Consider the following 56,266-nt stretch of genomic DNA (forward strand, 5'->3'; position numbering starts at 1 on the left):
TCCCCCCCGGGGGCTTTCGGTCGCGCCCCCAACAAAATTTGTAAAACCCGGTTTTATCTGCCCGGCAAAACGGGGTTTTTGGGCGCGGGGGGGGGGGGGGCCCCCCCCGCCCCCCCCCCCGTCCGCCGGGCCCCGCATCAGCCGGAGACGGACTCCTCGCCCGGGAACACCGCGAGACCGATGCTCTCGGCCGCCACGGCGACGGCGTAGTCGAAGAAGGCGGCCTCGTCCCGGACGCTGTCGTGGGTCCGGCTGAACACCTGGAACACCAGGAGCCCGATGAGGTTGCTCCACAGGACGATGCCGCGCTCGACGATGTCCGAGAACGGAGCCTCGGGCACGCCGCCGAACAGTTCCACGGCCGCCGGAAGGAGCAGCGGCGGACCGGGCACCGCCCGCCGGGGCGGGGCCAGTTCACCGCCTTCGAGCGCCGACCGTACGATCCCGGCCAGCACCGCGGGGGTGCGCGACGCGGACGGGACCGTGTCCTGCGGGGCGTGGTAGTCCGGCACCGGCGAGCCGTATATCAGCGTGAACTCGCCGGGGTTCTCGAAGGACCACTGCCGCAGGGCGCGCGTGACCGCGAGGAGTCGCGCACCCGCCGTGGCGCCGGCCTTCCCGGCGGCGAGGTCGGCCTGCTCCATCGCGGAGGCCGAGGCGTCGTAGGCGTCGATGACCAGTGCGGTCAGCAGGTCGTCCCGGTGCGGGAAGACGGCTGCCACCTCGGCCGTGCCGAGCCCCAGGTCCCGGGCCACGCCCTCCAGGGACAGCCCCGCGGCCCCCACCTTCACCAGCTGCCGGCGCGCACCGGCCTTGACGGTCGCGCGCGGAGTCGGGTTCTCGTCGGTCGGAATTGCTGAGGAAAGATCCATAACGGCACCGTACCGGGCGCCCGGGGCTACGCGGCCCGCGTTTTTACCCGGTGTTTCCGGGTGTGTCAAGTCCCGACTTTCCGGAACATGACCCGGATGTGCCGATCGCGGCTTACTTGTGGTGCGGGCCTCACCGGAACGGAAACCCGGAAACGAAATGAGTCACCGCACCGAACAAGTAGGAGAAAGTCATGAACCGCAAGATTCGCACCAACAAGGTCGTCCGTCCCCACCGCAAGGGATTCCGAGTCGCGACGTTCATCGCCTCGGCCGCGGTGATCTCCGGAGGGGTACTCCTGCCGGCCTCCATGGCCTCTGCGGCTCCCGTACCGACCCACGTGGCAACGGCCCTCCCGGCCGGCGGAGGCGCCGGAGGAGACGGCGGGCAGGGCGGCGGCGGCCTGGTCGGTGGCGGTGGTGGCTCCGGTGGCTCCGGTGGCGGCAGCGTCTTCGGCGTCGGTGGCGCCGGCGGCAACGGTGGCAAGGGCGGCGACGGCATCCTCTCCGGTGGTGGCGGCGGTGGCGGCGGTGGCGGCGGCGACGGCGTGATCGGCGGCAAGGGCGGCAACGGCGGTGACGGTGGTACCGGCATCTTCGGCGGCAGCGCCGGCAACGGCGGTGGCGGTGGCAGCGGCCTCCTCAAGGGCGGCGACGGCGGCAACGGCGGCAAGGGTGGCTTCGGCATCCTGCAGGGCGGCAACGGCGGCAAGGGCGGGAAGGGCGGCTTCGGCGGCATCTTCGGCGGCCTCGGCGGAGCCGGTGGGGCCGGTGGCGGCAGCCTCTTCTGACCCCGGCGCCCGACCTGAACACCTGATCACCTGATCACGGGGTGGAGGCCCTCGGGCCTCCACCCCCTCACCCCCACAGACAGACACGCAGCGAAATCCGTGTTCACGGAAAGAGGAGAACCCTCATGTTCACGAGTCCCTGGCAGCGCCCGCTCATCCTGGCGGCGGCCTCTCTGGCTCTGGTCACCGGTACGGCGTGCGCCGCGCAAGCGTCGCAGTCCCACACCACCGCAGGCATCAGCTCCTCGCCCTCCCACTGTGTTCTGGGCGGCGCCGGCGGCGAAGGCGGCAAGGGCGGAGAAGGCGGCAGCGGCGGTCAGCCCGGTCAGCCGGGTGAGCCCGGCAAGCCCGGTGGCGTGGGTTGCTTCCGGTTCGAGGACCTTCCGGACAAGTCGAAGTCGGAGCTGAACGCGGTCGACAAGGTGCGCATCGTGATGCTCATGGTCGCCGACGACTCGGACGGGATGAAGGAGAAGATCGCCAAGAAGTACAAGATCTCCGAGCAGCAGCTCGACGACTGGAAGAAGGACTACCTCGCCGGTGACTGGTGCTCCCTGATGGCGGGCGGACTCCCCTTCTGCCTGTGACCCGGCCCCATTCGTCAATCGGCGCGGAAAGCGAACCAGCGGAACCGCGTCACGGAATTCAATCTCTAGCCAAGGAGAATGTCATGCGTGTACGCACTTCCAAGTTCCGTATCGGTCTCGTCGTCTCGGCGGCTCTCATCGGAGCGGGTGCGATGGTTCCGGCGGCCACGGCGGCGCCGGTCCCCACGGCCCTGGTCCAGCACCACGGCACCTCACCCGGCAGCGGAGACGGCAGGATCGGCAGCGGCGCGGCCGCGGCGCTCGGCGGGGTCAAGGTGGGCAACGGCAGCGTCCGCGTCGGTGACAAGGTGTGCGCCGGCAGCTGCAACGGAACGGTCAACGGCACCAGCGGCCACAGCGGCGGCGTCTGCGCCGGGCTCTGCAACGGCAGCGCCAACGGAGGCAACGGCACCACGGGCGGGATCGGCTCCGACGGCACGAACGGCGGCAAGGGCGGCGTCTGCGTCGGACTGTGCAGCGGCAGCGTCAACGGGGGCAACGGCGGCAACGGCGGGGCCGCGCCCGCCGGGGGCGACGGCGGCAAGGGCGGCTGGGGCGGCGACGGCGGCCTGTGCGTCGGCGTCGGCTGCGAGACCAGCGGCTTCGGCGGACGCGGCGGCGACGGGGGCGAAGGCTGACACCGCCCGCACCTCCACCATCAGGCCGGTACGACCGGCGACATACGGCTCCAGGGGTCCCGACCTCCTCCACACCGGGACCCCTGGAGCCCTCTCGTAAAGGCACGCCGATGCATCGCTCGATAGAATTCACGGTATGGAAGTGCGGCCCGCGGCGTCCGTCGTCGGGCCGGCCCGGTGAAGGGGGCGGCCCCCGATGGGCACGGCAGCGAACCTGAGCGCGTACTCGGGCCGGGCCTCCGGCCTGATCGGCCGGCAGATCGCGGGCTACCGGATCGAGCGCATGATCGGCCGCGGCGGCATGGCCGTCGTCTACCGCGCCAAGGACCTGCGCCTGGACCGGATGGTCGCGCTCAAGCTGATCGCCCCGGAGCGGGCCCGCGACGAAACCTTCCGGCGCCGCTTCACCCACGAATCGCGGGTGGCGGCGAAGATCGACCACCCGCACATCGTGCCGATCTTCGAGGCCGGCGAGACCGAAGGCGTCCTGTACATCGCCATGCGGTACGTCTCCGGCCTGGACCTGCGGGGGCTGCTGGACCGGGAGGGCCCGCTCCCCGTGACGACCGCCCTGCGCATCGCCGCCCAGGTGGCGTCCGCGCTGGACGCGGCCCACGAACACGACCTGGTCCACCGGGACGTCAAGCCCGCCAACATCCTGGTCGCCGCGGGCACGGACAGCGACCACCCCGAGCACATCTACCTCACGGACTTCGGGCTGACGAAGAAGGCGCTCTCGCTCACCGGGTTCACCACCGCCGGCGAGTTCGTCGGAACGCTCGACTACATGGCCCCGGAACAGATCACCGGCCGTCCCGTGGACGGCCGGTGCGATCTCTACAGTCTCGCCTGCGTGGTCTACGAATCCCTCGCCGGAGGACCGCCCTTCGAGCGCGACGAGGACGTCGCCCTGCTCTGGGCGCACCAATACGACCAGCCGCCTCCCGTGACCGAGAGGCGACCGGACATCCCGCACGCCGCCGACGAAGTACTGGGGAAGGCCCTCGCGAAGATCCCCGAGGACCGGTACGGCTCCTGCCTGGAATTCGTGGCGGCCCTGCGGGCGGCCACCGGGACCGCGAACGGGGTCGCCAAACACACCGTCGCGACGAGCTCGGCGCCGCCTCCGGAGCCTCCCGCCTGGGCCCGGCCGGTCTTCCCCGACCCGTACGCGCGGCGCTGGTAGGCCCGTGCCCCGTACCCCTTCCCGCCCTTTCCCCCCTTCCCGCCCTTACCCCTGTTCCCCCTGTTCCCGTTCCCCCTGTTCCCGCCGTACTGCGGGGATGCGTACCGCTGCGTGGCTCACAGCCCCAGGGCGATGGCCAGGCGGGTCATCTCCGCCGTGGTGTTGATGCCCAGCTTGGCGCGGATGCGGCGCAGGTAGGCGTCGACCGTGTGCTTGGAGAGTCCCATGAGGCGGGCCGTCTGCAGGTAGGTGCACCCGGCGGCGATGTGACGCAGTGCCTCCTGCTCACGCGGGGCCAGCGTGGTGGCGGGGGCTTCGACCTGGGGAGCGGCGAGTGTGAGGCTCATGGGATTTCCTCCGACGAATCGGGACGGTCATCGCTGCTCACACCCTTGTCAGCAGGGGACATATCCCGAATGTCGTTGTATGTCCCTGTTAAAGAGCTTGTTCGTCGGAGTTCATGGCGGTGTCCGTCGACTGTCACAGCGGTGTCACAGGGACCCGAAGTCGACGAGCGACTGCTCCGCCCAGATGGTCTTGCCGACGGGCGTGTGCCGCGTCCCCCAGCGCTGGGCGAGCTGCGCGACCAGCAGCAGGCCCCGCCCGCCCTCGTCGAAGATCCGCGCCCGCCGCATGTGCGGGGCGGTGCTGCTCGTGTCGGAGACTTCGCAGATCAGCGTGGACTTGTCGTGGATCAGCCGCAGCTGCACCGGCGGCGCGCCGTACCGGATGGCATTGGTGACCAGTTCGCTCACCACGAGCTCGGTGACGAACGAGGCCTCCTCCAGCCCCCAGGCCGTCAGCTGCTCCGTGGTCTTGCGACGGGCCTCGGCGACGACGGACGGGTCCGAGGACAGGTCCCACACGACGACCTGATCGGCGTGGAGGGCCCGGGTCCGGGCGATGAGCAGGGCCACGTCGTCATCGGGGCGATGCCTCAACAAGGCCGTCAGCACCCGGTCGCACACCGTGTCCAGGGTGGACGCCGGCCGGACGAGCGCCGCCAGCATGGTGTTCAGGGCCTCGTCGATGTCGTGGTCGCGGGCCTGGAGCAGACCGTCGGTGTACAGGGCGAGCATGCTGCCCTCGGGCAGCTCGACCTCGACCGTCTCGAAGGGCAGGCCGCCCAGACCCAGCGGCGGCCCCGCCGGTACGTCGAGCAGGTGCGCGGAGCCGTCCGGGTAGACCACGGCGGGCGGCGGGTGACCGGCGCGGGCGACGGTGCAGCCGCGGGTGACCGGGTCGTAGACCACGTACAGGCAGGTGGTGCCGATGCCCCCCGCGGCCTCCCCGTCGCCCTCCTGGTCGGCCTCGTCGGCGGACAGGTGGATGATCAGGTCGTCGAGGTGCGTGAGCAGCTCGTCGGGCGGCAGGTCGACATCGGCCAGCGTGCGCACCGCCGTACGCACCCGGCCCATCGTCGCGGAGGCGCGGATGCCGTGGCCGACGACGTCGCCGACCACCAGGGCCACCCGCGCCCCGGACAGCGGGATCACGTCGAACCAGTCGCCGCCCACCCCGGCCTCCGCGCCCGCGGGTAGATAGCGGGAGGCGATCTCCAGCGCCGCCTGATCGGGCAGCGTGTGCGGCAGCAGGCTGCGCTGGAGGGTCATGGTGCTGGTGTGCTCACGGGTGTACCGGCGGGCCTTGTGGATGCTGATCGCCGCCTTGGCCGTGAGCTCCTCGGCCAACAGCAGGTCCGCCTGCTGGAAGGGCTCCTGACGCTCGTGCCGGCTGAAGACGGCCAGGCCGATCGTGACGCCGTCTGCGCGCAGCGGCACCAGCATCAGCGCGCGGGCCCCGTACTCGCCGATCCAGGCGGCCGAGGAGTCCTGGGCCAGCCACCGGGCCACGGCCGGGTCCGTGCCCGCGTACACGGCGCCACGACCCGCGGCCAGGCATTCGGCGGGCGGCGACAGCGGCGGATAGACGGTCGACGCCCCGACCCCGATCCGGGCCTCCGGGCTCCCCGCGAGGACCGACCGTACGGCGGTGCGCGACAGGGTGACCGGACCCGCCGAACGGCCGCGGGACGCCTCGTCGCCGCGCGGCGGCGGCTCCAGCAGATCGACGACGGCCAGGTCCGCGAGCCGGGGCACCGCCACGTCCGCCAGTTCCTGAGCGGTACGGGTGCTGTCCAGGGTGGTGCCGATGGGAGCGCCGGCCACGTCGGGCATCAGCAGGTGCTGCCGGTGATCGTCCTCCATCTCGGTCTTGTCGTGCGCGGACAGGCCCACGGCACGCACCCGGCCGTCCGGGTCCCGCACCGGGGACAGCGAGGTCGTCCAGCCGTGCTCCGGGCTCGCCCCCGGAGGGCGGACGAAGGCGTCCAGGTGCTGAGGCTCACCCGTCTCCAGCACCAGGCGCATCTTCCGCTCGGTCTCGTCGCTCACCGGGTCCGGCGCGATCTCCGGCAGCCTCCGCCCGCGCATCTCGGCCTCCGTGAGCGACAGGGTGCGCTCCATCCCGCGGTTCGCGCGCAGCAGCCTCAGATCGGCATCGAAGATCGCGAGGAAGCAGGGGGACTGGTCGAAGGCCCATGCGTCCAGCGCGACCTGCGGCCGCTCACCGGGGGAGGTGGGAGTTTGCTCCATCGCCGCTCATCTCGCCCTCGCTAGTTCGATTGCCGATGTCCGACGGCACCCCGCACGGCGAGGGGCTCCACTGACAAGCATGATCCAGCCGGGCAGGGAGCACCAACGCAGTGCCCCCGCGGCCGCGCGAGGACCAGGGCGAGCAGTGCGCCGCCCGCCCGCCACACCATCGCGCGACGCCGTCCGCCCAGCCGGGGCGGTGCCAGGCCGAGGAGCGCGACGGCGCGCGGAGCCGAGCCGAAGACGCTGCTCCGGTCGGCCTTGACCGCCGCCTCCTTCAGCGCCCAGGCGCCCGCCAGGGCCTCGGCCCGGTCCGCACCGATGAGGGTGAGCTCGCCGGGCGAGAAGGCGTGCTCCGCGACCCGGCGTACCGCGTCGGCAGAGCCCGTCTCGCACAGGTCCACGCCGACCGGCTCCGGAGCGAGCGCGGCGGCCACGTGACGGCCGGTGTGGCTGATGGAGACGTGCAGCGCGGGCACCGGGATGCCGCCGACCACCGCGTACGGGCTGCCGTCGTCTCGGGGGAGGACCTCCACCTCGCGCTCCGGCGCGGCCATGGCCTCGCCCACCAGGCGCTTGGCGAGCAGCCGACCGGCCAGCCATTCGGCCCGCCGCCGGGCCGGGAGCGCTCCGACCACCCGCCGTTCGGCCGGCGAGAGACCGGAGGAGGGAACCGGGGCCTCGCGCGGGCCGGTGCGCCGGGCCACGAGCACGGCGGCTCCGCCCCATCGGCGGACGCTGCCCGGCACGATCGACGGGAAGGCGCCGGCCGCCGCATCGACGGGGCTCATGACGCCGCCACGGCCGGAGCCGGGTCCAGGCGCCGCAGCTCCCGCGCCAGGGCGGTGACCGTGCGGCGGATCTGGTCGGGCGTGTGCTCACAGGTGACGAAGAAGCGCAGCCGGGCCAGCTCCTCCGGTACGGCCGGATACAGGATCGGATTGACGCTGACGCCCTGCCGGAACATGGCCTCCGCGAGCCGCAGGGCCTTCGCCGAGTCACCGACGATGCACGGGACGATCGCCGTGCCGTGGCTCTCCCCGGTGTCGATGCCCTCGGCGCGTGCCAGGCGGACGAACAGCGCGGCGTTCTCCGCGAGCCGGGCCACCCGCTCCGGCTCGGCCCGCAGCACCCGCAGGGCGGTCAGCGAGGCGGCGGCGTCGGCCGGGGTCGTCCCCGCGCTGAAGACGAATCCCGGAGCGGTGTAGCGCAGGTACTCGACGACCGCCCTGCTGCCGGCGACGTAGCCGCCGCAGCTCGCGAAGGCCTTCGAGAGGGTGCCCGACCAGAGCTCCACGGCCCCGCGGTCGACGCCGAAGTGCTCGCCGACGCCGCGCCCCGTCGCACCGGTCGTTCCGATGCTGTGCGCCTCGTCGATCATCAGCAGCGCACCGTGCCGGCGCTTGACCTCGACGATCGCGGGCAGGTCGGCGATGTCCCCGTCCATGCTGTAGACGCCCTCGACGACGACGAGGACCCGCCGGTACTGGTCGCGGACCTGCGAGAGGACGGCGTCGAGGGCGGCCGCGTCGTTGTGCGGGAACGGCCGCCGGGTCGCGCCGGAGAGCCGGCAGCCCTGAAGGACGCTGTCGTGGGCGAGGGAGTCGTGGACGACCAGGTCGCCCGGTCCGACGAGGTGCCCGATCACGGTGACGTTGGTGGCGTGCCCGTTGGCCAGCGAGAGCGCGTCCTCGCATCCGAGCAGGTCGGCGAGTTCCGCGTCGAGCTCCAAGTGGAGGGGACGGGTGCCGGACAGCAGCCGACTGGCCGACGCCGAGGTGCCGTAGCGCTCGATCGCCTCCTTGGCGGCCTCGGTCACCCGGGGGTGCGTGGCCATGCCGAGGTAGTTGTAGCCGGCGAACGACAGGAGCTCGCGGCCGTCGACGACGGTGGTGGCCGTCAGGCCCCCCTCGTGGACGAGGAAGTACGGATTGGGCAGCCCGAGCCCGCCGAGTGCGGCGACGCGCAGGCCGTGCTCGGTGACCTCGGGGAAGCACTCGATCCGGGTGTGCTCCTCGGGCGGCGGGGGCGGGACCGCGTCCGCGACCTCGTACTCGTACTCGGCGCGCTGTCCCGGTACGGGTGCGGGTGCGGATACGGGGACGGGCACGGGGACCGGTTCGGCGGCCGGCGCGGGGTCGGCGGAGCCGGTGGCGATCAGTGCGGCGATCCGTCCGGCGGTCGGCCGGTCGGCCACCCGCTCGTCGAACCGCCACCGGGGCCACTGCCGTTTGAGGGAGGTGAACAGGTCGGTCAGCATCAGCGAGTCGAAGCCGAGATCGTCGATCAGCGGCTGGTCGGCCCGCAGCCGGCTCACCGGGTACGCACTGATCCGGGCCACGTGGGCGAGCACGATCTCGGTGACCTCGTCGAGCCCCCCGGCCGCCGGAGCCGGAGCCGGAGCCGGAGCCGGAGCGGGAGCGGGAGCCTGGGTCTGGGCCGGAGCCGCGGGCTCGGCAGGGACCGGGGCCTGAGCCTGGGCCTCGGAGGGCTGTTCGAGGCGGCGCGGGGCGGCCGTCGGTTCCTCGGGGGCGGGCGGGTCCGCGGGGCGGCGGTCCGACACCCAGTGCGACCGCGCGTCGAGCTTCGCCACCGGCAGGTCCAGCAGACGGCGGTCCTCGCGCCGAACCAGCGCGCGCGGGTCGACCGGGGCGCCCAGGACCGCGAGCCGGGCCAGGGCCAGGACGAAGGCGCGGCCGCCGTCCGGCTCCGCCGCCGCGGCGGGCACGAGATGGACGTCCCCGTGGCCGGCGAGGTTGCGGCGGACCGAGGTGAGCAGCGAGCCGCCGCCGGTCACCTGGACGAAGACCCGGGCCCCCTCCTCGTACGCCGTGCCCACCGCGTCGGAGAAGTGCACCGGGGTGGACGCGTGCCGGACCCACAGCTCGCGCAGCTGCCCGGGGTCGGTGCAGACCGCGGCGTTCACCGACGAGACGAACGGCAGCGCGGGGCCGGCGACGCGGCGGCCGGCGAGGTCCGCGCGCATGCTCTCCTCGGCGGACGCCAGCAACGGCGAGTGGAAGGCGTTGGACACTTCGAGCATCGCCGTGACGACCCCGGCCTCGGCGCAGGCCTTCCGCAGCGCGGCGATCCCCCGTGGCGTGCCGCTGACCACGACCTGCCGGGGCTGGTTGAAGCAGGCGAGCCACACGTCGTCGATGCCGTCGACCAGCCTGCGGCAGGTCTCCTTGTCGCTCTGCACGGCGAGCATCCCGCCCCGCAGGCCCGTCTCGGCCGGCCGCAGGGCGGCCCCGCGGTGGACCAGCAACCGGACGGCGTCCTCGTCGGTCAGCGCTCCGGCGGCCGCGGCCGCGGCGAACTCCCCGACGCTGTGCCCCAGGGTGAGATCCGGAGCGACCCCGCAGTCGGCGAGCAGCCGGGTGGTGGCGAGCTGGACGGTGCCCAGCAGCGGCTGGCACACCTCGGTGGCGGTGATCCGCTGCCGGAGCCCTTCGGTGTCGCGGTCGGCCGCGGCCCCGCCGTACAGCAGATCGGCGACGTCGAAACCGGTGTCCCGGCGCGCCACGGCGCTCAGGACGCCGACGGTCGTCCGGAAGCCGGTGAACCGCTCGTGGAGGTCCGCCATCATGCCCGGCCCCTGACTGCCCTGGCCGGGGAAGAGGAAGGCGATCCGGCGCCGCTCGGCCGGCAGCGGGGCATCGGCGGCGAAGGCGCCGTCCCCGAGGTCGCCCCGCATGCCTTCGACGAGCTGTTCACGTGCCTCGCGCAGCCGCTCGGTGAACGCCTCCGTGCCGGTGGCCACGATCGCGAGCCGTGCCCTCAACGGCCGGCGCGAGCCCAGCGTGTGGGCCAGTGCCGCGAGCGGCGGGCGGTCCGCGGGGTCGAGCGCGTCCAGGTGGTCCAGCACCTCGCCGATGTGCCGGTCGAGCTGTCGGGGGCCGCCGGCCGAGAGCAGTACGAGGTGGGGCGCGGAGTCCTCGCTCCGTACGGGGGGAGCGGCCTCGGCCGGGGCGGGCGGAGCCTCCTCCAGCACCACGTGGACGTTGGTGCCGCCGAAGCCGAAGGAGCTGACGGCGGCCCGCCGCGGGGTGCGCTGGTCGGACCAGGGCCGGGCGGTGTCGGCGATGCGCAGGCCCGCGGCGGAGACGGCCAGGTCGGGGTGGGGCACGGTGGCCGGCTGCGGCACGATCGTGCGGTGGTGCACGACCAGGGCCGTCTTGATCAGCCCGGCGACGCCCGCCGCTGACAGGGAGTGCCCGATGAGGGCCTTGCCCGCGCCGAGCCAGCAGAGCGAGGGGTCGTCGTCCGGCCACTCGGTGCGCAGCCGGCGCAGCGCCTCCGTCTCCGCGCGGTCGCCCGCGGCGGTACCGGTGCCGTGGGCCTCCAGGAAGCCCACGGAGGAAGGCGCGACACCGGCGTCGTCGTAGGCGCGGTGCATGGCGCGCAGCTGGCCCTCGGCGGTGGGCACCAGAGGTCCGGGGGAGGCGCCGTCGTTGGCCGAGCCGATGCCCTTGATCACCGCGTACACGCGGTCGCCGTCGGCGAGCGCGTCGGCCAGCGGACGGAGGACGACGACACCGGCCCCCTCGCCGAGGACGAAGCCGTCGGCCTCCTCGTCGAACGGACGGCACACCCCGGCCGCGGACAGGGCGCGGAGTTTGGAGAAGCCGATCAGGCTGTCGGGGGTGAGGTTGAGGTACACCCCGCCGACGAGGGCGATCTTGCAGGTGCCCTGCCGCAGGTGGGCGATGGCCTGGTCGAGCGCGACCAGCGAGCCGGAGCAGGCGGCGTCGACGGCGAAGCTGGGGCCGCCCAGGTCGAAGTGCCGGCTGACGGCGCCGGCCGCCATGTTGAGGAGGCTGCCGGGGAGGGTGAAGCCCTGGACGGAGCCGAGCAGCGCGGCCCGCTCCTTGACGGCGTCGATGCCGTCCGGGTCGTCCGGATCATCCGCGTTGGCCGCGCGGAGGGATTCCTCGGCCAGGGCGATGGCCCGGACGGGGGCCGTCATCAGGTCCTTGTAGTCGGATACCGACACCCCGAAGAAGACCCCGGTGTTCTCCCGGTCGAAGTCCCCGCGGCCCAGCCCCGCGTCGTCGAGGGCCTCGCGGCTGACGTCGAGCATCAGCCGGTGCTGCGGGTCCATGGCCCGGGCGCGCGCGGGAGGCACTCCGTAGTGCTCGGCGTCGAAGCGGTCCACGCCGTCCAGGAAGGCGACCCGGTCGGTGTAGGCCGCGTTGGGTGCCGACCGGTTGCCGGGTTCGTGGAAGGTCCCGTGGTTCCAGCGGTCCGACGGGACCGCGGAGAACTGCCGCTCCCCGCTCATCAGGAGGTTCCAGTAGCCGTTGACGTCGGGGGCTCCCGGGAAGCGGCAGCCGAGTCCGGTGATGGCGATCTCGTTCATGACGGTTCTTCCTTCGCTGTGCGGGGTGCCTTCGGGGACGGGATGGGGACTTCTTCGCGGGTGCTTCTTCGCGGGTGCGGGCCGGTGGTCAGCGGCGCGCGGCGGTCCGGGTGCAGAGGGGGGTGCGGACCGGGGCCCGGTTCCGGGCCGGCGGGCACCTCCCGGAGGTGCCGGGGGGAGGCCGGGGGGCCGGCTTCGGCGGGCTGGGCCGCAGCGGCCTCGGCGCCCACCAGTTCAGGCCGCCCGCCAGGCGCATCAGCGCCGGTACGAGGACGCCCCGTACGAGCGTGGCGTCGAGCAGGACGCCCAGGGCAGCGCCGATCCCGAAGAACTGGAGGAGGGAGACCCGGGAGGTGCCGAAGCCCAGCAGGGTGAAGGCGAGCAGGGCGCCGGCCGTGGTGACGATGCCGCCCGTGCGGGCGATGCCCGTGACGATCGCGCCGGCGTCGTCCTGACCGGCGTCGTGCGCCTCCTTGATACGGGCCAGGACGAACACCTCGTAGTCCACCGACAGCCCGAAGACGATGCAGAACAGGAGCACCGGCATGGTCGTGCTGAGGGGTCCGGGCGTGAAGCCGAGCAGCCCGCTCAGATGGCCCGTCTGGAAGACCCACACCATGGCGCCGAGGACGGCCGTGAGGCTCAGCGCGTTCAACGCGATGGCCTTGAGGGGCAGGAGCAGACTGCGGGTGAATCCGAGCAGCAACGCGAAGGTGGTCAGTGTGATCACGGAAAGTGCGAGCGGCAGCCGGTCCCGGACCGTGGCCTTGGCGTCGACCAGTACGGCGCTCGGTCCGCCGACCAGCACCTCGGTGCCCGCCGGGGCCGCGGCCGCGCGGACCTCGCGCACGAGCCGTTGGGCGGCGTGCGACTGCGGATCGGCCTGCGGCACCACGGAGATGCGGGCCGGACCCGCGCCGACGGGTCCCGTGACCTGCGCGACCCGCGGGAGGGCGGCCAGCCGGCGGGCGTACTCCGCCCGCGCCTGCGGGGACGCCGTACCCGTCATGACGACGGTCAGCGCGCCGGGATCCCTCAGGTCGAACTCCTCCCGCACCAGGTCACCCGTCCGACGGCTCGACGCGCTCAGCGGCAGCGCCCGGTCGTCCGGTGTGGCGAAACCGGCGTGCGCGAACGGGCCGGCCAGCAGCGCGAGCAGGCCGATCACCGGCAGCGCCGCGGCCATCGGGCGGCGTACGACGACCCGCGCCAGCCCCTCCCAGAAGCGGGAGCGGGAGCCCGTGTGCGTCCGGCGGCGCCACGGAACGGCCCAGGAGTTCACCCGCTTCCCGAGCAGCGTGAGCAGAGCGGGCAGGACGGTCACGGCGCTCACGGCCGCGATCGCCACCACCGCGATGCCCGCGTAGGCGAAGGAGCGCAGGAAATAGGGAGGGAACACCAGCAGGGTCGCGAGCGCGGCCGAGACCGTCGCGGCACTGAAGAGGATCGTGTGGCCCGCGGTGCGCACGGTGCGTACGGCGGCATTGCGCGGCCGGTACCCGGCGGCGAGCTCCTCCCGGAACCGCGAGACGATCAGCAGCCCGTAGTCGATGCCGAGCCCCAGTCCGAGCGCGGTGGTGAGGTTCAGCGCGAACACCGACACGTCGGTGACGGCGGCGAGGACGCTCAGGACCAGCAGTGTCCCGGCGATGGCCAGGACCCCGATCAGCAGGGGCAGCGCCGCGGCCACCACGCTGCCGAACACCAGGACCAGCAGGACCAGCGTGCCCGGCAGGACCACGGACTCGGCCCGCTGCAGGTCGGACTCCGCGATCTCCTGGAGCTCGGCGTCGACCAGCGCGGAACCGCCCACGTGCACCGACAGGCCCGTCGTCGAGGTCTCGGCGGTGTCCGCCGGGGTGCTCAGCTCCCCGCGCAGCTGCCGGACCCGCTCCGCGAGCCGCGCCCCGTCGCCGTCCACGTGCGCGACGATCATGGCCGAGTGGCCGTCCCGGCTGCGCAGCGCCGGCGCGTCGCCGTTCGTCCAGTACGAGCTCACCGCGGTCACGTGCGGCCGGCCGGTCAGTCGTTTCACCAGGGCCTCGCCCGCGCGCCGCGGCTCGGGATCGTCCACGTAGCCGCCGCGCGTCCGCGCGACGACGACCAGGTTGGGGGCGGCTCCCGGGTCCCGGTCCGCCACCCGGGCGGCGCGGCTGGACTCGGAGCGCGGATCGTCGTAACCCTGCGTCTTCAGCCGGCCGGCCGACGAGGCGCCGAACACGACCGACAGCACCAGGAAGACGAGCGCGGCGACGAGGACGAACCGGGGGCGGCGGGTCACGAAGACCCCTGCACGGCGGTACATGCTGCCTCCGATCCGGTCCCGGTTCAGTGGTGGTCGCTCCTCCCGCGGTGCGCGGAAGGCCGGATTCCACCGTGCCCGGGGGAGGGGCGGAGCCGTAGCCCCGGCAATTCGTCACTTGACAGGAGCCGGCGGCCGGTATCCGCGTCGTCCACAGGCCGAGGCGGACGGGACGGGTCTGTCGTCGGGTGCCGCTAGGCTTCTCGAATGGCCCTTCCGGACGCGTCCCCCGAGATCTCCGATGCTCTGCGTGTGCTCCACCGCGTCTTCGGATACGACTCCTTCCGCGGCGAGCAGCAGGAGATCATCGAGCAGGTGATCGGTGGCGGCGACGCCCTCGTGCTCATGCCGACCGGTGGCGGCAAGTCGCTCTGCTACCAGATCCCGGCGCTCGTCAGAGAAGGCACGGGCGTCGTGGTCTCGCCGCTCATCGCGCTGATGCAGGACCAGGTGGACGCGCTCACCGCCCTCGGGGTACGGGCCGGATTCCTCAACTCGACACAGGACCAATACGAGCGGCAGGCCGTCGAGCAGGCCTTCCTCGCCGACGAACTGGACCTGCTCTACCTGGCGCCCGAGCGGCTGCGCATGGAGGGCACCCAGCGGCTGCTGGACCGCGGCAAGGTCGCGCTCTTCGCCATCGACGAGGCGCACTGCGTCGCCCAGTGGGGCCACGACTTCCGACCCGACTACCTCGCGCTGTCGATGCTGCACGAGCGTTGGCCGAAGGTGCCGAGGATCGCGCTGACCGCGACTGCCACCGAGGCCACGCACGCCGAGATCGCGTCGCGGCTCGGCCTGGAGGACGCCCGGCACTTCGTCGCCAGCTTCGACCGGCCGAACATCCAGTACCGCATCGTCGCGAAGAACAACCCGCTCAAACAGCTGCTGGAGCTGATCCGGACCGAGCACGACGGGGACGCCGGAGTCGTCTACTGCCTCTCGCGGGCCTCGGTGGAGAAGACCGCCGCCTTCCTGGTCGAGCAGGGCATCGACGCCGTCGCCTACCACGCGGGGATGGACTCCCGGACGCGCGCCGCGAACCAGTCGCGCTTCCTGCGCGAGGACGGGGTCGTGGTGGTGGCCACGATCGCCTTCGGCATGGGCATCGACAAGCCGGACGTGCGTTTCGTGGCCCACCTGGACCTGCCGAAGTCGGTCGAGGGCTACTACCAGGAGACCGGTCGCGCGGGCCGCGACGGCGAGCCGGCCACGGCATGGCTGGCGTACGGCCTCCAGGACGTGGTCCAGCAGCGCAAGATGATCGACGGTTCCGAGGGCAACGAGGCGCACCGCCGGTCGCTGGCCATGCACCTGGACGCCATGCTCGCGCTGTGCGAGACGGTCGACTGCCGCCGGGAGCGGCTGCTGGAGTACTTCGGGCAGCTGGGCGGGCCCTGCGGGAACTGCGACACCTGCCTGATGCCCGCCGAGTCCTGGGACGGCACGGTCGCCGCCCAGAAGCTGCTGTCGACGGTGTGGCGGCTGGCGAAGGAGCGGCGCCAGAAGTTCGGCGCGGGCCAGATCATCGACATCCTCCAGGGCAAGAAGACGGCCAAGGTCATCCAGTTCGACCACGACGCGCTGTCGGTGTTCGGAGTCGGGGCGGACCTCGGCACCGCGGAGTGGCGCGGGGTCGTGCGGCAGCTGCTGGCGCTGCGGCTGCTGGCGGTGGAGGGCGACTACGGCACGCTCGTCCTCACGGACGACAGCGGCGAGGTGCTGGGCGGGCGCCGCAAGGTGACCATGCGCAAGGAGACGGCGGCGGCCGCCGCTTCCTCCCGGAAGGAAGCCGGGTCGCGCAAGGCGAAGGGCTCCCGCGTACCGGTCGACCTGCCGGCGGCGGCGGTACCGGTCTTCGAGGCGCTGCGCGCCTGGCGGGCCGCGACGGCGAAGGAACAGGGCGTGCCGGCGTACGTCGTCTTCCACGACGCGACGCTGCGGGAGATCGCGACGCGGGTGCCGGGCACGGTGGAGGAGCTGGGCACGATCGGCGGGGTCGGCGAGGCGAAGCTCGCGAAGTACGCCGAAGGCGTGCTGGGCACTCTGGCGGAAGCCCATGCCGCGGTGCCGGCGCCGGCCGGTGCGCCGGAGGCGGAGTCCGTGCCGGTCTCTCGGCCTGCGGCCGTGCATGACGAGGAGGAGCCGCCGCCGCCGTTCGACGAGGAGATGGACCCCCCGTGGGACGACTGGGAGTAGCCGCTTCGCGGGGCCGTCCCCTACCCGCCCTTCCACCGTTCCCCGGGGCTCCGCCCCAGACCCCGCGCCTCAAACGCCGGCGGGGCTGAACGCAGCCTCGCCCCCGGGGACGTTCACGTCGGATTCACCTCTTCCGGCGATGATCGGAGGCATGGCCCTCAGTGGACGAGCACTGCCGGCACAGGCAACCGCGGCCGCCGTGGCCGCGTCCTCCGGAGGTACGCCACCCGGCGCAAGCGCCCCCGCTGCCGGGGCCGCCTTCACCAACCCGATCCGGCTCGATGCCTGACGGCGGTCCCTAGCTCAGCAGCCGGGTGCGGAACAGGTCGAGCACCTGGTCCAGCGCCTCCCGGGTCGGTTCCCCGGGGGCGTCGATCAGGTGCTCGGTCAGCACGGAGTGCGGGGGCAGCAGAGCCTCCGGGTTGGCCGCCCCGTCCTCCAGCTCCACCGCGACGAAGGCCTCGCCGAGCTCGCGCCGCAGGAAGGCGAACCGGTCCCCGGGGACGAACTTGTCGCTCTTGAACCGCAGCCCCATCACCTGCAGTCCCTCGCGCTCGCACCGGCCCCGTACCACGGCCAGTTCCGCCGGGCTGATGTCGATCATCCGCGACCGGCTCGCCGAGACGGCCAGCGGCAGCGACGGCTGCGACAGCACCGGGGCGACCAGCCGGGGATCGGTGGCCATGGCCAGGGCGAAGCCCCCGGTCAGACACATGCCCACGGCTCCGACGCCCGGACCGCCGCACCGCTCGTGCTCGTGCGCGGCCAGGGCCCGCAGCCAGTCCACGACCCGGGAGCTGCGGCCCGTGGCCAGCACGGTGAACTCCCGGCTGACGCACACCTTGAGCATCGACGAGACCCCGTACCGGGCGGCGGCCGGCCGGCCGTGCGCATCGGGGTGGGGATCGCGGCCGGGCTCGCCGAACAGCACCGGGAGCACGGCCGTGCAGCCGGTCGCGGCGACCCGGTCCGCGAACTCCAGCACCTTCGGCGTGATGCCCGGTATCTCGGCCATCACGATCACGGCGGGCCCGGTGCCCCGCCGCAGGATCCGACGTTCGGTGCCCCCGTGGGTGAACGTGCTCTTCTCGTAGCCGGACAGGTCGTGGTCCGTCATGAATCTCCTCGTCCCCTGCGCGCTCCGCATCGTGCCGGACGATCTTCGCCGGCCCCCGGGGGAGTCTGACACGCGCGGGGGCGTGCCAGGGGGCGCGGGCGGAGACTGGGGGTATGCGGGTGGATTCGCGTGCCATCGAGCTCGGCGGCCTGACCAAGACGTACGGGCCGGTCGTCGGGATCGAGGCCCTGAGCCTGACCGTGGACGAGGGTGAGGTGTTCGGGTTCCTCGGCCCCAACGGAGCGGGCAAGACGACCACCCTGCGCTGCCTGACGGGGCTGCTGCGGCCCACGGCCGGGGAGGTACGGGTGCTCGGCCTCGACCCCGTACGCGACCACCGCCGGCTCGCCGGCGCGCTCGGCTACCTCCCGGGCGAGCTGCGGCTCTACCCGGAACTCACGGGCGCGCAGACCCTGGACCTGCTGTGCGCCCTCCAGGGCGTGCCCGCCCCCAGCCGCGACGAGCTGTGCGAGCGGCTGGAGCTGACCGGACCGGTGCTGAGGCGCACGGTGGGCGGGTACTCGCGCGGCATGAAGCAGAAGCTGGGGCTCGTCCAGGCGCTCCAGCACGATCCCCGGCTGGTCGTGCTCGACGAGCCGACGGAAGGGCTGGACCCGCTGGTCCAGGAGACGTTCTTCGAGCTGATGGCGGAGGCGGCGGCCGCCGGGCGGACGGTGCTCCTGTCGAGCCACGTGCTGCCCGAGGTGCAGCGGGCCTGCGGGCGGGTGGCCATCGTCCGGGAAGGGAGGCTGGTGACGGTGGAGAGCGTCGCGGCCCTCAGGGAGGCACGGGCCCGGCGGATCCGCCTGGACTTCGGGGACGGGAAGGGCGCCCGGCCCCTGGGCCGGGCCGACCGGTGGGAGCCGCGGTGGGAGGGCGACCGGGTGGAGCTGCTCGTACCCCCGGTCGAGGTGGTGAGGGCCCTGCGGAGCCTGCTCGCCATGGGCGTGGCCGACGTGACCGTCGAGGAGGCGGGGCTGGACGAGGCCTTCCTGGACCTCTACCGGGGCGGCGCCGGCACCGTGCGGGAGGAGCCGTGAACACGCGGTGGCCGCTGCTGTGGCTGGCGCTGCACCGGCGCCGGAGGATGCTGATCGCCCTCGTGGTCGGCATGGTCGTCTTCGAGACGCTCATCGTCGTGGTCGCCGACACCATCGCACCGGGACAGCTGTTCGCGGCTGGTGGCAGGCAGCCTCCCTCGGCGTTCCGGGCGTTCAGCGGATCCGGCGGGGACGTGTCGATCGCGAGCTACCCCGGACTGCTCGGGGCGGGGCTGATCCACCCGTTCTGGATCGCCATGCAGCTGACCGCGATCGGCTCGCTGGCCGCCGCCGCGGTGGCCGCGGACGTGGAGTCCGGGACCGTCGAACTGGTCATGGTGCGCCCGGTGACCCGCGACCGGCTGCTGACCGAACGGGCGGCGGCGCTCGGCGTCGCCGTCGTCACCCTGAACGCGGCGGCAACGGCCGCGGTGGCGGTCGGAGTCGCGCTGTCGCCCGGCATCCACCGGGCCGTGCCGCTGAGCGGAGTGCTCGCCGCCGGGGTGATGGGGTGCGGATTCGCGTTCTGCGTGGCGGGCCCGGCACTGGCCGTCTCGGCCGCGAGCAGCCGGCGCGCCCAGGTGGTCGGCGTGACGATCGCGATCGGAGCCGTCGGCTTCGCCGTGAACTTCATCGCCCTGGCCTGGTCGAAGGCGGCGCCGCTGAGGTACGTCAGCCCGTTCCACTACTACACGCCGGGCGACGCACTGGCCCGGGGCCAGGTGCTCTGGCCGCAGTTGGGCGTCCTCGTCGGCGTCGGAGCGCTCGGGCTCGCGTGCGCGTACGCACTGCTGAGGAGACGGGACCTCGCGCCCTAGACGAGGCCGCCCGGGGGCGCCGGTGCGGCACGGGCGGACGCCGTGGTGCACGGCGCCCGCCCCGCGGCCCTGCCGTCAGCGCTCGTCGCCCGGCGTGTACGAGTCGAACGGGGCCCAGCCCTTGACGGCGAAGCGGTCGCCGTCCCGGGCCACTTCGGCGGCGCCGTGACCGCCGAAGTGCGCCGGGATCAACAGCCCTCCCCGGTCGGCGGCCCAGCCCAGCAGCCGGCGCCGTGACGCCCGCGCCCGCCCTGCGTCCTCGCAGAAGCAGCTGTTCGCGTCCGGTTCCAGGATCTGCACCGGGCTGTGCAGCAGGTCCCCGACGAACACCGCCCGGTCCGTGCCGGAGGCGAGGGTGACCACGGACGAGCCGGGCGTGTGGCCGGCGGCCAGGTCCAGCCGCAGGTTCGCGTCGATCCGGTGGCTGTCGCCCTCCCACAGCAGGGTCCGGCCCGCCGCGTGGACGGGGGCGACGCTGTCCTCGAACGCTTCGACGTTGCCGTCGCCGAGGACGGACGAGTGGCCGTTCGCCGGGTTCCAGAAGTCGAAGTCGTCGCGGTGGATCAGATAGGTGGCGTTCGGGAAGGTGGGCACCCAGTCGTCGCCTTCGAGACGGGTGTTCCAGCCCACGTGGTCCGCGTGCAGATGGGTGTTGACGACGAGATCGACGTCCTCGGGTCGCACCCCGGCCCGGGCCAGGTTGCCCAGGAAGTCGGTCTCCTGCCGGTCCCAGGGCATGCCGGGGCGCGACTTGTGGTTGCCGCCTCCGGTGTCGACGAGGATGGTGCGGCCCTCGCTGCGCAGCACCCAGGTCTGGAGCGCCGCGTTGGCGACGGGCGGGTCGCCGTCGACGAACTCCGGTTCCAGCCAGGCCGATTCCTCCTTCCAGACGTCCGTGCTGCTGTCGGGGATGAAGCCGTGCGGGGCGAGGCCGAGGGGTCCGTAGTACTCGCGGACCCGGCTGACGGTGACGTTTCCCAGTTCGATGGTGTCCATGGCCACCACACTCGGCGGCCCCGCCGGGAGCAGCCACACCCTCCGCTGCCTATCCCCGGCAGGGAGCGGCTCGCGGCTCGCCGCCCCCGGATACTGGGCGCATGGACGGACAGAGCTCTCTCGGCGCGTTCCTGCAAGCCCGCCGAGCCCGGCTGCGGCCGCAGGACATCGGCCTCGACACGTACGGGGAAAGGCGCCGCGTGCAGGGGCTGCGCCGGGAGGAACTGGCCCTGCTGGCCGGGGTCAGCGCCTCGTACTACGCCCGCCTGGAGCAGGGCCACGCGCACAACGCGTCCCCCGAGGTACTGGACGCGCTCGCCCGCGCCCTGAGGTTGGAGGAGGTCGAGCGCCGGCACCTGCACGACCTGGCGGGCGCCGCCGTCCGGCGCCGTCCGGCCCGCCGGCCCCCGGTGGAGCGGATCGCCCCGGCGACACGCGCCCTGCTGGACTCCATGCCCGACGTGCCGGCCGTCGTCACGGGCCGGCGGACCGACATCCTGGCCTGGAACCCGCTGGGCCACGCCCTGTTCGCCGGCCACCTGGACCCGCTCGCACCGGACCGGCCCGCGGACCGCCCCAACAACGCCTCGCTCATGTTCCTCGACGCCCACACCCGGGAGCTGTACGCCACCTGGGAGGACAAGGCCCGGGCCGTCGTGGCCGGCCTGCGCTACGCGGCGGGCCGGCACCCCGACGACGCGGCCCTCATCGCCCTCGTCGGGGAACTCAGCATGCGCAGCACCGAGTTCGCGACGATGTGGGCCGACCACCGGGTGCGCCCCTGCACCATCGCCGAACACCGGCTGCGGCACCCGCTGGTGGGCGCGCTCACGGTCACCCAGCAGGCGTTGACGATCTCCGAGGACCAGATCCTGGTCGTGGCGACCGCCCCCGCCGGCTCGCCGGCGCACACGGCGCTGCGTCTGCTGGCGCAGGCCACGAGGCCCGGTCCGACGGCGGCCCCGGTGCCCACGGAGGAGCGCGTCGGCGGCACTTGACCCCCGCCGCCCCCGAGGGAGGATGGGCACGTCACGCCCTGCCGGGCGCCCGGCTTTCGAGCACGGACCGTCTCACCGAGGAAACGCCCATGAACCACTCGCCCGAGCCCGAGCCCTTCCGACTGCTCGCCGGCGCCGACGCCTCGCCGGTGATCCTGCACGTGCCGCACTCCTCACGGGTGATACCGGAGTCCGCCCGCGCCGACATCGTGCTGGACGACCGGGCCCTCGACTCGGAGCTGGACCACATCACGGACTCCCACACCGCCGACATCGCCGCCGCGGCCGCCGACCGTGCGTCGGTCACGCCGTGGCGGTTCGTCAACGGGCTGTCCCGGCTGGTCATCGACCCCGAGCGGTTCCCCGACGAGCGCGAGGAGATGCTGTCCGTCGGCATGGGAGCGGTGTACACGCGCACCACCCACCGGGAGCGCCTGCGCGCGGGCGGCTTCGACGGCCGGCCGCTGATCGAACGTTGGTTCCACCCGTACGCGGAGGCCATGACGCGGGCCGTGGAGGACCGGCTGGAGGCCGCCGGGCGGGCCGTGATCATCGACGTGCACTCCTACCCCACGCGGGCGCTCCCGTACGAACTCCACGGCGACGGCAGCCGCCCGCCGATCTGCCTGGGCACGGACCGCTTCCACACCCCGACCCGGCTCCTCGCCGCGGCCGAGAAGGCGTTCGCGGGCTTCGGCGGCACGGGGCTCGACAGTCCCTTCGCCGGCACCTACGTGCCGCTGGAGCACTACGGCCGGGACGCCCGGGTCGGTGCGCTGATGATCGAGATCCGCCGCGACGTCTACATGACCGAACCGGGCGGACCCGCCGGCCCCGGCCTGGACGCACTCGCGGCCGCGCTGGCGGAACTCGTCGACGCCGCCGGCCGGGAGGGCTGAGGGCGCCGCCGACACGGCCCGGCCGGCCGGTGGGCAACCGGCCGGCCGGGACGGCGGGCTCAGACGAGGTCGAACCGGTCCAGGTTCATCACCTTGACCCACGCCGCCACGAAGTCACGCACGAACTTCGCGCCGGCGTCGGCGGACGCGTACACCTCCGACAGCGCCCGGAGCTCGGAGTGCGAACCGAAGACGAGGTCGACCGCGGTGGCGGTCCACTTGACCTTGCCCGTGGCGCGGTCCCGGCCCTCGAAGACGTTCTCGTCCGCGGCCGACGCCTTCCACTCCGTACCCATGTCCAGCAGGTTGACGAAGAAGTCGTTGGTCAGCGTCTCCGGCCGGTCGGTGAACACCCCGTGCGCCGACTTCCCGAAACCGGCGTTCAGGGCCCGCATGCCGCCGATGAGGACCGTCATCTCGGGCGCCGTCAGCGTCAACAGGCTGGCCCGGTCCAGCAGGAGCGTCTCCGGCGACAGCTTCTCGCCTGCCCGGAGGTAGTTGCGGAACCCGTCCGCACGGGGCTCCAGCACGGCGAACGACTCCACGTCGGTCTGCTCCTGCGAGGCGTCCGTGCGCCCCGGGGCGAACGGGACCGTGAGCTCGTGCCCGGCGTTCTTCGCCGCCTGCTCGATGGCCACGGACCCGGCCAGCACGATCAGGTCGGCGAGCGAGACCTTCGCCCCGCCGTTCTGCGCGGCGGTGAAGTCCTGCCGGATCCCGTCGAGGACCCGCACCGCCTCGGCCACCTCGGGCCGGGCGTTGACCTCCCAGTCCTTCTGCGGCGCGAGCCGGAGCCGCGCCCCGTTCGCCCCGCCCCGGTTGTCGGTGCCGCGGAAGCTCGCCGCCGACGCCCAGGCGGTCGCGACCAGTTGGGAGACGGTCAGCCCCGAGTCCAGGATCCGGGCCTTGAGGTCGGCGAGCTCCCGCTCCCCGACCAGCGGGTGATCGACCGCGGGGACCGGGTCCTGCCACAGCTGCGCTTCGGGGATCCACGGGCCGAGGTAGCGCGAGAGGGGGCCCATGTCGCGGTGCAGCAGCTTGTACCAGGCCTTGGCGAACGCGTCCGCGAGCCGGTCCGGGTTCTCGTGGAAGCCCTTCGCGATCGGCCCGTAGATCGGATCCAGCTTCAGCGAGAGGTCCGTCGTCAGCATCATGGGGGCGTGCCGCTTCGACGGGTCGTGGGCGTCGGGCACCGTGCCCCGGGCCGAGGCATCGGTGGGGGTCCACTGGTGCGCACCGGCCGGGCTCGTCGTCAGCTCCCAGTCGTACGTGAACAGGTTGTCCAGGTAGCCGTTGTCCCACTTCGTCGGCTCCGTGGTCCAGGCGCCCTCGAGCCCGCTGGTGATCGTGTCGACGCCCACGCCGCTGCCCTGGCTGTTCCTCCAGCCGAGGCCCTGCTGCTCGACGGGGCAGGCCTCGGGCTCCGGACCGACGTACTCGGGGGAGACCGCTCCGTGGCACTTGCCGAAGGTGTGGCCCCCGACGATGAGCGCGACCGTCTCCTCGTCGTTCATCGCCATGCGCCCGAACGTCTCCCGGATGTCCCGGGCGGCCGCGATCGGATCCGGGTTCCCGTTGGGGCCTTCCGGGTTCACGTAGATCAGGCCCATCTGCACGGCGCCGAACGGGCCGGTCAGCTCCCGGTCGCCGGTGTAGCGCTCGTCTCCGAGCCAGGTGTCCTCGGACCCCCAGAAGATCTCCTCGGCCTCCCAGATGTCCGGGCGTCCGAAGCCGAACCCGAAGGTCTTGAACCCCATCGACTCCATGGCGCAGTTGCCCGCGAACACCAGAAGATCCGCCCATGAGATCTTCTGCCCGTACTTCTGCTTGACGGGCCACAGCAGACGGCGCGCCTTGTCGAGGCTCGCATTGTCCGGCCAGCTGTTCAGGGGGGCGAAACGCTGGGCGCCGGAGCCGCCGCCGCCCCGGCCGTCGGCGATTCGGTACGTTCCCGCGGCGTGCCAGCTCATCCGGATGAAGAGCGGCCCGTAGTGACCGTAATCGGCGGGCCACCATTCCTGTGAATCCGTCATCACCGCGATGACGTCCCGCTTCAGGGCGTCGACGTCCAGGGTGGCGAATTCCTTGGCGTAGTCGAAGTCCTCGCCCAAGGGATTGGACTGGGGTGACTGCTGGTGGAGGACCTGGAGGTCCAGCTGGTTCGGCCACCAGTCCCGGTTCGTCCTCGGGGGAGTCGGGGTGGGGGTCGGGGAGGAAATTGCGGGGTTCTCGCTTTCGCTGCCGGACACGTCCGTCCTTCTTCCTGTCGCGCTGTTCCATCTGTCGGTTCGGCGTGCGTATGGTCGCGCACCGCAGACCTCACCGCCACGAGAACACGCAGGGCGTCGCGTCCGGCAATCAGCCGAAGTCCATTCGGGTGATGCGGGGAAAATCCGATGGTCTTTTCATGGGAATGCGAGGGGCTTTCCACGAGCCCGAAAGGGTGAACGGGAACGAGCAATCCGGCTCGGACGGCTCAGAGCCCGGCGACCTTCGAGCTCGCCGACAGCTCGTACACGAGGGTGACCGTGCGGCGCCCGCCGGGAGGCAGGGAGACGTCCCAACGGGCGATGCCCTCGGCGTCCACCGCCTCGGGTGCCGGGGAACAGGCGTCCTTCCTCAGACGTACCTCCACCGCCGAGACCTCGGACACCGGGATCCGCTCCCGGAGCACGACGACCTGGTCCCCGCGCTCCCCGGGGGCGGAGAACCGGGACAGGTGCAGCCTGACCGTGCGGGTGACCACGGTCCGCTGCATGATCCCGGCGGTGTCGCGGGACTCCTCGGTCTCCCGGACCACGCCGTGGTCGTCGCAGCTGCCGAACGCGAGCTCCACGGGCGCGCCCGGCGCCGTGAAGTCCAGCGTGCCCCGGCCGCTGAACCCGCTGCCGCGGACCAGGTCCACGGGCCCGGCGAGCAGCGCGTGCCCGGACAGGTTGTCGAACCGCACCACCTGCGTGACCAGCGGCGACAGCTCGGGCGAGCAGGCGTACTCGCTGCTCGCGGGCGTGGTGAAGACGGAGAGCGGCACCCGGTGGGCGCGGCCGTCCCCGGGCACGGAGACCGGGACGGGGGAGCTCAGCACCCGTGCCTCGCCGCCGTCGTCCACGCCGGGCAGGCCGAGCACGGCGGCCGGGCCGAGGTCCCCGATCTCCTCCTCGCGCAGTTCGACGTCGACCGTGCGGCGCTCCGCCGCGGTGCGGTCCTTGAGCGTCAGGACGTCCTCGCCCAGCCGCGGCGGATCGCCCGCCAGTGCCGAGCGGGCGGTCGACAGCGTCAGCCGTACGTCCGACCAGTCCTCGCCGGTGCGCTGCCAGACCACCGCGTCGGTCTCCAGCGTCAGCGCGTCCCCCTCCAGCACGGCCCGGTAGGAGGGCCGCCACAGCGCGCACGGGGTCAGGTGGCCCAGGCGCAGCCCGACCGGTCCGGCCTCCGCGGCCTCCACGGTCAGCTCGACGTGGCCGACCAGCTCGGTGGGCTCCTCCTCGGAGAGCTGCACGGCCCTCCGGATCTCGCCGAGTTCGACGGCCAGCGCGGCCAGCCGGGCCTCCACGACGCGCAGCCGCTCCGCCTGGGTGTCGCGCTCCTCGTCCACCCGATCCAGTTCACCGGACCAGCGGGAGGGTTCGGACTCCCCGGAGCCGGCGCCCTCGCCGATCTCGCGCAGCAGGTCGGTGGCGAGGCGGTCCAGCAGGCCCTGGCGGGTGAGCAGCCGGTCGCGCCGCCGCTCCAGGGCCGTCCGCTCCTCCTTGAGGGCGTGTTCGCGATGGCGCAGGACGGAGTCGTCCTCGGCGGACGGCAGCGGCCCGCGCGGCGTCCAGCTGCGGACGATCCGTACGTCGAGGACGGTCGCCGGGTGTTCGGCGGTCAGCTCGGCGTGCAGCGTCCGGTCGACGGCCAGCGCGCTGACCGGGCCCAGGCGCAGCCGCTGGACGCCCGCCTCCAGATCGAGCACGGTGCTGCGCTCGACGTGGGCACGGTCCTCGAGGCACGTGACGGCGGTGACGGGAAGGGGGATCGGCTTCGGGACCGTGGACATGGCGGTGGTCAGCTCCTGCGGTTGCCGCCGACCAGGGCCTTGCCGGTCGGGATGCGGATCTCGTAGCCGCCGTCGAGGGCGGCGGTGGCGCCGGCGGGGAGGTCGAGGCGCCAGACGCGGGTGCCCGGGGTGTGGTGCTCGGGCCCCTCTCCCTCCACCGGTGTCGTCCAGTCGGACCGTTCCTCGATCCGGACGTCCGGTTCGGAGGTGACCGGCACCCGCTCGCGGACCTCGACGGTGACGGGCACCGCGAGCCGGTTGGCCAGCTCCACGTGGACACGGTGGTCGAGCACGGTGGTGTTGCCCCGAAGGCCCGCGGTCGACTCGTTCAGGTTCGTGCGGCGGGTGACCCGGACTCCCTCGGCGGGCCCGAGCCCCACCCGGCGGACGCCGCCGGGCGCGAGCGTGGGCAGCGAGGCGGTCAGCAGGAAGTCGTCGTCGACGACGACCTCCACCGGACCGGCCAGCAGCGCCTGGTCGGTGGCGTTGGACAGCACCAGCGTCGCGTACACGGTCTCCTCCACGGACGGGACGCAGAGGTACTCGGTGCGCAGACCGACCGGGATCTCGCCGACGGTGACGGTGTGCCAGGTGCCGTCCGACGGGATGTCGGCGCGGGCGGCGGCGTCGAAGCGGTGGTCGAAGGACCCGGCCGATACGCGGGGCCGCACCGCCCGCCCGGGCAGCGGGAGCGAGGCCACCGCCTCGGCCCGGCGGCGGCACTCGTCCGTCACCGGGTCGGAGGCCGGGCCGGGGAACAGCCGGCCCCGGCGGGAGCCCGGCTCCTCGGGGCCGGACAGGACGAGGGAGGCGTAGTCGAGCTCGGCGCCGCTAGGCCGCGGCGGACCGGACACCGGCTCCGGAGCCGGGGCGGGCGGCGGCGCGGCCATGCCGGGCGCCGCGGGAGCAGCGGGCGGCACGGGAGCACCGGGCGCCGCGGGCACGGGCGGCGCCGTACGCGCCGGGCGCCCGGCGAACCCCATGCCGCCGCCACGTGGCCGGCCGGCCGAGCGCGGGGCGCCGGGGCGCGGGGCGGACTGGGCGGCGAAGTCGGGCATCGCGCCGCCGGCGGCACCGGGCACGAGGGTGGCGGGGCCGGCGCCGTAGGCCTGCGGGACCGGCGCCGACGCCGGTGCGGGCACGGGCGGCGGCGGAGGGGGCGGTGGAACGGGAGCCGTGGCCGTGCGCGGGCGGGGGCCGGCGGCCTGGTACGCGGTGAACAGGTCGGCGAGCCCCGCGGGCGGTTCACGCCAGCCGGAAGGCGCGGGAGCGGGCTGACGGCGCCCGATCCGGATCGACCGGAGCCTCGGCAGATCCGTGCGGCGCCGCAGGTCGGCGGTGGCCAGGGCGACGCGGACGCCGGTCCAGTCCTCGCCGGTCCGCTGGGCGACCGAGGCGCGGAGCACCAGACGGCCCGTCCCGTCGCCCTGACGGTGGGTGAGACGGTAGGCCGGGACCCAGACGGCGCCCGGCACCCCGTACTCGACCTCGACCTCGACCTCGGAATCGGAGGCGCCGTCGAAGGTCAGGACCGCGCAGACCGTGGTCTCCACGTGCGCCGCCGGGGCGTCGGTGGAGGCCCGGGAGAGCCGGTCGGTGGCGACGGCGAGCTCGTGCCCGAGGTCGCGCAGCGCCTCCTCCAGCTCGACGAGGCGACGGTGCAGCCCCTCCAGCCGTTCGTCGACGAAGTCGGCGAACTCCAGCCAGGTGTCCACCGGGGTGCGCCGGTGCGGGTCCTCGGGCTCGCGGGCGGGCGGGACCGGGTGGAGGCGCGTGACCTCCTCGATACGGCTCAACTGCCGGTCCCTGCGCCCCTGCGCCGCCGCGTGCTCGTCGCGCAGCCGCTCGACCTCGCGCCGCAACCCGTCGGGCGTGGCCGTACCGAGCGGCCCGGCCTCCACTTCCACCCGGGCCTCGGTGACGCGCACTCCCGGGGCACCCAGGACGCGGGCCCGCAGCGAGCCCGGGTCCAGGGAGCGGGGCAGTCCCGTCACCCGTACCCGGCCGTCAGCGGGCACGGTGCCCCGCGCCAGGCGGCGGCAGAGCGCCCCCTGCGCGTACACCACGACCGAATCGAGGGTCGCCCCCCACCTCTGCTCTGCCTCCGCAGCCATGCGCTCCGCCCCCCACCGCGTCCATGCCGATCGAAGCCTACGCCCGATCGGGTGGGGGTACGGCCCAGGCGGTCTAACTCCCCGTGGGGGTGAGCAGGACGAAGTCGGCGTTCGACGGGTCGAGGCAGACGGCCATCCGGCCGACGCCCTCGGCGTCCACGGGCCCCATCTGCACGCTGCCGCCGTTCCCGGTGACCTCGGCGACGGCGGCGTCGCAGTCGGTGACGTTGAAGACCGGGTGCCAGTACGGCCGTCCGCCCGCCAGTGAGAGGTGTTCCGCGGGCAGTTGCAGAAGACCGCCCTGCATCCGCTCCTGGGGGAGTCCGGCCGGGGTGATGAGGGTGTACGTGCCTTCGCCGCCCGGCATCGCCATGTCGCTGAACTGCCAGCCGAGGACACCGCCGTAGAACTCCTGCGCGCCCGCCGCATCGCTCGTGTACAGCTCCGTCCAGGACAGCGAGCCCGGCTCGTCCACGAGTTCGACGCCGCTGTCCTTACCGGGCTGCCACACGGCGAACTGACCCCCCGCCGGGTCGTCGTACTGCGCCATCCGGCCCCATTCGCCGAGGTCCCTCGGCGCCACCCGGACCTTCCCGCCCGCGCGTTCGACGAGCCGGGTCGTGGCGTCCGCGTCGCTGACGCTGTAGTAGATCATCCAGGCCGAGCGCGCGCCCTCCTCGGTGAGCTTGCCGAGCCCGGCGACGAGCTTGCCGTCCTTCCGGAACATCCCGCCTTCCATGTCGCCATCGCCGTCCGCGTCCCCTCCCTCGCCCGTCCCGCCCATGGGCTCGTACTCCCATCCGAGTACGGCGCCGTAGAAGGCCGCGGTGGCACGGACGTCGGGAGCGCCCAGGTCGAGCCAGCAGGGGGATCCGGGGACGAAGTCGGTGGTGATCATGGCGCTTGCCTTTCGGGATCGAGTACGACCCCAGCCTGGCACCGGACCCGGCCGCCCGCCCGTCGATGGACCGGGGCGCTCCGTCAGTCGGCCGGCTTGCCGGGCTGCTCGTGGGTGGAGCAGTGGATGCCGCCGCCGCCCGAGGCGATGGTGTCGATCTTCACCGGCACGATGTCCCGCTTGGGGAAGTGCTCCTGGAGGATCCCCCGCGCCCGGTCGTCGGCCTTCGCGTCGCCGAAGCGGGGCATGAACACCGAGCCGTTGGCGACGTAGAAGTTGGCGTAGGTCGACACGAAGTCGTCGCCGTGGCCCGTGATCTTGTCCAGGTCGGGCTGCGGCAGGTCGACGATCCGCAGACGGCGCCCGCGGGCGTCGGCCGCCTTGGAGAGGACGGACCTCGCCTGGTCGGAGGAGCGGGACCAGGAATCCGGGGGCGAGCCCGGGAAGGCCTTGTCCAGGAGGACGACGCCCGGGGCCGCGAACCGCACGAGGCTGTCGACGTGCGCGTCGGTGATGTCCTCGCCGCGCACGCCGGCCAGCCAGATCACCTTCTGGACGCCGAGGGTCTGCTTGAGCTCGGCCTCGATCTGGTCCCGGCTCTTGCCGGGGTTGCGGTTGTCGTTGACGATCGAGCTCTCCGTGATCAGGAGGGTGCCCTCGCCGTCCGTCTCGAAGGAGCCCCCCTCGGCGACCAGCGGCGCCTGGATGCGCGGGATCTTGTACTTCTCCAGCAGCTTGCGGCCGACCTGGGCGTCGTTCGTGTGCTCCTGCTTGTTGCCCCAGCCGTTGAAGTTGAAGTCGACGCCGGCCAGTTTGCCGCCGTCCTCGATGAACACGGGGACGGTGTCACGGGCCCACAGGTCGTCGACCTCCATGGGGATGACCTCGACGCCGGAGCCGCACGCCTTCTGGGCCGCGGCCTGCTGGTCGGGCCTGGCCATCATCACGACGTACTCGTACTGCGCGATGGCGCGCGCCACGCGGGCGATGTCCTCCCGTACGTAGGGCAGGTCCTGCTCCCATACGGAGGCCAGCGCGGGCCAGGACATGAAGGTGCGCGTGTGGCTCTCCCACTCGGCGCCCAGATGCCGGGGGCCGGTCGGCGCGGGGGCCTGGCCGGAAGGGGTGGCCTTGGTGCCGGGCTGTCCCGTTTCGCCGGGGCCGCACGCCGAGGCGCCGAGGGCGAACGCGCCGACGCCGGCGAAGGTGCGGAGGGCCGCACGGCGGGATGCAGAGAACGCGGACACGGTTGACTCCGATCGTGAACTGGCGGGATGAAGTTAGCCGTGGATGCCGGGCATCGCGGGGACGCGTGGCGCAGGGACGACGATCGGGGCCTGCTTGGAGCAGAGCGCGTCAGCTTCACCGTACGTGGGGTCGGTCCGCCAGGGCGGGGTGAGCCGCCATGTCGCCACTCTGACACTGACTGAACTTTCAGTCAATTTGCTGGGCGCGTGACGTGGGGAGAGGGCAGGGCCAGGTGGGCGGGGCGGTCAGTTCCCGCCCAGCCGGCGCAGGTGTCCCAGCTCCACATCGACGGCGTCGAGCATCAGCTCCCGGGCGTGCGCCACCTGCAGCACGCCGCTGAGCCAGCGCATGCTGAGCCCTTCCAGCAGTGCCGTCAGCCGCTCTGCGGAGGCCGTGAGCGCGGGGGCGGGCGTCAGCGGCTGCGCGCACGCGAGCAGGTAGGCGACCTCCTGGACCCAGCTCAGGCCGGCCTTGGCCAGGTCCTCCCGCAGCTCGGGCTCGAAGATCGCGCTGGCGCGCAGTTCGCCCCAGGCCGTGCTGTTCTCGCGTACCGCGGCCTCGTCCTGGAACTCCAACAGGAGCGACTGCTCCAAGGCCTCGCGCGGGTTCTCCGGGAAGGCGTCCGTGTCGTCGAGGCTGCCCGTGTATCGTTCCGCGCGGTCGTTGATGAACTCCAGGGTGCGGCGGAGAATGCCTGCCCGGTCCTTGAAGTGGTAGTAGACGAGCGCCGTGGACACCCCGGCTTCGGCCGCGAGTTCCTCCACCCGCAGCCCGCGGACCCCCCGCCGGGCTATGAGCCGGGCGGCCGCTTCCAAGATTGCCGTTCTGCGGTCCGTCACTGCCTGATCCCCTCCTCACGGTCTCGGCCATCATCGTCTCACATTGACTGAATCTTTAGTTAGCGGCACGATGCGGGGGCAGTCGGCTTCGCCCTGCTCGGTGCCGGTCGGGTCCGTGGAGGCACCGGGGCGGGCCGCGTCCTGCGCTTCGTACATATCGCCGAAAGAGCCACCGCATGTCCGCTCAGCTTCCCGGTGTGCAACACGCCCACAAGGCACTGTCCGCCGACGACCCCCACGAGATCGGCGGCTACCGCCTCCACGCCCGGCTGGGCTCCGGCGGCATGGGGGTGGTCTACCTCGCCTACACCCCGGGAGGCCGCCCGATCGCCCTGAAGGCGGTGCGCGCGGACTTCGCCGGAGACCCGGAGTTCCGCCGGCGCTTCGCCCAGGAGGTCGCGAGCGCGCAGCGCATCCACGGCCTGTTCACCGCCCAGGTGGTCGATTCGGGCGTGGACGCCCCCACCCCGTGGCTGGCCACCGCCTACGTGCCGGGCCCGACGCTGCACGAGGTGGTGCAGCGGTACGGTCCGCTGCCGGTGCGCACGGTGTTGCTGCTGGTGGCGGGTATCGCCGAGGCGTTGCAGGCGATCCACCGGGCCGGGGTGGTCCACCGGGACCTCAAGCCCGCCAACGTGCTGCTCGCCGAGGACGGTCCGCGCGTGATCGACTTCGGGATCGCGCGGGCCGCCGACGCCACCGCGCTGACCGGCGTGGGACTGCGGATCGGCACCGCCGCGTTCATGGCACCGGAGCAGGCGATGGGCCTCCAGGTCACCCCGGCGAGCGACGTCTTCGCGCTCGGTTCGCTGGCGGCGTTCGTGGCCGGGGGAGTGCCCCCGTTCGGAGCCGGAGCGGAGTCGGCCGCCCTCTACAAGGTGGTCCACGAGCAGCCCGACCTCGGCAGGGTGCCGCACGACCTGCGAGAGCTCCTGTCGTGGTGCCTGGCCAAGCGGCCCGAGGGCCGCCCCACGCCGGACGAGCTGATCGCCGCCGTACAGGCGCACCCCTTGGTGGGCCACCGCCTGGAGTTCACCGACGGCTGGCTCCCGCACCAGGTCGGCAGCGAGATATGGGGGAGCGCCCGACAGCCCGCCCCCGGCCCCGCCCCGAGCGCAGGCCCCGGCCCGGTCCCCACTCCCACCCACCACCAGCAGACGGTCGCCGCGCCCGCGGCCCCGTCCGCGCACCCCGCGGCCGGCGCCCTGCCGGATCGGCCCGCCCCCCGCCGGGCCCGGCGGGGTGGGCGCCGGCTGCCGGTCACCGCGCTGGCCGCGGCCTCCGTACTGGTACTGGGCGGCGCCGCGGTCTACTACCTGGACACCCCGGAGGAGCCGGAGGTCGAGGCCCCCGCCGCCTCCGCCGGCCACACGTCGCCGCCCATCTCCACGCCGGTCACCCCCTCGCCCTCGGCCCCCTCCTCCGCCCCGTCGTCGTCGGCCGGCTTCAAGGCGGGCTACGCCAACGCCGAACTGACGTCTCCGGACGTGGCCTACGAATTCGACCTCAAGGCGGGGAAGGTGGTCCCGGCGGAGAGCGCCGCCTGGTACCTGGCCCGCACCCAGACGGAGTTCGTCGCCCCCGATGACAGCGACGCCTTCATCGCGGCCGGGAACGACCTGAGTCCCGCCGACTGCGCACGGGGAGTCGAGACCCAGCCGGTTACCACGATCGCGTTCAGCGCCCTCGGCGGCGGGCGGCCCTTCTGCATCCGCAGCGCCGACCAGAAGGAGATCGCCGTCGTGCGCCTCGTCTCGGCCGCGCCGGGCGGCGGGCCCGTCACGGTGGTGGTGAGTCACCACAGGCGAACGGGGTGACCGACCACGACACCCGTTGCCCGTGGCCCCGAACAGCCGGGTAAGGTTCGGCGCATGGCCCGACGCACATCCATTCTCGAAGCGGCCGCCCGGGTGATTGCCAGGAGCGGTGTCCGTGGCCTGCGCGTGGAGGAAGTGGCCGCCGAAGCGGGCGTGTCCACCTCGCTGCTCTACTACCACTTCAAGGACCGCACCGGGCTCCTGCGCTCGACGCTGGAGTTCATCAACGACCGGGCCGAGCGCTACACCGCGGAACGCGACGATGACGCGGAACCGCTCGGCCCCCGCGAGGAACTCGTCGAGACCCTCCTCCTGGAGCTCCAGGACGGCGCGGAGGTCAGGGAGAACAGCACCGCCTGGGGCGAGCTGCGGGCGAGCGCCGTCTTCGACGAGGTGCTGCGCGAGGACCTGGCCAGGGCGACCCTGGTATGGGTCCAGGAAGTGGCGGCCCTCCTGGGCCAGGTGGAACCCATGGCCCCGGCGGCGGCCCTGGCCGCGGCCGGTGAGCGGCTCACCGCCCTCCTGGAAGGTCTGAGCATGCGCTGGCTGAGCGGCGGGCTCCAGATCACGCACGCACGCGCGCTGATGGAAGGCGCCATCGACGTCGAGCTGGAGCGACTGCGCCGGAAGTAGTCCCGCGCCCTCCCCGCCCGCCCTCGAAGGGGGCGGGGCCGTCGCCCCGTGCGTCCGTACTCCCTGATCCTGCGCGCTTCTGCGCCTTTCGTCCCGCGCGTCGTGATCCGAACGTGTTGCCTTCCGTACACCTCGCGTATTGACTGATTTTTCAGTCAGTGACAGCATCGCACCTGATGCGAGCCGCGGCCGTGCAGCCGCCGGGCCGCAGTGAACCCCTCGTTGCCCCTGCCCCGTGACGATCCCGCGGCGGCGGCCCCCTGCCCACCTTCCGGAGGAAGGAATGAACCCATGGCACTGACCCCCACCGAGCGTGACCGGCTCCTGCTGTTCACCGCTGCCGAGCTCGCCCGGTCCCGCCATGCCCGAGGGCTTCGCCTGAACGTCCCCGAAGCGACCGCGCTCATCGCGGACACGGTCTGCGAGGCCGCCCGCGACGGTCTGCGCCTCGCCGACGCGATCGCCCGGGGCCGGGGCGTGCTGGGCCCGGACGACGTGCTGCCAGGCGTCGCCGACGTGGTCACCGAGATCATGGTCGAGGCCGTCTTCGACGACGGCACGCGGCTGGCCGTGATCAGCTCCCCGTTCGGGGACGTGCCCTGGGACGCCGCCGCTCCCGGCGCCGTCATACCGGGCTCGGACACCGTGGAAGGGCCCCGGCCCTCGATCGTCCTCACCGTGCGCAACACCGCCGAGGTGCCGGTGAGCGTGACCTCCCACTTCCACTTCTTCGAGGCCAACCCCCGCCTCGACTTCGACCGCGCCGCCGCCTACGGGATGCGCCTGGCCGTACCGGCGGGGTCCTCGAGCCGCTTCGATCCCGGCCAGACCGCCGAGGTCGAGCTGCTGCCGATCGGCGGCGACCGGATCGCCATCGGTTTCGCGGGGCTGGTGGACGGCCCCCTGGACGCGCCCGGGGCCAAGGAGCTCGCGCTGAGCAGGGCCGCGGCGTGCGGGTACCTCGGCGCCGATGCCCCTGGCAGCCCCGCCGGCCGGGCCACCGGCACCGACAGCCCGGAAGGAACCCCGGCATGAGCCGTCAGACCCGCCACAGCGACCACTGCGCACCCGGCAGCCGCCACATCGACCCCCACGAGTACGCCACCGTGCACGGCCCCCGCGCCGGGGACCGGGTGCGGCTCGGAGACTCCGGACTCACCGTCCGGGTGGAGTCCGACGCGCAGAAGCCCGGGGACGAGTTCCTGGCCGGCTTCGGCAAGACCGCCCGTGACGGCCTGCACCTGAAGGCCGCCGCGGTCCGCGAGACCTGCGACGTGGTCATCACCAACGTGCTGGTGATCGACGCGGTCCTGGGCATCCGGAAGGTCTCCATCGGCATCCGCGAGGGCCGGATCCACGCGATCGGCCGGGCCGGCAACCCCGACACCCTCGACGGCGTCGACGTCGTGGTCGGCACGGGCACCACGATGGTCTCCGGAGAGGGCCTGATCGCGACGGCCGGCGCCGTCGACACCCACGTGCACCTGCTCTCGCCGCGGATCATGGAGGCCTCGCTCGCCTCCGGCGTCACCACGATCATCGGCCAGGAGATCGGGCCGACGTGGGGGGTCGGCGTCAACTCCCCGTGGGCGCTCAAGCACGGGTTCAGCGCCTTCGACGCCTGGCCCGTCAACATCGGCTTCCTGGCCCGCGGCTCCTCCTCCGACGAGGCGCCGCTGGTCGAGGCGCTCGCCGAGGGCGGTGCCTGCGGGTTCAAGGTCCACGAGGACATGGGCGCCCACACCCGGGCCCTGGACACCGCGTTGCGGGTGGCCGAGGAGCACGACGTACAGGTCGCCCTGCACAGCGACGGCCTGAACGAGTGCCTCACGGTGGAGGACACCCTGCGGGTGCTGGAGGGCCGCACGATCCACGCCTTCCACATCGAGGGCTGCGGCGGGGGACACGTCCCGAACGTGCTGAAGATGGCGGGCGTGCCGAACGTCATCGGCTCCTCCACCAATCCCACCCTGCCCTTCGGTCGGGACGCCATCGACGAGCACTACGGGATGATCGTCTCGGTTCACGCGCTGAAGCCGGACCTGCCCGGCGACGCGGCCATGGCCCGGGACCGGATCCGTGCGGGCACCATGGGCGCCGAAGGCGTCCTGCACGACCTGGGCGCGATCGGCATCACCTCCTCCGACGCCCAGGGCATGGGGCGGGCCGGTGAGACCGTACGCCGCACCTTCGCCATGGCCGCCAAGATGAAAGCCGAGCTGGGGCCCCTGGAGGGCGACGGCGAGGGCGACGACAACGCCCGCGTGCTGCGCTACGTCGCGAAGCTCACGATCAACCCGGCCATCGCCCACGGCCTGGCCCACGAGATCGGCTCCATCGAGGTCGGCAAGATGGCCGACATCGTGCTCTGGCGCCCGCCCTTCTTCGGCGCCAAGCCGCAGATGGTGCTCAAGTCGGGCTTCCCGGCGTACGGGGTCACCGGCGACCCGAACGCGGCCACGGACTGCTGCGAGCCCCTCGTGCTCGGCCCGCTGTTCGGCGGCCACGGAGCGGCCCCCGCGGACCTGTCGGTGGCCTTCGTCAGCCGCGCCGCGGCCGAGGCGGGCTCACCCCGCAGCCCGTACGACGCGATGAAGACCCGCCGTCGCCGGGTGGCCGTGAAGGGCACGCGGGGCATCGGCCCCGCGGACCTGGTCGACAACGCCCGCCTGGGCGAGGTCCACGTGGACCCGCGCAGCGGGCTGGTGACGCTCGACGGGACCCCTCTGCGCTCGGAGCCGGCCCAGGAGGTCCCCCTGAGCCGCCTGTACTTCCTGTGACCGGCCGACCTGTCCGGCCCATGTCCTGGACAAAGATCTGACAGGAATTTCAGAATCCTGTTGGTTGTGCCGTCCAGGCTCTTGACTGAATTTTCAGTCGAGAGGAAGATTCCAACCACCGCGTACCAGCCTCTGGCTCGAATTGGCCCAGCGCCACACCGACTGCCGCTGACCGGTACTTCTGGCGAGAAAGAAGAGAGACACGAGATGACTGCCTTCCGTATGCCCGCCGAGTGGTCCTCCCACGACGGGTGCCTGATGGCATGGCCCACCCGCACGGACCTCTGGGGCAGCGTGCTGGACGACGTCAAGGAGGAGTACGCGAACGTCGCCCGCGCCATCTCCGAGTTCGAGCCGGTGACGATGGTCGCCCCGCCCGGCTTCGGCGACGACGCCCGCACCGTCTGCGGCCCGGACGTCACCGTCATCGAGATGCCGCTGGACGACTCCTGGTTCCGCGACTCCGCCCCGCTGTTCGTGCTCGACGGCGACGGCCGGCGCGCGGGCGTGGACTTCCGGTTCAACGCCTGGGGCGGCAAGCACCACCCGTTCGACTCCGACGACCGGATCAGCGGACTGCTCCTGGAGCACCTCGGCGTCGAGCGCATCCACTCCGACATGATCCTGGAGGGCGGCGCGATCACGGTCGACGGCGAGGGCACGCTGATCACCACCGAGCAGTGCCTGCTCCACCCGAACCGCAACCCGGACATGAACCGGGATGAGATCGAAGCCGAACTGAAATCCCGCCTGGGCGTCGACAAGGTTATCTGGCTTCCGTACGGCGGCCTCCTCGACGAGGAGACCAACGGTCACGTCGACGGCGTCTGTGCCTACGCGGCCCCCGGCAAGGTGGTCATCTCCCTGCCCGACGACCCCGCGCACCCCGACTACGCCCGGATGCGCGCGAACCGCGCGGTGCTGGAAGCCAGCACCGACGCGCAGGGCCGCAGCCTGGAGATCGTCGAGGTCACGCAGTCGGCCTTCGCCGACCTCGCCGGCGGCGAGATCGAGGTGTCGTACCTCAACTACTACGTGGCCAACGACGGCGTCGTCGTCCCGGTGGCGGGCCTGCCCCAGGACGAGGAGGCCATGGCCGTGATCGCGTCGGCGTACCCGGGCCGCAAGGTCGTCGGAGTACGGGCGCTCGCGATCGCCTTCGGCGGCGGCGGGGTCCACTGCATCACGCAGCAGGTCCCCTCGGTGCGCGCCGACGGCTGACACCCGCAGACCGACCGCTCCTGACGGGCCGGCCCCGCGGCCCGTCAGCCACCCGCATCACGTACGGAAAGAGAGCGCGACGATGACCACACCCCCGCCCCGCACCGCCAGACGCACCGGCCGCCCGCTCGGCAGGCTCGCCGCCGCGACCGCGGTCATGGCCTCCTTCGCCCTGGTCGCGGCCTGCTCCGGCCCGCCCAAGAGCGGAGGGGCCCCCGTCACCGAGGTCACCCTGTCGAAGAACACGCCGACGGCGAAGGGCGAGATCGACTCCTTCACCTGGGCCGTCTACGCCGAGCCCCCCACGCTCGACTACACGGTGGCGTTCGACTACCCGCAGAACACGATCCTCTCGAACGTCTGCGAGAGCCTCATGCGGTGGACGCCGGGACTGACCCTGGAACCCGGGCTCGCCCAGAAGGCGACGAACCCCGACCCCACCACCTGGGTCTACGACCTCCGCCCGAACGTGCGCTTCCACGACGGCGGTGTGATGAGCGCGGACGACGTGGTCTACAGCCTGGGCCGGCAGATGGACCCGAACAACGCGGCGGCCTGGGCCCAGAACTTCCAGAACGTCGACTCCGTGACCAAGACCGGTCCGCTCCAGGTCACCGTCAAGCTGAAGAAGCCCGACTCGCAGTTCCCCCAGTACATGGCCACCGCCGCCGGCGTGGTCGCCTCCAAGGCCGGGATCGAGGCGGCGGGCAAGGACTACGGCACCACCGGCAGCCTCGCCTGTACCGGCCCGTTCAAGCTCGGCACCTGGAACAAGGGCCAGTCCATCGAGCTGGAACGCTTCGACGGCTACTGGGGCACCAAGGCCAAGTCCAAGAAGGCCGTCTTCCGGGTCCTGACCGACCCCTCCGCCCGCACCAACGCCATGCTCAGCGGCGAGGCCGACGGCGGGTACCTCATCCCCACCGAGAGCTACGCCCGACTGCGCGACAGCGGCGTCGGCACGCTCTACTTCGGTGAGGGCCTGAGCACGGTCAACGTCAACATCACCAACATGCAGGGCCCGCTCGGCGACGTCCGCGTACGCCGCGCCCTGTCCCTCGCCCTGGACCGGGCCGGGTTCGTCAAGGCCGGTCTCGGCGGCGCCGGGACCGTCACCCACTCCCTGACCACCCGCGCCGCCTGGGCCGCCGCTCCCGAGAGCACCCTGAAGAACGCGCTCGACACCCTGCCGCGCCCCGACCGGAACATCGAGCAGGCCAAGGCGCTGATCAAGGAAGCCGGAGCCACCGGCAAGACGCTGACCGTGGCCACCAGCTCCATCGGCCAGGACGTCTCCCTGCTGGCCACCGCCGTCCAGGCGGCCGGCACCCAGATCGGCCTCGACATCCAGCTGAAGACGATCGCCCCGAACGCGTTCACCGCGCTGTTCACCGATCCCGCGGCGCGCGAGGGCATAGACATGTTCCCGCTCACCTACTACGACTCGATCACCGACCCGCTCGACCTGCTGACGAACTTCAAGACCGGCGCGTACATGAACTTCTCCGGCTACAGCGACAAGCAGTACGACGCGCTCGTCGACCAGGCCGTCGGCACCTACGAGCCGGGACAGCGCCTGGAGATCGAGGCCAAGCTCCAGAAGCAGGCCGCCGAGCAGCTCCTGTGGATCCCGGTCGCCGAGTGGCCCACCGCGCTCTTCCTCAACAAGAAGATCACCGGCGCGCCGACGACGATCTCCTACATGTACTACCCGTGGGCCGCCGACGTGGGTGCCGCCCAGTGAACTTCCTGAGATTCGCGGCGCGACGGCTGGGGGAGATGGCGGCCACGCTGCTCGCCGCCTCGTTCATCGTCTTCGGCGCCATGTACCTCGCCCCGGGCAGCCCGGCGAGCTTCCTGCTCGCGGGCCGCTCGGCCTCCCCGGAGGCCCTGGAGGCGATCAACGCCCAGTACCACCTGAACGACCCGTTCCTCGTACGGTACGCACGCTGGCTCGGTGACGTCGTGCAGGGAGACTTCGGCCGGTCCATCACCTACCGCACCGATGTCTCCCGGCTCCTGTCCGACCGCCTGCCCAGCACCCTGATGCTGGTCGCGATGGCCCTGGTGGTGGTAGTCGTCTTCGGCCTGCTGCTCGGCTGGATCGGCTCGGTGAAGGGCGGCGCGACCGACTCCGCCATCCTCGTCACCACCACGTTCGCCGTGGGCACGCCCTCGTTCGTCGCGGCCGTGCTGCTCCAGGGCCTGTTCGCCGTCAACCTCGGCTGGTTCCCGAGCAGTGGCGCGGGCGAAGGCTTCGGCGACATGCTCTGGCACCTGACGCTCCCGGCCGTCGCGCTCGCGCTGTACCTGATCGGCATGCTCGCCCGGGTCACCCGCTCGGCCATGCTCGAAGCCCTCGACAGCGAACACGTCACCGTGGCGCGCAGCCGGGGCGTCCCCGAACACCAGGTCATCCGCCGCCACGTGTTCCGCAACGCGCTGGGCACCGTCCTCACCACCGGTGGCCTCATCGTCTCCACCCTGCTGGTCTGCACGATCCTCGTGGAGACCGCCTTCAGCATCGGCGGGATCGGCCAACTCCTCGAACTGTCCACCACCACCAAGGACTTCCCGACCGTCCAGGCCATCTCCCTGATCATCGTCGCCCTGTTCATGATCGTGAACCTCATCGTCGACCTGATACTGCCGCTGGTCGACCCGCGGATCACCCTCGGATCGAGGAGGTCCTCCGCATGACCGCCGTCCTGACCCGCCGGCCCGGCCTCTCCCGGATCCGGGTGACCGGGTCACCGCTCTACCTGGTCTGCCTGGCGTTCGTCGCCCTCGTCGTGGTGGCGGCGGTGCTCGCCTCCTGGCTGGTGCCGTACGACCCCAACGTCATCGACCTGGGCAACGCGCTCGCCGCCCCCTCCCCGGAGCATCCGCTCGGGGTCGACGCGGCCGGCCGCGACACCCTCTCCCGGCTGCTGCTGGGAGCCCGTACGTCCCTGCTGGGGCCGCTCGGCGTGGTCGCGTTCTCCACCGTCGCGGGCGTCGCCGTCGGCATGGCGGCGGCCTGGAAGGGCGGCTGGCTCGACTCCCTGCTCTCCCGCAGCACGGAACTGGTCTTCGCCTTCCCCGGCATGCTGCTGGCCATCCTGATCATCTCGGTCTACGGCGAAGGCCTGACCGCACCGGTCATCGCGCTCGCCGTCGCCTACCTGCCCTACGTCAGCCGCCTGACCCGCTCCCTGGTCCTGGCGGAACGCGAGCGCCCCTACGTCAGCGCCTACCAGGTGCAGGGGCACTCCTCGCTGCAGATCTGCCTGCGCCACGTCCTGCCCAACATCGCCCCCGTCGTGCTCGCCCAGTCCACGATCAACTTCGGGTATGCCCTCATGGACCTCGCGGCGCTGTCCTTCCTCGGACTCGGCGTGCCCGCCCTCACCCCCGACTGGGGCCGCATGGTCTTCGACGGCCAGACAGCGATCCAGCTCGGCTACCCGCTTTCGGCGATCCTGCCCTGTGCCGTCATCGTGCTGACGGTGGTCGCCTTCAACGTGGTCGGAGAACGCTGGGCCGACCGCGTCGCCAGGAGGGACCGATGAACCCGATGAAGCCGATCGACCCGATCGACCCGCAGTACACCCTCGACATCCGGGGGCTCCGGCTCAGCCTGCCCGGCACCGCCCGCCCCGTCCTCGACGGCGTCGACCTCACCGTCGCCGCCGGGGAGACCGTCGCCCTCGTCGGCGAATCGGGCTCAGGCAAGAGCCTCACCTCCCGCAGCGCACTGCGCCTGCTGCCGCCGGGCGCCACGGTCGAGGGCTCCGTCCTCGTGGCCGGCCAGGACGTGCTGACCATGGACGAAGGCCGGCTGCGGGACCTGCGCACCGGCACCGTGGCCATGATCTTCCAGGACCCCCGTGCCGCCATCAACCCGCTCCGCCGCATCGGGGACTTCCTCACCGAGAGCGTGCGGCTGACCAAGGCCATGAGCCAGGCCGACGCGGAGTCCCGCGCCGCCGAACTCATCGAGGCGGTCGGCCTGAACCGCTCGGCCCTGACGAAGTACCCGAGCCAGGTCTCCGGCGGCATGCTGCAACGCGTCATGATCGCGGCCGCCCTGATGGGCGACCCCGTGCTGCTGCTCGCCGACGAGCCCACCACCGCCCTCGACGTCACCACCCAGGCCGAAGTCATCGCCCTCCTGGCCACGCTGCGCGAACGCTTCGGCACCGGCCTGCTCTTCGTCACCCACGACCTGGACCTCGCCGCCGCCATCAGTGACCGCGTCTGCGTGATGTACGCGGGGCGCATCGTCGAGAGCGGCCCCGCGGAGGTCCTCTTCGCGCGGCCCCGCCACCCCTACACGGCGGCCCTGCTCGCCTCCACGCCCCGCCTGGAGGCCCCGCGCGGCAGGCTCACCGCCATCGACGGCCAGCCCCCGGACCTGCGCCAGGAACTGCACGGCTGCCCCTTCGCCGCCCGGTGCCCCCTCGCCACCGAGGTGTGCGACACGCAGGCCCCCCAGCCGCTGCCCGCACCCGGGACCCCCGGACACCGGGCTGCGTGCCACCACAGCGACCGGCTCGAAGGGAGCGCCGTCGATGCCTGACAACGTGCTGGAGGTCTCGGGACTGCACCGCGCCTACGGAGACGTACGAGCCGTGGACGACGTGTCGTTCACCCTCCCCGCGGGCGGTTCCCTCGGCATCGTGGGCGAATCCGGATCCGGCAAGACCACCACCGCCCGGATCGTCGTGGGTCTGGAGCGGGCCGACGCCGGCGAGGTCCTCGTACACGGCCGCGACCGCACCGGACGCGGCCGCGGCCGGGCACAGCGCCTCGCCCGCGCCCGTGAGGTGCAGATGGTCTTCCAGGACCCGTACCTGTCCCTGGACCCGCGCACCAGCGTCGAGGCGGTGCTGCGCGAAACCCTGCGCCTGCACTTCCCCGGCAGGGACCACGCGGCGCGCATCCGTGAACTGCTGGACCAGGTCGGACTGGGCACCCGCGCCGCCGACGCGCTGCCCCGCCAGCTGTCCGGAGGCCAGCGCCAACGCGTCGCCATCGCCCGCGCGCTGGCCGTGGAACCGGCCGTACTCGTCCTCGACGAGGCCGTGGCGGCCCTCGACGTGTCGGTGCAGGCGCAGATCCTCAACCTGCTGGCCGACATCCGGGAGCAGACCCCGATCGGCTACCTGTTCATCACGCACGACCTCGGCGTGGTCCGCTGCGTCACGGACGACGTGATCGTCATGCGGCACGGCGCGATCGTCGAGTCGGGACGCACCGCCGAGGTGCTCGCGGCACCGGAGCACCCCTACACCCGGCTGCTCCTGGAGTCGGTTCCCCGCCCCGGCTGGGACCCGGGCGGGATCGCGGCGGCCCGTCGGGCCCTGCGGTAGTCGGGGGCCGTCGGGCCCCGCGTGCCCGGGGCCGCGCCCGCCTCAGGCTCCTGCGGCGAGCGTGAAGATCAACGTACGGAAGACGGACTCGGCGTCGACCTCGGCGTCGAGCGACTGGATGGCGGCCAGTCCGTCCACGGCGGCGGCCACCGCCTCGCCGAGGGGGCGCGGGTCGACGCCGTCGCGTTCGTCCGCCAGCACCTGGAAGAGGCGGCCGAAACAGGCCCGCCACCTGCGGTACTCCGCCTCCAGGCTCTCCCGTACGCGTTCGTCGTTCAGCGCGTGCCAGTGCAGCGCGGAATGGAGGTGGGACAGGTCGGGGCTCTCGCCCCGGGTCAGCATCAGGACGACCCGTTCCGCGCGCTCGGCGAAGGTGCCAGGCGCGTCCACCGCCTCCTCCATCGGGGAGATCCACTCCGGCCGGATGTCGTCGATCACCGCCAGGATGAGGTCCGTGCGGTCGGCGAAGTGGTAGTGGCACATGCCGTGCGACACCCCGCACAGGGCAGCCACGTTGCGCGTGGTGAAACGCGCGCTCATCTCGCCGCCCAGGAGCGTCCGCGCGGCCGCGATCAGCCGTGCGCGCGTCTGTTCCCCCTTGGCCGAGACGCGGGTCCGTCCGGCTCGGGCGGGGACGGACACGGGAGTCCGGGATTCCTTCGGAGGGGCTGCCATGGCGCAACTCTAACGAGTGACGGAGCGCCACCTGGGCGTTTCCCCGCACCCCGCAAGATCGCCCTCGTCAACGGGCCGGCCGGTTGCGAGAAATACTGCCAAGAATATTGACCGAGCGCTCGGTCAGGAATAGCTTTCCGGCCAACCACGGGGATCCCGTGGGAAGTTGACACAGGAGGCGTACATGAACGATCACGCAGCAGGGAGGCCGCCGGCCGGCGGAGCCCTCGGTCGGCGCGGGTTCCTGACGGCGGCGGCCCTCGCCGCGGCCGGCGCAGCACTGGCGTCGTCCGAGGGGGCGGCCCGGGCGGCGTCCCGCATCGGTCTGGCCCAGGCGGCGGGGACCTTCGCGGTCCCCGCCGAGGACGTGCGCCACACCCGGACCTGGATGGCCTGGCCGGACAGCACCTCGATCTGGCGGAGCAAGCTCAGCGGGGTCCAGGGCAACATCGCCCTCATCGCGAAGACCATCGCGAAGTACGAGCCGGTCATCATGTGCGCCAACCCGGCGAGCGCCGCCACGGCGCGCTCGATGTGCGGGTCGACGGTCACGGTGATCACGACCATCCCGGTCGACGACTGCTGGATGCGCGACACCGGGCCCGTCTTCCGGACGAACGGCGCCGGAGGCCTCGACGCGGTCGGCCTGAACTTCAACGGCTGGGGCAACCGGCAGACGCACACCAAGGACTCGCTGGTGGCCGGGAAGATCGCCGCCTACGCGGGCGTCCCGATCAGCTACGCCAACCTGGTGGGGGAGGGTGGGGCCATCGAGCAGGACGGCGCCGGCACCCTCATGGCGACCCGGAGCAGCATCATCAACCGCAACCGGAACCCCGGGATGTCGCAGGCGCAGATCGAGGCCGCGATGTGTTCCGCGTACGGCGCGTCCAAGGTCATCTGGTTCGACGGAGTGGTCGGCCAGGACATCACCGACGACCACGTCGACGCCACGTCCCGGTTCCTCGCGCCGGGCCGCGGGGTGGTCCAGATGCCGCTGTCGACCGACACCGACGCCTACGCCAAGGACGCGCGCCAGCAGTACCAGATCCTGTCCACGTCCACGACGGCGACCGGCACCCCCATGGCGGTCACCAAGCTCCAGGGACCCGACTACTACAAGATCCGCTCGGCCGACCCGAACTTCGTCGCGGCCTACGCCAACTACTACGTGTGCAACGGGGCGGTGATCTCCTCCCAGTTCGGTGACACCTCCGCCGACGCCGCGGCGAAGGCCGCCCTCGTCCAGCTCTTCCCGGGTCGGACCGTCGTCCAGCTGAACACCGACTACCTGGGCGCCGGCGGCGGCGGCATCCACTGCGTCACCCAGCAGCAGCCGGTCCCGTAACGGCCGTCGCACGCTCCAGGCGTTTTCGGTGGGCAGAAGCGGCCGGTCGCAACCCGGTCCGTCCCGCCTCTGCCCACCGTCACTCCGGCCGTCACAATCCGGAGTCTCTTGTTCCAATTTGAATTGACTGAATTTTCAGTTCAAGCCAGGATGCGAAGTGCATCCTCTGCCTGTTTCTCATTTCCTTGAGGGAGTCCCATGGACACGCAAGGCACGTCCCGTCGCAGGTTGCTCCAGTACGGCGCGGCCGCCCTGCCGCTCGCGGCCCTCGGTTCCGCTCTTCCGTCGGTGGCCCGGGCGGCCACGGCTCCCGGCGGCTCCGCCACGCTGCGGATGCCCGACGAGGCCGGTCGCCACGTCCGTACCTTCATGGCCTGGCCGGCGCTCTCCTCGGTCTGGTCGACCCGGCTCCCGGGGGTGCGCAGGCACATCGCGACCGTCGCGGACGCGATCTCGCGGTACGAGCCGGTCGTGATGCTCGCCCGGCCCGGACAGGCCGCCGACGCCCGGTACGAGTGCGGGGCCGGCGCCTACCACAGCATCACGGTCGTCGAGATACCCAACGACGACCTGTGGATCCGCGACTTCGGCCCCACCTTCGTCGTGGCGCCCGGTGCGGTCGCGGGCGTGGACACCAACTTCAACGGCTGGGGCAAGGCCGGTACGAAGTACGCCCAGCCCTTCGCCAACGACGCCGCGGCGGCCGCGACGCTGCTGTACGACTACGGCGTCAACCGCATCCGGGCGCCGTTCGTGGGCGAGGGCGGTTCGCTGGAGACAGACGGCGAGGGAACCCTGCTGGCCACGGTCAGCTCGCTGGTCAACGCCAACCGCAACCCCGGCAAGAGCCAGGACCAGGTCGAGCAGGACCTGAAGTCCTCGCTGGGCATCGACAAGGTGATCTGGGTACCCGGCATCGCCGGTCAGGACATCACCGACTGCCACATCGACTGCCTCGCCCGCTTCATCGAGCCCGGCAAGGTCATGCTGGACAAGCCCGGCCCCCAGACCGACCCCAAGTGGGTCGCGGTCTACGAGGAGACCAAGCGGGCCCTGCAGAGCGCCACCGACGCCAAGGGGCGCCCGCTGGCCATCACCGAACTTCCCGGCCCGGACCGCAAGAACATCCGCGTGAAGGACGAGCCGGAGTTCCTGTCCAGCTACACCAACTACTACACCGTCAACGGCGCGGTCATCGCCCCGCAGTTCGGCGACGGCTACGCGGACGGCGTGGCCTACGGCATCCTGCAGGCCTCCTACCCCGGCCGGAACGTCGTCCAGCTGAACATCGACGAGATCGCGCGCGGTGGTGGCGGCATCCACTGCGGCACGCAGTCGCAGCCGGTCGTGCCACTGGCGGTCTGATGCCACCGGCGGTCTGATCAGCCGCCGGTAGGGGGAAGGGGGAACGGTTCACCGGACCGGGCGCGTGCGGGCGCCCTGTCCGGTGTTGCCGTTCCTACCGCTTGCCCTCGGTGTCGAAGGTGTAGAACTTCCGGTGGTCGAGCATGTCGGCCGGCGTCACGTCGGTCCACGGGCTCATGACGGCGTGCAGGTCGACGACGTTGGCCGTCGGGGTGGCCGGCACGTAGGTCGACTTGGGGTTCCGGACCTGCCACTCCGCCCACAGCATGTCGATGAAGGCGTGGTGCAGCCAGAACACCGGGTCGTTGGGGGAGGCCGCGCTCGTCATCTGGCCGCCCACCCACATGTGGACCCGGTTGTGGATGTTGATCCCGCGCCAGCCCTCCAGGTTGTTGCGGAAGCCGTTCGAGGCGCTGTTGAAGGGCGCGACGTCGTACTCCGGCATGGAGAGGATCGAGTTGACCTCGTCCTTGGTCGGCAGCTGGGGCGTGCCCGCGCCGAGGGTGCGCCGCAGGTACTGGCGGGAGTCCACCCCCACGGTGATGGCCCACTTGCCCGCCGAGGCGGCGAAGGGCCCGTCGAGGACCTGCCCGTCACGGGCCCGGGTGATGCCGCCCATGAAGTCCGCGGCCCACAGGGGGGACGTGGGGGAGCGGTCCACGGTCCAGTCCCAGTACGGGAGGGAGACCTTCGGGTCCACCCGCTGCAGGTGCAGTTCGAAGTCGAGCAGGAAGCGGCGGTGCCAGGGCAGGAAGGAAGGAGCCCGGTGGGCGACCCGGTCGCCGAAGTCGTTGTCCTCCATGAGGAACCAGTTGTGGACGTCGACGAACTGGTCGTAGATGCCGTTGCGCTTCAGTTCCAGCACCGCGTTGGTGAAGGCGCGCTTCTCGTCTGCGGTCAGCGTGGACGCGCTCTTGCGGACGGTCACTTGATCGGGCCTGCCTTCTTGGGAGCGAAGGCGACCAGACCGGCACCTTGGAGTTCGCGGACCGCGGCTCGCGCGGCCGATATCGGGTCGGGAAACGTTTCGTAGTGGTTCACGATGGTGACCCAGGTGTTGTCGGCGTTGCGCATCAGGTGCAGCTCTTTGCCGTCGATCTTGATCGTGGGCAGGCCGGGGGAGTGGTGACCGCCGCCCCCGTCGAAGCTGATCTGGATGCGGCGGCCTTCGAAGGTCTCGTCGATGGTGCCGGTGGGCAGGGCGAGGGGCTTGCCGGACGCCCCCGCGGCGCCGGAAGCGCCGGAAGCCGGCTTGTCCCCCTTGGCGGAGGAGTTGCACGCGGTGGTCAGGCCGGCAGCGGTGACTGTGCCGGCGGCGATGGCCAGGGCGTGCCGACGGGTGATCATGTTCATGTCTTGAAGAATTACCAGAAGGCCGGCACCGGCCGATCAGTGGCCCTTGCATTCGACGACATCCGGCGCACAACGTCCTTGACCCCGGACCGGGTTGCGGGCTACTGGAGTTGCGACAGGTCGACCGAGTCGGACGGCGCGGGAGCCTTGGCCGGTACGGTCTCGTTGAAATCGGAGAACGTGGCCTCGATCCGCTCCCCGGAGGCCTCGGTGCCCTTGACCCGCAGGAGGTACGGTTCGTCCTCGGTGGAGACCTGGTAGGTGCCCGTCCTGCCGTTCTGCCGGCTCGTGACCGTGATCGTCGGCTGCCCGTCGACGGAGGTCCGCGGCCCCTTGGTCAGCTGTTCGTTCACCGGCTTCGAGGACAGCTCGCCCTTGAAGAAGTCCAGGTCGCAGAAGTCGGCGAAATCGCGCAGCAGGAGGCTGCCCGTGGTGCCGTGCAGATAGCGGCCGTTGATGAGCGCGATCGCGTCATTGGCCGCGGCGGGGGGTACCTGGGACCGCAGGAGGGCGTCGTCGAGCTTCAGCCACACGTCCTTGCCACGTTTGACGATGGCGGCCGAGCCCACGTCGCCGGGAGGCGTGACCGTGCCGACGCAGTTGCCGCTGTCGTCGAACCGGAGGTCCAAAGAGGTCGTGCCCGACTTCTCGGTCACCTTGGCCGCCATGCGCATGGACGTGACCCCGGACATCGCCTTGCGCGTGGCGTCCGCGATGGCCTGGGCGCTCTGGTCGGCGATGCCGTTGTCATCGGCCCGGGCGACCCCCGCGCCCGCGGCCGCGCCGGCGAAGACCAACAGGCATGCGGTGGCGGCGGCCCTGCGACGGGATCCGGCCGCCCGGGTTGCCGGGGCTGGGCGAGGTGCGGACATGGGGCGCCACCTCCCTCTCACCCGATCAGCCTAGTTCCGCCCGGCGGCGGGCGCAGTCCGGGCGCCCGCCGCCGCGGCGGGCCCCGGGTCCGGCAGCGGACCCGGTCAGGAGGCGGCCCGGGACGCGTAGGCCCGTACGTCGGCGTCGGGGTCGGCGGTGGCCGTGGCCAGGGCGGTACGGGCCCCGGGGACGCCGCGGTGCGCGAGGAGCGAGAGCACCGCGGCCTTGCGGACGTCCGCGTTCGGATCGGTCAGGGTCTCGGCCAGGGCGGGAACCGCCTCCGAGGGCGACGCCGACCGGAGGGCAGCCGCCGCACCCGCCCGGACCTGCCACGCGGGGTCGCGCAGAGCCGCGGCGGACCGTGCGGCGTACGGGGGCGGGCACCCGGTGTCGGCCAGTGCGCGCAGGGCCGCACCCCTCACCAGCGGGTCGGGGTCGTCCAGCAGCGGGTCGAGCGGGGCCGGGGCCGGGGCGCGCAGGGCCGCGAGTCCACGCGCCACCGCGACCCGGACCTCCCGGGCCGGGTCCCCGGCGGCCACCGCCAGTTCCGCCACCGCGTCGACCGACACCAGGGCGCGGACGGCTGTGGTGCGGACCTCGACGTCGGCGTCGGAGAGCGCGGCGGTGTACACGACGGCGTAGGTCCCGGCGTCGCCCAGCCGCAGTGCCCGCAGCACGTCGAGCGAGGCCGCCCGGACGACCGGGTCGGCGACGTCCAGCGCCGCCCGCAGCCCCGCCCCCAGCTCCGGCCCGGCCGGGAGCACCTCGACGAGCTCGCGCAGCGCGGCCGCGGCGGCCGCCCGGACCCGGGGCGCGCCGTCCCGCAGGCGTTCCGCCAGCGCGGGTCCCGCGCCGGCGGGCACGGTCTCGCCGAGGGCGGCCACGGCCGCCGTCCGCACCTCGGGATCGGCGTCCGCCAGATAGGGGCGGAACGCCTCCAGGTCGGGTGACTCCTCGGCGAGGGAGAGCAGGCGCAGCAGGGCGGGGCTCGGCGCGGAGGACCGCGCAGCCGGGGACCCCTCCTCCGGGAGCGCGGCGGGCCGGTCCCCGACGGGGCGCGCCGCGGGGGCGGCGTCCCTCGGGCCGGCCGTGGCCACCGGCACCAGCGCGACCTCGCCCAACCGCCGCTCCGGTCCCGGCGCCGGCGTGAACTCAGGCACCGGAACCACGTACGGCTCCACCGGCCGCGCCGTGAACTCCATCGCCCCGCTGGGCGACTTGCGCAGGTCGAGGTGGTGCAGCCAGCCCGAGTCGTCGCGTTCCGGGTGGTCGAGGCGCTCGTGGTACAGACCCCACCGGGACTCGGTGCGGGCCAGCGAGGCCCGGGCGGCCATCTCCGCGCAGTCCCGGATGAAGCCGACCTCGGCGCACCGCATCAGCTCGTGCGCGGTACGGGCCCCCATCCCGGCGATCTCCTCCGACATCCGGGTGAACGCCTCCACCGCCAGGGACAGCTTCGCCCCCGACTTGGGCGGCGCCACGTAGTCGTTGACGAACCGCCGCAGCTTGTACTCCACCTGCGGCTGCGGCGGCCCGTCCGGCCGGCGCAACGGCCGGTAGACGAGCTCGTGGGCCGCGGCCAGCTGGTCGCCGGGCAGGTCGCCCTCGTACGCCCGGTACCGCGCCGCGTCCTCGCCGGCCAGGTCGCCGTAGACGAACGCGCCGATCATGTAGTTGTGCGGTACGCAGGCCAGGTCACCGGCCGCGTAGAGGCGGGGCACGGTCGTGCGGGCGTGCGCGTCGACCCGTACGCCCGAGGCGGAGTGGCCGCCGCACAACCCGATCTCCGAGATGTGCATCTCGATGTCATGGGTGCGGTAGTCGTGGCCTCGGCCCGCGTGGAACGTGCCCCGCGTGGGCCGCTCCGTGGTGTGCAGGATCGATTCGACGGCGCTGACGGTCTCCTCGGGCAGATGGCTGAGCTTGAGGTACACCGGGGCCCGGTCGGAGGCGAGTTCGGCGGCGAACTCGGCCATCATCTGCCCCGACCAGTAGTCCGACTCCACGAACCGCTCGCCGTGCCGGTTCACCTGGTAGCCGCCGAACGGGTTGGCGACGTACGCGCAGGCCGGCCCGTTGTAGTCCTTGATCAGCGGGTTGATCTGGAAGCACTCGATCCCGGTGAGCGCGGCCCCCGCGTGGTAGGCCATGGAGTAGCCGTCGCCCGCGTTCGTCGGGTTCTCGTACGTCCCGTACAGATAGCCGGAGGCCGGCAGCCCCAGCCGGCCGCACGGTCCGGTGGCCAGGATCACCGCGCCCGCCCGGACGACGACGAACTCCCCGGTGCGGGTGTTGAACCCGGCGGCGCCGATGGCCCGTCCGTCCTCCGGGTGCGTGAGCACCCGCACCGGCATGACCCGGTTCTCGATGCGGATCAGCTCTCGCATCTCGCGCCGCCGCAACTGCCGGTAGAGGACCTTCTTGACGTCCTTGCCCTCCGGCATCGGCAGCACGTACGAACCCGACCGGTGCACCTGGCGGACCGCGTACTCGCCGTGCTCGTCCTTCTCGAACTTCACCCCGTACGACTCCAGGCGCCGCACCATCGCGAAACCGCGGGTCGCCGTCTGCCGGACGGTGGACTGGTCGACGACGCCGTCGTTGGCGCGGGTGATCTCGGCGACGTAGTCGTCCGGTTCGGCCCGGCCCGGGATCACCGCGTTGTTGACCCCGTCCATGCCCATGGCGAGCGCGCCGGAGTGCCGTACGTGCGCCTTCTCCAGCAGCAGCACCCGAGCGCCGCGTCCGGCCGCGGTCAGCGCGGCCATCGTGCCGGCCGTCCCACCGCCGATGACGAGGACGTCGCAGGAGAGTTCGGTCGCGTCGGCGAGCGCGGGAACGGAAAGGGGAGTGTCCACCAGGGTCTCCACGGGAGGTGCCTTTCAGAGGGTTTCGAGGATGTGGCGGCGCAGTTCGGCCGTGTCAGGGGACTGCTGCGCGGCGCGATCGCGCGGATGCGGTACGTCCAGCACCCGACCGGAACCGAGCAGGGCGACCCGGTCGCCGAGGTGGAGGGCCTCGTCCACGTCGTGGGTCACGAAGACGACGGTCGCGCCCGTGCCCCGCAGGATGTCCACCAGCAGGTCCTGCATCCCGGCGCGGGTGTGCGCGTCGAGCGCGCCGAAGGGCTCGTCCATCAGGACGACGCGGGGCCGGCCCGCCAGCGCCCGGGCCAGCTGGACGCGCTGTCGCTGCCCGCCCGACAGCTGGTGCGGCAGTTTGCCGGCATGCCCGGCCAGGCCGACCCGCTCCAGCCAGTCGGCCGCGGACCGCCGCCGTTCGACCCGGGTGATCTTGCGGATCGCCAGGGGCAGTTCCACGTTCGCGCGGACGGAGCGCCACGGCAGCAGCGCGTCGTGCTGGAAGACCAGCGCCCGGTCGGCGGCGGGCCCGGCGATCGGATCGCCGTCCTGGGTGACCTGCCCGCCCAGAGGGGGCAGCAGGCCGGCGAGGGTGCGCAGCAGGGTGGACTTCCCGCAGCCCGAGGGCCCGACCACGGCCAGCAGCTCCCCCGGCGCGATCCTCAGCGTGACCTCGCCCGGCAGGGCGACGCCGTCCGGGTGGCCCAGCCGTACGTCCTCCAGCGCGAGCGCCGCCCCGGTCGGCGCGGGCGCGGTGGGCGGGATGGCGGTGCTCATGAGACCGGTTCCTTCCGGGGAACGGGGGCGACGGCGGGCGCGGGCGCGGCGGCTGGGGCACCGCCCCCGCCCACGAGGGCGCGGCCCGCCCCGCGGAACGCCGGACGCCTCGCCCCCGCGGCCGCCCGTGCGGTCGGGCGGGGCAGCCAGGCGGTGGCGCGGCGGCCCAGCAGCTCCACCGCGGTCGACGTGAGCCAGCCCAGGCCGCCGATGGTGGCCATGCCGACGAAGACCCCCGGATAGTCGACGATCGTGTAGTCCTGCCAGGTGCGGTAGCCCACCCCGTACTCGCCGGAGATCATCTCCGCGGAGATCACACAGATCCACGAGACGCCGATGCCCACCGAGAGGCCGCCGAAGATGCCCGGCAGGGCTCCGGGCAGCACCACCGAGAACAGCACCCGCAGCCGCCCGCCGCCCATGGTCAGCACGGCCTCCTCCCAGACCGGGGCGAGGGCCCGGACCGCGTGCCGGGTCGACACCACCACCGGGAAGAAGGCGGCGGCGAAGGTGATGAACACGATGCCCTGCTCGTTGGTCGGCAGGAGCAGGATGGCGACCGGGACCAGGGCGATGGCGGGCACCGGCCGCGCCACCTCCACCAGCGGCCCCAGCAGGTCGGCCGCCCACCGCGACCGTGCGATGGCCGTGCCGACCGCGACCCCCAGCACCGCGGCCAGCAGGAAGCCCACCACGATGCGGCGCAGGCTGTGGCCCAGGTCCTCCCAGTACGGTCCGGTGCCGAGGCGGTCGGCGAAGGCGGAGGCCACCTCTCCCACCGTCGGGAACTGCTCGAACCGCAGCCACAGGTTGACGTCCAGGGAGGTCAGCAGCTGCCACAGCCCGAGGGCCGCGGCCGGCGAGGCGGCGCGGACCAGCCGGCGGCCCGCGCTCATGACGCCAGACCCACGGCGTCCGCGTAGCCGATGACCCGCGCCCCGGCGTGAGCGTCCACGTAACGCGTGGCGTTGGCCGGGGTGACGAACGCGCGCAGCTCGGCGCCGTCGGCCACCCACACCGACTTGTCGGCGAACCACAGGGTGCCGGTCAGGGCGTCCGGCACGTACGCGGCCCGCACGTCGGCGGCCTTGGCGGCCTTCAGCAGCTCCCTCGGGCTGTCGAAGGCGACCGTGGCGCTCTGGCCCTTGAGCCACAACTCCGGCTTGGCCGCGGCCGCCTGAGGGAAGGCCGGTGCCGTCACGGCCCGCTTCAGCGGCGCCGGGTCGACGAAGGCGTCCACGTCCACATCGGGGACGAGGCCGGCCGCCTTCAGCACCGGCACGTCCTCCTTCAGCGCTGCGATCAGCTCCGGGCGGAGCTCCGGGTCGAAGGTCGCGATGCCGTTCGCGCCGTTGTAGAGGTAGACCACCTCGGCCGGGAGCCCGGTCTCCTTCGCCACCGACTCGGCCGCCGCGACCGGGTTCGTCCGCAGGTAGTCGGTCGCCCGGCGCTGCGCCTTCAGGAAGTCGTCGAGCACCCCGGGCTTCTCGCCGGCGAACTTCTGCCGGACGGTGACCCCGTGGAAGGTGGGCAGGTTCAGCTCGGCCCCGTCGTACAGGGCCTTCGCCCGACCCTCGAAGGTCAGCTGGCCGGGCCAGGCCACGAACTGCGACAGCGCGTCCGCGCTGCCCGCCTGGAGGGCCGAAGCCCCCACGCTGGGCTGCTGGTTGAGCTTCTGGATGCCCTTGTCCGGGTCGATCCCGGCGCGTTGCAGGGCCCGTATCAGGGTCCCGTCGGCGGCCGAGCCCACGCTCGTGGACACCTTCTTGCCGCTCAGATCGGCCAGCGACGCCAGCTTCGAATCCGGCGCGGTCACCACGGTGTTGAGGCCGCCGCGCAGGTTGTACCCGGTGACCGAGACCAGTGCGGTCGGCTGCTTCAGTTCCCTGCCCCGCGCGGCGTTGATCAGCAGCGGGAAATCGCCCATCGAACCGATGTCGACCTTCCCGGCGGTCATCTGCGCGGTGATGGGAGCGCCGGTCGCGTAGTCCTGCCAGTCGACCTTGTACGTCACCCCCTCCTGCTTCCCGCGTGCCGCGAGCTCCTCCTCGAAGTAGCCGAGGGAGCGCAGCAGGGTGCCGGCCGTGACGGTGTTGATGGTCTTGGACTGGTAGCCGACGGTCACCGTGACCGTCTTCGACGGGCCGCCCGCCGTGCCGTCGGCTCCGCCGCACCCGGTGGCCAGGGGCAGGAGCAGGGCGACGGGCACGGCGGGGAAGAGGATTCTGCGACGCATGGGGAGGGGGCCTTTCACCGGAGCAGGTAGGGCATGTTGACGGTCACCGCGCCGGTGGGACAGCGCGCCGCGCACGGGCCGCAGTACCAGCACTCGTCCACGTGCATGTACGCCTTGCCGTTGTCCTCGCGGATCGCGAGCGAGTCGAGGGGACACATGTCGACGCAGAGAGTGCAGCCGTCGATGCACTTGGACTCGTCGATGGTCACGGGCACGTCGGCGCGCTGGGGAACCAGGGGCATGGCTGTCTCCAAGGGCCCGGAAGGGCGGGGAAAGGAGGAGGGAGGAAGGAAGAAGGAGGGAGTGTTGGGGGGGTCAGAGCGAGCGGCGCAGCACGCCGCTCATGGTGATGCGGTCGCCGCGGAACCGGATGAACTCCAGGTCCACGGGCCGTCCGTCGGGCAGGCGGGTCAGCCGTTCCAGCATCAGGACGGCGGCACCGCGCGGTGCCTGGAGGACGGCGGCGGAGTGCGGGTCGGCGTTGACGGCTTCGAGGGTGATCTCGGCGTGGCCCAGCGGGCTCCCGGTCAGCGACTCCAACAGCCGGAACACGTCCGTGTTCTCCAGGTCGCAGTCGAGGAGTTCACCGCCCAGGTCCATGGGCAGGTAGGACAGGTCGAGGGAGAGCGGCAGCCCGTTCAGGCGGCGCAGCCGCTCGATGCAGAGCACGTCGCTGTGCTCGGGCAGCCCAAGCCGGTGCGCCACCGGGCCCGGCGCGGTCACCGGCCCCACGGTGCGGACCTCGTTGGTGACCCGGCCGTGCTCGTGCAGGGTCTCGGCCAGGCCCTGGAGGCGGTCCAGGCCGTGCGGGTACTTCTCGCAGACCACCACCGTGCCGACGCCCGGCTGCCGGTCGACGAACTGCTCACCGCGCAGCAGGTCCAGGGCCTGACGGACGGTGTTGCGGCTGGCCCGGTAGTCGGCGGCGATGACGTCCTCCAGGGGCAGGACGCCGCCCGGGAAACCGCCGGCCAGGATCTGATGGCGCAGCAGGTCGGCGAGCTGCCGGGCCTGGTCCGCGCGCAGCCGGCGACGGCGCGCGGCGGCCACCGGGCGGGCGGCGGGGGCGGGTTCGGCGGGCATGAAAGGAACGTACCGGGCCGGTGCCACCCGTGGTGTTGCCGCAGTATTGCGCCACCTGATGGCCCGTTCACACGGCTCTGACCTGCGATTTCGTGTACATGGAGGCAAGATCCGCCACCACGGTGACCACAACGTGGACGGCGTGACGGCCACGATGCGAACAGGGCGGCGTAACGACGAAAAAGGCACCGGCTCCGCCGGAGGCGATGCCTCCGCGGAGCCGGTGCCGGCGTGGAACAGGAACGTGTGAAAGGGGATTTCAGCTCTTCACCAGGAGGCCGCGGCTGCGCAGGACCCAGCGTTCGGCGGGGCTGAAGATGAGCAGGTCGATGGCGATGCCGACGACGAGGATGAGG

General features: G+C 72.6%; 45 protein-coding genes and 1 pseudogene. 21 read left to right on the top strand and 25 right to left on the bottom strand.

What is annotated here, in order from left to right; translation table 11 throughout:
• Positions 1-137: 137 nt before the first annotated feature.
• A complete protein-coding gene (locus ACFYYJ_RS30570) occupies positions 138-872 on the bottom strand; it encodes a TetR-like C-terminal domain-containing protein (RefSeq protein ID WP_385126096.1) in 735 nt (244 codons plus the stop codon).
• 191 nt (positions 873-1,063) lie between these two features.
• On the opposite strand from ACFYYJ_RS30570, the gene ACFYYJ_RS30575 reads away from it, so the two are divergent.
• The 4 genes from ACFYYJ_RS30575 to ACFYYJ_RS30590 all read left to right on the top strand — a co-directional run bounded on the left by ACFYYJ_RS30575 (position 1,064) and on the right by ACFYYJ_RS30590 (position 4,071).
• Positions 1,064-1,660, top strand: a complete 597-nt coding sequence (locus ACFYYJ_RS30575; RefSeq protein ID WP_385126095.1) for a hypothetical protein — start codon at positions 1,064-1,066, stop codon at positions 1,658-1,660.
• A gap of 125 nt (positions 1,661-1,785) precedes the next feature.
• Positions 1,786-2,247 (top strand): helix-turn-helix domain-containing protein, encoded by a 462-nt coding sequence (locus ACFYYJ_RS30580; RefSeq protein ID WP_385130288.1) that lies wholly within the window; start codon positions 1,786-1,788, stop codon positions 2,245-2,247.
• An 83-nt stretch (positions 2,248-2,330) separates the two neighbouring features.
• Entirely contained in the window at positions 2,331-2,885 is a 555-nt protein-coding gene (locus ACFYYJ_RS30585) for a hypothetical protein (RefSeq protein WP_385130291.1), read from the top strand.
• Positions 2,886-3,081: 196 nt separating this feature from the next.
• A complete protein-coding gene (locus ACFYYJ_RS30590; protein ID WP_385130294.1) occupies positions 3,082-4,071 on the top strand; it encodes a serine/threonine-protein kinase in 990 nt (329 codons plus the stop codon).
• Between the two features lie 116 nt (positions 4,072-4,187).
• Here the strand turns inward: ACFYYJ_RS30590 and ACFYYJ_RS30595 are convergent, their stop codons facing one another.
• The 5 genes from ACFYYJ_RS30595 to ACFYYJ_RS30615 form a co-directional block, all read right to left on the bottom strand.
• Positions 4,188-4,418: a response regulator transcription factor gene (locus ACFYYJ_RS30595; protein WP_385130296.1), complete on the bottom strand. Its 231-nt coding sequence runs from the start codon at positions 4,416-4,418 to the stop codon at positions 4,188-4,190.
• A 144-nt stretch (positions 4,419-4,562) separates the two neighbouring features.
• On the bottom strand, positions 4,563-6,665 hold the full coding sequence (locus tag ACFYYJ_RS30600; RefSeq protein ID WP_389137264.1) for a SpoIIE family protein phosphatase: 2,103 nt from the start codon (positions 6,663-6,665) through the stop codon (positions 4,563-4,565).
• A gap of 20 nt (positions 6,666-6,685) precedes the next feature.
• Positions 6,686-7,456: a 4'-phosphopantetheinyl transferase family protein gene (locus ACFYYJ_RS30605; protein ID WP_389137266.1), complete on the bottom strand. Its 771-nt coding sequence runs from the start codon at positions 7,454-7,456 to the stop codon at positions 6,686-6,688.
• Positions 7,453-12,027, bottom strand: a complete 4,575-nt coding sequence (locus ACFYYJ_RS30610) for a type I polyketide synthase (protein ID WP_389137268.1) — start codon at positions 12,025-12,027, stop codon at positions 7,453-7,455. Before ACFYYJ_RS30610 ends, ACFYYJ_RS30605 begins: the two co-directional genes overlap by 4 nt.
• An 88-nt stretch (positions 12,028-12,115) precedes the next feature.
• Positions 12,116-14,332: an MMPL family transporter gene (locus tag ACFYYJ_RS30615; RefSeq protein ID WP_389137269.1), complete on the bottom strand. Its 2,217-nt coding sequence runs from the start codon at positions 14,330-14,332 to the stop codon at positions 12,116-12,118.
• Positions 14,333-14,536: 204 nt separating this feature from the next.
• Between ACFYYJ_RS30615 and recQ the strand changes: the two genes are divergently transcribed.
• On the top strand, positions 14,537-16,528 hold the full coding sequence (gene recQ, locus ACFYYJ_RS30620) for a DNA helicase RecQ (protein ID WP_389137271.1): 1,992 nt from the start codon (positions 14,537-14,539) through the stop codon (positions 16,526-16,528).
• Positions 16,529-16,826: 298 nt separating this feature from the next.
• On the opposite strand, the gene ACFYYJ_RS30625 is transcribed toward recQ, so the two are convergent.
• The gene (locus ACFYYJ_RS30625; protein WP_389137273.1) at positions 16,827-17,645 is read right to left on the bottom strand and encodes a dienelactone hydrolase family protein; all 819 of its coding nucleotides are present in this window, start codon (positions 17,643-17,645) and stop codon (positions 16,827-16,829) included.
• Positions 17,646-17,758: 113 nt separating this feature from the next.
• Between ACFYYJ_RS30625 and ACFYYJ_RS30630 the strand changes: the two genes are divergently transcribed.
• Together ACFYYJ_RS30630 and ACFYYJ_RS30635 are read left to right on the top strand one after the other, a co-directional pair.
• The gene (locus ACFYYJ_RS30630) at positions 17,759-18,685 is read left to right on the top strand and encodes an ABC transporter ATP-binding protein (protein WP_389137275.1); all 927 of its coding nucleotides are present in this window, start codon (positions 17,759-17,761) and stop codon (positions 18,683-18,685) included.
• Positions 18,682-19,503 (top strand): ABC transporter permease subunit, encoded by an 822-nt coding sequence (locus tag ACFYYJ_RS30635; protein WP_389137277.1) that lies wholly within the window; start codon positions 18,682-18,684, stop codon positions 19,501-19,503. The genes ACFYYJ_RS30630 and ACFYYJ_RS30635 overlap by 4 nt, the downstream gene beginning before the upstream one ends.
• 75 nt (positions 19,504-19,578) lie before the next feature.
• On the opposite strand, the gene ACFYYJ_RS30640 is transcribed toward ACFYYJ_RS30635, so the two are convergent.
• The gene (locus ACFYYJ_RS30640; RefSeq protein WP_385130319.1) at positions 19,579-20,499 is read right to left on the bottom strand and encodes an MBL fold metallo-hydrolase; all 921 of its coding nucleotides are present in this window, start codon (positions 20,497-20,499) and stop codon (positions 19,579-19,581) included.
• A 101-nt stretch (positions 20,500-20,600) separates the two neighbouring features.
• Between ACFYYJ_RS30640 and ACFYYJ_RS30645 the strand changes: the two genes are divergently transcribed.
• Both ACFYYJ_RS30645 and ACFYYJ_RS30650 read left to right on the top strand, forming a co-directional pair.
• A complete protein-coding gene (locus ACFYYJ_RS30645) occupies positions 20,601-21,497 on the top strand; it encodes a helix-turn-helix domain-containing protein (protein ID WP_385130322.1) in 897 nt (298 codons plus the stop codon).
• A gap of 89 nt (positions 21,498-21,586) precedes the next feature.
• Positions 21,587-22,396 (top strand): N-formylglutamate amidohydrolase, encoded by an 810-nt coding sequence (locus tag ACFYYJ_RS30650; protein WP_389137280.1) that lies wholly within the window; start codon positions 21,587-21,589, stop codon positions 22,394-22,396.
• Positions 22,397-22,455: 59 nt separating this feature from the next.
• On the opposite strand, the gene katG is transcribed toward ACFYYJ_RS30650, so the two are convergent.
• From katG to ACFYYJ_RS30680, 6 genes are all read right to left on the bottom strand, one after another.
• Positions 22,456-24,645 (bottom strand): catalase/peroxidase HPI, encoded by a 2,190-nt coding sequence (gene katG / locus ACFYYJ_RS30655; protein ID WP_389137282.1) that lies wholly within the window; start codon positions 24,643-24,645, stop codon positions 22,456-22,458.
• 227 nt (positions 24,646-24,872) lie between these two features.
• On the bottom strand, positions 24,873-26,435 hold the full coding sequence (locus tag ACFYYJ_RS30660; RefSeq protein WP_389137284.1) for a mucoidy inhibitor MuiA family protein: 1,563 nt from the start codon (positions 26,433-26,435) through the stop codon (positions 24,873-24,875).
• Positions 26,436-26,443: 8 nt separating this feature from the next.
• Complete coding sequence (locus ACFYYJ_RS30665; protein ID WP_389137286.1) at positions 26,444-28,549, bottom strand: DUF4139 domain-containing protein; 2,106 nt, start codon at positions 28,547-28,549, stop codon at positions 26,444-26,446.
• Between the two features lie 73 nt (positions 28,550-28,622).
• A complete protein-coding gene (locus tag ACFYYJ_RS30670) occupies positions 28,623-29,447 on the bottom strand; it encodes a VOC family protein (protein ID WP_389137288.1) in 825 nt (274 codons plus the stop codon).
• 83 nt (positions 29,448-29,530) lie between these two features.
• Positions 29,531-30,694, bottom strand: coding sequence for an agmatine deiminase family protein (locus tag ACFYYJ_RS30675; protein WP_389137290.1), 1,164 nt, complete (start codon positions 30,692-30,694; stop codon positions 29,531-29,533).
• A 246-nt stretch (positions 30,695-30,940) separates the two neighbouring features.
• Complete coding sequence (locus tag ACFYYJ_RS30680; RefSeq protein ID WP_385131239.1) at positions 30,941-31,534, bottom strand: TetR/AcrR family transcriptional regulator; 594 nt, start codon at positions 31,532-31,534, stop codon at positions 30,941-30,943.
• A 176-nt stretch (positions 31,535-31,710) separates the two neighbouring features.
• On the opposite strand from ACFYYJ_RS30680, the gene ACFYYJ_RS30685 reads away from it, so the two are divergent.
• The 10 genes from ACFYYJ_RS30685 to ACFYYJ_RS30730 all read left to right on the top strand — a co-directional run bounded on the left by ACFYYJ_RS30685 (position 31,711) and on the right by ACFYYJ_RS30730 (position 43,339).
• Positions 31,711-33,351 carry a serine/threonine-protein kinase gene (locus tag ACFYYJ_RS30685; protein WP_389137292.1) on the top strand — a complete coding sequence of 547 codons (1,641 nt, stop codon included), beginning with the start codon at positions 31,711-31,713 and terminating at the stop codon, positions 33,349-33,351.
• A 54-nt stretch (positions 33,352-33,405) separates the two neighbouring features.
• Positions 33,406-33,984: a TetR/AcrR family transcriptional regulator gene (locus tag ACFYYJ_RS30690; RefSeq protein WP_385131233.1), complete on the top strand. Its 579-nt coding sequence runs from the start codon at positions 33,406-33,408 to the stop codon at positions 33,982-33,984.
• A gap of 291 nt (positions 33,985-34,275) precedes the next feature.
• On the top strand, positions 34,276-35,019 hold the full coding sequence (ureA, locus tag ACFYYJ_RS30695) for an urease subunit gamma (RefSeq protein ID WP_389137295.1): 744 nt from the start codon (positions 34,276-34,278) through the stop codon (positions 35,017-35,019).
• Positions 35,016-36,764 (top strand): urease subunit alpha, encoded by a 1,749-nt coding sequence (locus ACFYYJ_RS30700; protein ID WP_389137297.1) that lies wholly within the window; start codon positions 35,016-35,018, stop codon positions 36,762-36,764. Before ureA ends, ACFYYJ_RS30700 begins: the two co-directional genes overlap by 4 nt.
• Before the next feature lie 207 nt (positions 36,765-36,971).
• Positions 36,972-37,985, top strand: a complete 1,014-nt coding sequence (locus ACFYYJ_RS30705; RefSeq protein ID WP_385131224.1) for an agmatine/peptidylarginine deiminase — start codon at positions 36,972-36,974, stop codon at positions 37,983-37,985.
• Between the two features lie 82 nt (positions 37,986-38,067).
• Positions 38,068-39,729 carry an ABC transporter substrate-binding protein gene (locus ACFYYJ_RS30710; protein WP_389137299.1) on the top strand — a complete coding sequence of 554 codons (1,662 nt, stop codon included), beginning with the start codon at positions 38,068-38,070 and terminating at the stop codon, positions 39,727-39,729.
• Positions 39,726-40,685, top strand: a complete 960-nt coding sequence (locus ACFYYJ_RS30715; RefSeq protein WP_385131219.1) for an ABC transporter permease — start codon at positions 39,726-39,728, stop codon at positions 40,683-40,685. The genes ACFYYJ_RS30710 and ACFYYJ_RS30715 overlap by 4 nt, the downstream gene beginning before the upstream one ends.
• Complete coding sequence (locus ACFYYJ_RS30720; protein WP_385363555.1) at positions 40,682-41,536, top strand: ABC transporter permease; 855 nt, start codon at positions 40,682-40,684, stop codon at positions 41,534-41,536. The genes ACFYYJ_RS30715 and ACFYYJ_RS30720 overlap by 4 nt, the downstream gene beginning before the upstream one ends.
• Positions 41,533-42,546, top strand: a complete 1,014-nt coding sequence (locus tag ACFYYJ_RS30725) for an ABC transporter ATP-binding protein (protein WP_385131215.1) — start codon at positions 41,533-41,535, stop codon at positions 42,544-42,546. Before ACFYYJ_RS30720 ends, ACFYYJ_RS30725 begins: the two co-directional genes overlap by 4 nt.
• Positions 42,539-43,339, top strand: a complete 801-nt coding sequence (locus tag ACFYYJ_RS30730; protein WP_385131212.1) for an ABC transporter ATP-binding protein — start codon at positions 42,539-42,541, stop codon at positions 43,337-43,339. Before ACFYYJ_RS30725 ends, ACFYYJ_RS30730 begins: the two co-directional genes overlap by 8 nt.
• 42 nt (positions 43,340-43,381) lie before the next feature.
• On the opposite strand, the gene ACFYYJ_RS30735 is transcribed toward ACFYYJ_RS30730, so the two are convergent.
• Positions 43,382-44,014, bottom strand: coding sequence for a TetR/AcrR family transcriptional regulator (locus ACFYYJ_RS30735; RefSeq protein WP_389137303.1), 633 nt, complete (start codon positions 44,012-44,014; stop codon positions 43,382-43,384).
• A gap of 184 nt (positions 44,015-44,198) precedes the next feature.
• Between ACFYYJ_RS30735 and ACFYYJ_RS30740 the strand changes: the two genes are divergently transcribed.
• Entirely contained in the window at positions 44,199-45,362 is a 1,164-nt protein-coding gene (locus ACFYYJ_RS30740) for an agmatine/peptidylarginine deiminase (protein WP_389137305.1), read from the top strand.
• A 198-nt stretch (positions 45,363-45,560) separates the two neighbouring features.
• The gene (locus ACFYYJ_RS30745; protein ID WP_389137307.1) at positions 45,561-46,727 is read left to right on the top strand and encodes an agmatine deiminase family protein; all 1,167 of its coding nucleotides are present in this window, start codon (positions 45,561-45,563) and stop codon (positions 46,725-46,727) included.
• A 94-nt stretch (positions 46,728-46,821) separates the two neighbouring features.
• Here the strand turns inward: ACFYYJ_RS30745 and ACFYYJ_RS30750 are convergent, their stop codons facing one another.
• The 10 genes and pseudogenes from ACFYYJ_RS30750 to ACFYYJ_RS30795 all read right to left on the bottom strand — a co-directional run.
• Positions 46,822-47,655: a tyrosinase family protein gene (locus ACFYYJ_RS30750; RefSeq protein WP_385363551.1), complete on the bottom strand. Its 834-nt coding sequence runs from the start codon at positions 47,653-47,655 to the stop codon at positions 46,822-46,824.
• Positions 47,652-48,080 carry a tyrosinase family oxidase copper chaperone gene (locus tag ACFYYJ_RS30755; RefSeq protein WP_389137310.1) on the bottom strand — a complete coding sequence of 143 codons (429 nt, stop codon included), beginning with the start codon at positions 48,078-48,080 and terminating at the stop codon, positions 47,652-47,654. The genes ACFYYJ_RS30750 and ACFYYJ_RS30755 overlap by 4 nt, the downstream gene beginning before the upstream one ends.
• Before the next feature lie 101 nt (positions 48,081-48,181).
• Entirely contained in the window at positions 48,182-48,952 is a 771-nt protein-coding gene (locus tag ACFYYJ_RS30760; protein WP_389137312.1) for a hypothetical protein, read from the bottom strand.
• Positions 48,953-49,057: 105 nt separating this feature from the next.
• Positions 49,058-51,811: a fumarate reductase/succinate dehydrogenase flavoprotein subunit gene (locus ACFYYJ_RS30765; protein WP_389137314.1), complete on the bottom strand. Its 2,754-nt coding sequence runs from the start codon at positions 51,809-51,811 to the stop codon at positions 49,058-49,060.
• A 24-nt stretch (positions 51,812-51,835) separates the two neighbouring features.
• Entirely contained in the window at positions 51,836-52,591 is a 756-nt protein-coding gene (locus ACFYYJ_RS30770) for an ABC transporter ATP-binding protein (protein WP_385363548.1), read from the bottom strand.
• Complete coding sequence (locus ACFYYJ_RS30775; RefSeq protein ID WP_385131187.1) at positions 52,588-53,487, bottom strand: ABC transporter permease; 900 nt, start codon at positions 53,485-53,487, stop codon at positions 52,588-52,590. The genes ACFYYJ_RS30770 and ACFYYJ_RS30775 overlap by 4 nt, the downstream gene beginning before the upstream one ends.
• Positions 53,484-54,827, bottom strand: a complete 1,344-nt coding sequence (locus tag ACFYYJ_RS30780; protein ID WP_389137317.1) for an ABC transporter substrate-binding protein — start codon at positions 54,825-54,827, stop codon at positions 53,484-53,486. The genes ACFYYJ_RS30775 and ACFYYJ_RS30780 overlap by 4 nt, the downstream gene beginning before the upstream one ends.
• 14 nt (positions 54,828-54,841) lie before the next feature.
• Positions 54,842-55,069: a ferredoxin family protein gene (locus ACFYYJ_RS30785; RefSeq protein WP_125741086.1), complete on the bottom strand. Its 228-nt coding sequence runs from the start codon at positions 55,067-55,069 to the stop codon at positions 54,842-54,844.
• 73 nt (positions 55,070-55,142) lie between these two features.
• Entirely contained in the window at positions 55,143-55,910 is a 768-nt protein-coding gene (locus tag ACFYYJ_RS30790; RefSeq protein WP_385131179.1) for a GntR family transcriptional regulator, read from the bottom strand.
• Between the two features lie 259 nt (positions 55,911-56,169).
• Positions 56,170-56,266, bottom strand: a pseudogene (locus ACFYYJ_RS30795) (ABC transporter permease); the annotation flags it as partial.

Source organism: Streptomyces sp. NPDC002467 (assembly GCF_042889825.1).
Taxonomy (GTDB): domain Bacteria; phylum Actinomycetota; class Actinomycetes; order Streptomycetales; family Streptomycetaceae; genus Streptomyces.

Excerpts from the sequence above, each read along its gene's own strand:
- ACFYYJ_RS30570 (WP_385126096.1), bottom strand. The coding sequence starts at position 872 with ATGGATCTTTCCTCAGCAATTCCGACCGACGAGAACCCGACTCCGCGC.
- ACFYYJ_RS30575 (WP_385126095.1), top strand. The coding sequence starts at position 1,064 with ATGAACCGCAAGATTCGCACCAACAAGGTCGTCCGTCCCCACCGCAAG.
- ACFYYJ_RS30580 (WP_385130288.1), top strand. The coding sequence starts at position 1,786 with ATGTTCACGAGTCCCTGGCAGCGCCCGCTCATCCTGGCGGCGGCCTCT.
- ACFYYJ_RS30585 (WP_385130291.1), top strand. The coding sequence starts at position 2,331 with ATGCGTGTACGCACTTCCAAGTTCCGTATCGGTCTCGTCGTCTCGGCG.
- ACFYYJ_RS30590 (WP_385130294.1), top strand. The coding sequence starts at position 3,082 with ATGGGCACGGCAGCGAACCTGAGCGCGTACTCGGGCCGGGCCTCCGGC.
- ACFYYJ_RS30595 (WP_385130296.1), bottom strand. The coding sequence starts at position 4,418 with ATGAGCCTCACACTCGCCGCTCCCCAGGTCGAAGCCCCCGCCACCACG.
- ACFYYJ_RS30600 (WP_389137264.1), bottom strand. The coding sequence starts at position 6,665 with ATGGAGCAAACTCCCACCTCCCCCGGTGAGCGGCCGCAGGTCGCGCTG.
- ACFYYJ_RS30605 (WP_389137266.1), bottom strand. The coding sequence starts at position 7,456 with ATGAGCCCCGTCGATGCGGCGGCCGGCGCCTTCCCGTCGATCGTGCCG.
- ACFYYJ_RS30610 (WP_389137268.1), bottom strand. The coding sequence starts at position 12,027 with ATGAACGAGATCGCCATCACCGGACTCGGCTGCCGCTTCCCGGGAGCC.
- ACFYYJ_RS30615 (WP_389137269.1), bottom strand. The coding sequence starts at position 14,332 with ATGTACCGCCGTGCAGGGGTCTTCGTGACCCGCCGCCCCCGGTTCGTC.
- recQ (WP_389137271.1), top strand. The coding sequence starts at position 14,537 with ATGGCCCTTCCGGACGCGTCCCCCGAGATCTCCGATGCTCTGCGTGTG.
- ACFYYJ_RS30625 (WP_389137273.1), bottom strand. The coding sequence starts at position 17,645 with ATGACGGACCACGACCTGTCCGGCTACGAGAAGAGCACGTTCACCCAC.
- ACFYYJ_RS30630 (WP_389137275.1), top strand. The coding sequence starts at position 17,759 with ATGCGGGTGGATTCGCGTGCCATCGAGCTCGGCGGCCTGACCAAGACG.
- ACFYYJ_RS30640 (WP_385130319.1), bottom strand. The coding sequence starts at position 20,499 with ATGGACACCATCGAACTGGGAAACGTCACCGTCAGCCGGGTCCGCGAG.
- ACFYYJ_RS30645 (WP_385130322.1), top strand. The coding sequence starts at position 20,601 with ATGGACGGACAGAGCTCTCTCGGCGCGTTCCTGCAAGCCCGCCGAGCC.
- ACFYYJ_RS30650 (WP_389137280.1), top strand. The coding sequence starts at position 21,587 with ATGAACCACTCGCCCGAGCCCGAGCCCTTCCGACTGCTCGCCGGCGCC.
- ACFYYJ_RS30660 (WP_389137284.1), bottom strand. The coding sequence starts at position 26,435 with ATGTCCACGGTCCCGAAGCCGATCCCCCTTCCCGTCACCGCCGTCACG.
- ACFYYJ_RS30665 (WP_389137286.1), bottom strand. The coding sequence starts at position 28,549 with ATGGCTGCGGAGGCAGAGCAGAGGTGGGGGGCGACCCTCGATTCGGTC.
- ACFYYJ_RS30670 (WP_389137288.1), bottom strand. The coding sequence starts at position 29,447 with ATGATCACCACCGACTTCGTCCCCGGATCCCCCTGCTGGCTCGACCTG.
- ACFYYJ_RS30685 (WP_389137292.1), top strand. The coding sequence starts at position 31,711 with ATGTCCGCTCAGCTTCCCGGTGTGCAACACGCCCACAAGGCACTGTCC.
- ACFYYJ_RS30690 (WP_385131233.1), top strand. The coding sequence starts at position 33,406 with ATGGCCCGACGCACATCCATTCTCGAAGCGGCCGCCCGGGTGATTGCC.
- ureA (WP_389137295.1), top strand. The coding sequence starts at position 34,276 with ATGGCACTGACCCCCACCGAGCGTGACCGGCTCCTGCTGTTCACCGCT.
- ACFYYJ_RS30700 (WP_389137297.1), top strand. The coding sequence starts at position 35,016 with ATGAGCCGTCAGACCCGCCACAGCGACCACTGCGCACCCGGCAGCCGC.
- ACFYYJ_RS30705 (WP_385131224.1), top strand. The coding sequence starts at position 36,972 with ATGACTGCCTTCCGTATGCCCGCCGAGTGGTCCTCCCACGACGGGTGC.
- ACFYYJ_RS30710 (WP_389137299.1), top strand. The coding sequence starts at position 38,068 with ATGACCACACCCCCGCCCCGCACCGCCAGACGCACCGGCCGCCCGCTC.
- ACFYYJ_RS30720 (WP_385363555.1), top strand. The coding sequence starts at position 40,682 with ATGACCGCCGTCCTGACCCGCCGGCCCGGCCTCTCCCGGATCCGGGTG.
- ACFYYJ_RS30725 (WP_385131215.1), top strand. The coding sequence starts at position 41,533 with ATGAACCCGATGAAGCCGATCGACCCGATCGACCCGCAGTACACCCTC.
- ACFYYJ_RS30730 (WP_385131212.1), top strand. The coding sequence starts at position 42,539 with ATGCCTGACAACGTGCTGGAGGTCTCGGGACTGCACCGCGCCTACGGA.
- ACFYYJ_RS30735 (WP_389137303.1), bottom strand. The coding sequence starts at position 44,014 with ATGGCAGCCCCTCCGAAGGAATCCCGGACTCCCGTGTCCGTCCCCGCC.
- ACFYYJ_RS30740 (WP_389137305.1), top strand. The coding sequence starts at position 44,199 with ATGAACGATCACGCAGCAGGGAGGCCGCCGGCCGGCGGAGCCCTCGGT.
- ACFYYJ_RS30745 (WP_389137307.1), top strand. The coding sequence starts at position 45,561 with ATGGACACGCAAGGCACGTCCCGTCGCAGGTTGCTCCAGTACGGCGCG.
- ACFYYJ_RS30755 (WP_389137310.1), bottom strand. The coding sequence starts at position 48,080 with ATGAACATGATCACCCGTCGGCACGCCCTGGCCATCGCCGCCGGCACA.
- ACFYYJ_RS30760 (WP_389137312.1), bottom strand. The coding sequence starts at position 48,952 with ATGTCCGCACCTCGCCCAGCCCCGGCAACCCGGGCGGCCGGATCCCGT.
- ACFYYJ_RS30770 (WP_385363548.1), bottom strand. The coding sequence starts at position 52,591 with ATGAGCACCGCCATCCCGCCCACCGCGCCCGCGCCGACCGGGGCGGCG.
- ACFYYJ_RS30775 (WP_385131187.1), bottom strand. The coding sequence starts at position 53,487 with ATGAGCGCGGGCCGCCGGCTGGTCCGCGCCGCCTCGCCGGCCGCGGCC.
- ACFYYJ_RS30780 (WP_389137317.1), bottom strand. The coding sequence starts at position 54,827 with ATGCGTCGCAGAATCCTCTTCCCCGCCGTGCCCGTCGCCCTGCTCCTG.
- ACFYYJ_RS30785 (WP_125741086.1), bottom strand. The coding sequence starts at position 55,069 with ATGCCCCTGGTTCCCCAGCGCGCCGACGTGCCCGTGACCATCGACGAG.
- ACFYYJ_RS30790 (WP_385131179.1), bottom strand. The coding sequence starts at position 55,910 with ATGCCCGCCGAACCCGCCCCCGCCGCCCGCCCGGTGGCCGCCGCGCGC.